Source organism: Nocardia ignorata NBRC 108230 (assembly GCF_001612905.1).
Lineage (GTDB): Bacteria > Actinomycetota > Actinomycetes > Mycobacteriales > Mycobacteriaceae > Nocardia > Nocardia ignorata.
Map to the genome: position 1 here is coordinate 168,206 of NZ_BDBI01000002.1, position 55,505 is coordinate 223,710.

Here is a 55,505-nt window from a genome sequence, read left to right on the forward strand (position 1 = left end):
CCCTGCTGCCCGGCCAGCGCGCGGTGCTCGTCGGTCACAGCATGGGCGGGATGACGCTCATCGCCTGGGCGGGCCGCTACCCCGAACGAGTCGCCGAGCAGGCGGCCGCCGTGCTGCTCACCAACACTGGCGCGCACTCGCTGGTCGAGGTGTCGACCATGGTTCCCGGCTTGAACAAGCCGCTGCGGTTGCTGCGCGGCCGGGCCCTGCCCTCGCCCGACTGGCTCGGCAAGCTCATTCTCGGCACCCCGGTGGTCTTCCCGCCGATCGCGCCCGTGCGCTGGATCTTCGCCCGCCAGGTGATGACCCTGGACACCACGCCGGAGAAACTGAGCTACGCCCTGTCGGTGGTGCGTGGTTGCCCGATGATGACCCGCTCGCGCTACGGCCTGCTGCTCGCCGCGCTGCACCTGGGCGACGCCGCGAGCAACTTCACCGTGCCGACCACCGTGCTCGCCGGCGACCGCGACGACATGACCCCGGCCATCCACGCCGAACGGCTCGCCGAACTGCTGAGCAAGGCGGGCACGCTGGCGAAGTTCGCGGTGCTGCCGACCGGCCACCTGGGCAATGTGGAGCGCTACGACCTGTTCAACCGTGAGCTGCGCGAGGTACTCGCGTCCGTCCGCGAGCCCGCACGCGCCTCTGCCTGAGGGCCTGCGAGGATGAGGGGATGAGTTCTGCCCCTGTGACCTCGGACGACCGTCGGTTCGTGTTGACGCTCGGCTGCCCCGACCGGCCCGGCATCATCGCCAGGATCTCCTCGTTCATCGCCGATTTCGGCGGGTCGATCGTGGAGGCCGGCTACCACTCCGACGGTGACATCGGCTGGTTCTTCACCCGGCAGGCGGTGAAGGCATCGACGGTGCCGTTCGGCATCGATGAACTGCGCACCCGGTTCGCGCAGGTGGCCGCGGAGTTCGGTCCCGAGACCGACTGGCAGCTGCACGACACCGGTGCCCGTCGCCGGGTGGTGCTGCTGGTGAGCAAGGACGGGCACTGCCTGCACGACCTGCTCGGCCGCGCGGGGGCCGGTGAGCTGCCCGCCACCATCGAGGCCGTCATCGGCAACCACCCCGACCTGGCCGCGATGACCGAGGCGCACGGGGTGAAGTTCCACCACGTGCCGTTCCCCAAGGACCCGGCCGAACGCGGACCGGCGTTCGAGCAGGTGCGCGAACTGGTCGACGTGCACGACCCGCACGCGGTGGTCCTCGCCCGGTTCATGCAGGTGTTGCCCGCCTCGCTGTGCGAGCACTGGGCGGGCCGGGCGATCAACATCCACCACAGCTTCCTGCCGTCGTTCGTCGGCGCCCGCCCCTATCACCAGGCCTACGACCGTGGCGTGAAGCTGATCGGGGCGACCTGTCACTACGTGACCGCCGAACTGGACGCGGGCCCGATCATCGAGCAGGACGTGATCCGCGTGGATCACGCCGACGATGTACCCGACATGGTCCGCCAGGGTCGCGATATCGAGCGGGTGGTGCTCGCCCGCGGCCTGCGCTGGCATCTCGAGGGCCGGGTGCTGGTGCACGGTCGGCGCACCGTGGTGTTCGAGTAGGCCTACAGGTCGTAGAACGGCGCCGGATAGCGGAATTCGCCGGTGACCGCCGGATCATAGGCCGCCAGCGGGCGGACCTGGAAGTATTCGGCCCAGTCGGCCTGGTCGGGGACGATGCCGCGGCGCGCGCCCGGCACGAAACCGAAGCGCGAGTAGTAGTCGGGGTCGCCGACGAGGCCGACCACCGATTCGTCGAGGGCGTCGGCGGCGCCGAGGGCCGCGTGCACCAGGGCCGAACCGACGCCGGTCTTCTGATGGTCCGGGTCGACGCCGAGCGGGCCGAGGGCCAGCACCGGGAACGGGCCGATGCCCGCTCTGGTGAGGCAGATGTGCCCGACCACGGTGTCGTAGGCCAGCGCGACCAGCGACAGCGTCGGCATCCAGGATTCGTCGGCGCGTAGGGCATCGACCAGCGCGGGCTCCGGTGGCTCGGTGACGGCCGGATCGCCGACATAGTGCGGGGCGAAGGCGGCACGATGGATCGCGGCGATCGCCGCGGCGTCCGCAGGGGTCTCGCGACGAATCAACACGCTCCAAGTCTCCCGGATAGGGGTACGCGTGCGCAATGGACTTCTGTGCCGATATGCCAGACTCGCTCCTATGACGTCGCTGACCCGGGCCGACGTGGCCGCCATGATCGATCACACCCTGCTCGCTCCCGAAGCGACCCCGGACCAGGTGAACGACCTGATCGCCGAGGCCCGCGAACTCGGCGTGTACGCGATCTGCGTTTCGCCGTCGATGCTTCCGGTGCGCGCGCCGGGGCTGGTGGTCGCCACCGTAGCGGGATTCCCTTCGGGCAAACATCATTCGCTGATCAAGGGTGCCGAGGCGCGCCTGGCCGTCGACAGCGGCGCGGCCGAGGTGGACATGGTGATCGACGTGGGTGCCGCGGTGGCCGGTGATTTCGCGGCGGTGCTCACCGACATCATCACCGTGCGCGAGGCGGTCGAGGACCGGGCCGTGCTGAAGGTCATCATCGAATCGGCCGCGCTCACCGACGAGGCGATCGTCGGCGCCTGCCGGGCCGCCGAAAAGGCCGGTGCGGATTTCGTGAAGACCTCCACCGGTTTTCATCCCGCCGGTGGGGCCAGCGCGCACGCGGTGCGGCTGATGGCCGACACCGTCGGCGGCAGGCTCGGCGTCAAGGCCAGTGGCGGGATCAGGACCGCGCAGGACGCGGCGGCGATGATCGAGGCGGGCGCCACCCGGCTCGGGCTGTCGAAGTCGGCGGTCGTGCTCGACGGTTTTCCGGACTGATCAGCAGCGCAGCTCGGCGTCGCTGCGCCCGGAGCTCTCCAGGACGGTGCGCCCGCCCGAAAGGTGGACGACCACACCGTCGTCGGTGACGTCGACCTGCTGGGCGCGCAGGCCGAGCGGGTAGCTCTGCAGGCTCTGGGTGAAGGTCTCGACGATGCCCTGCACGAGGTCGGTGGGCAGGCCGATGCCGAGCAGCTGCGCGGACTTGGTCTCCACCTCCACATTGCCGTTGCGGACCATCGGCTGCACCTGCAGCTGGGCCAGGCCGCCGAGCACGTCGAGGGTGAGCACGTCGCTGCTCGCCGAGGAGCTCACCCCGCTCACCATGGTGCCGAGGGTCTGGCGGATGCCGTCGTTGTTCCAGGTCACCTCGGCACTGGAGCTGCCGACGGTCGCGCCGCCGCGCCCACGATCGGCGAGTTCGATGTCGGAGAACTTCGCATGCACGACCATGCCCACGGCCGGGCCGAACTTGTTGTCCTCGCTGTCGATACTCAGCGACCCGACCTTGCCGTCGAGATAAGTGATGAGCATCGGTTTCGGACCGAAACTCACGTCGATGCTCGAGCCCATCTCCTGCTCGAACTGGCTGCTGATGCAGCGCGAGATCTGGTGGCGGGCATACGCTTCGGTCGCGACGATGGTGCCGACGAGGAGCACGGCGACCACGGCCAACGCGATCACCAGCGTGCGCCGACGGACCTTCGGGCGTTGGGGTGTCTGGGTGCTCATGACAGTCGATTCTCCCGGACTTTTCTGTGTCCGCTCTGAGGAGGCCATGAAGGCCTTCTTTCATTTTGTGATCTGTACCACTTCACCCGGCGTAGCATGGCTGGATGGCTGGCGAGGGAGCGCGCCGGATGGCGGGGACCACCGAACACCGGTGGCGGGTGCTGCGGCGCCTCGCCGGACGGCACGCGGGATTCTTCACCACCAGGCAGGTCCTGCGCACGGGTTGTGAGCTGCGGGTGCGGGCCGCGCTGGCCGACGGGTCGGTGACCAGGTCGGGAGTCGGGATGCTGCGGCTGGCGCAATGGCGGCCAGGCCCGCTCGACGAATACGCGATGTGGGCGGCCTGGTTCGACGGTGCCGCCGTGGTGTCGTATCAGAGCGCCGCCGAACTGCACGGGCTCGGGCGGTTGCGGCCACGGTTTCTGCACCTGTCGGTGTCGGCGGGGCGGCCACCGGTGACGCCACGGCTGGTACTCACCCGGCGCAAGCTCACCGGGGCGGCGACGGAATCGGCGGGATCGTTCCTGGTGACCACACCGGCGCGGACGGTGCTCGACCTGGCCGAAACCGAGATCGCGCAGTCGGCGCTGAACGAGGTGGTTACCGACGCGGTTGCCATCCACCGGTGTGACGTCGACGAGATACGTTGGGGTGCGGAGCAATTGGCTCCCCGGGCAGCTGGGCGGATACGGCGGGCACTGCTCGCGGTCTGACTTCCTCCGGCGGGGCTACCCGTCCGCCTCCCACCCGTTCGGTGCGACGACTTCCCACGGCACCGACAGCACACAATCACGCATCCGCCGGTTGTAGGCGCGCACCGGGAACCTATTGGCGCGCAACAACTCTGCCGTACCCCGCCAGCGGATGCGCGGGCCGAAGGGTGCGAGTGCGGCACTGCGCTCCCAGGCCTGATCAGCGGCGGTGAGCAGGGCGTGCACCTTCTCGCCGCGAATATTGCGGTGGATCAACACCTTCGGCAGTCGCTCGGCGATGTCGGACGGGCGCTCGACGGTGAACGGATCCCACGCGAGGGTGAGCGAGAGGGGGCGGTGCCGGTCAAGGAGCACCCAGGCGCTGCGGCGGCCGAGTTCGTCGCAGGTGCCGTCCACGAGCAGGCCGTCGGGTGCCAGATTCGACTGGATCCGCGACCACGCCGCCGGGACCGCGTCCTCCGGATACTGGCGCAGCACATTGAAGGCGCGGACCAGCACCGGGCGCAGACCGGCCAGTTCGAAACCGCCGCGGGCGAAACGCACGCCGTCGCGCGGGGGCAGCACCCGGGCGGGGTCGATCTCGAGGCCGACCACACGCAGATCGGGGCGAACGGTGCGCAGGCGCGCGGCCAGTTCGATCGTCGTCCAGCCCGCCGCACCGTAGCCGAGGTCGACCACGAGCGGGTCGGCGGCCTCGCGCAGGCGGGTGCTCACCAGGTCGTCGTTGACCAGCCAGCGATCGCTGCGGCGCAACCGGTTGACGCCGGTGGTGCCGCGCGTGATGGTGCCGACCGGCACCGTCCTCCTCGTGCCGGTCATGGGACGAGGATCAGACCGGGTTCTTGGCGGCCGTCTCCAGCCAGCGCAGCGTTTCCTCCTGCTCCGCGCGGAACAGGTCGACGAGATTCACCAGCATCAGCTGTTCCAGGCGCGGGCCGACCATGGGGATGAACACCTTGGCGACGGGGGAGAAGCGCATGGTCGCGCCGGTCTCGGTGGGGAACAGGCGGATGGTGCCGTTGAGGCTGCCCGGACCCGCCGGGATGGAGGCGGAGAACTTGCCCTCGGTCTCGTCGTGGTCGAACGGCCCCCAGCTCTCCTTGCGGGTGATGACCATGTCCTTGCGCATGACCGTCTGCGCGATCTCCGGCAGCATCTCGCGCGGCAGGGTGTGCGCGAGCACGATATCGATGCCGTCGTCGGTCACCTCATGGCTGACGACCTCGTTGTGCGGCGAGTACTTGCGCATCTCCTCGACGCGGGCTTCCCAGTAATCCCTGCTCTGCAGCGCTGCGTACAGCTCTTCAGTGGTGTGCAGGGGGTAACGGGCGGAGTAGTCCAGTCGACGTGCCATGCCCGAACACGTTACCGGGGCGCCATCAGCGGGCGCCCCGGACGGGTGCTACTTGGTGGCGAGCCACTGTTCGGTGAAGGTGGCCTCGTTGCTCAGCAGTTCGGTGAGGCGTTCGGCGATGGCGGCTTCGATCTTGCCGCCGAAGAGGGGGATCTTCACCTCGATGGTGCCGGTGACCGAGCCTTCGCAACCGGTGGCGGTCGGGGTGAGGGTTACCGTGCCGCGGACGGTGGCGGGGGCGCCGTCGACGTGGGCCTCGAAGGTGCCCGAGGTGCCGGTGTAGTGCTCGACGCGGGGGATCACCAGGTCGCCGGGGCGCACGGCGGTGATGGCGGGCGGGAGCTGGTCGGCGGGGATGGACTGCACCAGCTGGATGCGGACCTGGTCGCCGTCGACCGTCAGCGAATCGAGGCGCGCGCTGGGGCCGCCGACCTCGGCGATGCGGGCCTTCCAGTACTGCTCATCGGAGTACGCGGCGCGCACCGCGTCGATGGAATGCGTATAACCGGCCGTGAACGCCAGAGGTGTAGCCATGTGCGACACGGTACCGTCTTCTGACGTGCGAACAACACGGGTGGTGTCCCCCGAACAGCTGCGTGACCTGCTGGCCGAGACCGGTGCGGTGGTGCGCCCGGCGGTGCCGCTGTCGGAACTGACGACGCTGCGCGTCGGCGGTCCCGCGCTGGTCGCCGAATGCGACAGCACGTCCTCGCTCGTCGCCACGGTGCGGGCCCTGGACGATGCCGGTGTGGCGGTGCTGCTCGTCGCTGGTGGGTCGAACCTGCTCATCGACGACGCCGGGTTCGACGGTGTGGTCGTTCGGGTGCGCAACACCGGAGTCGAGTTCGGGACCGATTCGGTGCTCGCGGAGGCGGGCGCGAACTGGGACGAGCTCGTCGCGGCTTCGGTGGCGGCCGGGTTCGGTGGGCTCGAATGCCTCTCGGGTATCCCTGGTTCGGTCGGGGCAACGCCGGTGCAGAACGTCGGCGCCTACGGCGTGGAGGTGGAGTCGTTGCTGCGCCGGGTGCGGCTGCTCGATCGGGTGAGCGGCGAGGTCCGCTGGGCGGAACCGGCCGAGCTGGGATTCGGTTATCGCACCAGCGTGCTCAAGCACAGCGACGCCGCCGTGGTGCTCGCTGTCGAATTCCGGCTCGACCCCACCGGAACCAGCGCACTGTTGCGCTACGGCGAACTGGCCCGCGTGCTCGGCGCGAGCGAAGGCGAGACCCGGCCCGCCGCCCAGGTGCGCGCCGAGGTGCTTCGCCTGCGCGCGGGCAAGGGCATGGTGCTCGACCCCGCCGACCACGACACCTGGAGCGCGGGCTCGTTCTTCACCAACCCCGTCGTCGGCGACGACCGCCTCGACCAGGTGCTGGCCGCGATCACCGCTCACCTCGGCGAGGTGAGCGTCCCGACCTACCCGGCCCCCTCGGGCACCAAGTTCTCGGCCGGCTGGCTCATCGAACGCGCCGGTTTCGCCAAGGGTTTCCCCGGCGAGCACGCGCCCGCGCGGCTGTCGACCAAACACACTCTCGCCCTGACCAATCGGGGCGCGGCGCGCGCGACCGACATCGTCGACCTGGCCCGCACGGTCCGCGACGGTGTGCGCGACCGGTTCGGCATCGTGCTCGAACCGGAACCGGTGACCGTCGGGATCAGTCTGTGAGCTGAGCCGGGTCCTTCTTGGCCTGCTCGGTGCTCAGCGCCGCGGTCTGCTCCGCGTTCAGACCCTGCTGCTTGGCCAGCAGATCGCGGATCTCGATGAGCAGTTCGGTCTCGGTCGGCTCGGCTTCCTTGGTGGTACCGAATTTGTTCTTCAGCGACTTCATCGGGACCATCAGCACGAAATAGAGCACCGCGGCGACCATGATGAAGTCGATGAGCGCGGTGATGATCGGGCCGACCGCGATGAACGTGGCGGGCTTGTCGGCGATGAGCTGCACGCCGAGGCCGAGTTCATTGGTCGAGCCGAACACCGCGAGCAGCGGGTTCACGAAGCCCTTGGTGACCGAGGTGACCACCGCGGTGAACGCGGTACCCATCACCACGGCGACCGCGAGATCGATGACGTTGCCGCGCATCAGGAAGTTCTTGAAACCGTCGAATACCGACTTGATTCTGCCCATCGCAGAGATGGTAATGACTGGTCATTCGCTCAGCGAATTGTCAGCAACAATCTGTGGTCAGGCTCACGACCTGCGGTTTCAGTTCGCGGGACGACGCGAGAAGCGGCCGGGCCCCTCCTGATCGCGCGGCTTCACCACGATCGTGTCCAGGTTGACGTGCGCCGGCCTGCTCGCGGCGAAGGCGACGATCTGGGCGATGTCCTCGGCGTAGAGCGGATCGATGCCCTCGTAGACCTCGGCCGCCCGCTCGGCGTCACCATCGAAGCGGACGAGGGAGAACTCGGTCTCCACCGCGCCGGGCGCGATCTCGGTGAGCCGCACCGGCTGACCGAGCAGTTCCCCGCGCAGGGTCCGGTGCAGCACACCCTGGGCGTGCTTGGCCGAGGTGTAACCCGCGCCGTTGTCATAGGCGTGCATGGCCGCGATCGAGGTGACGGTGACGATCAGGCCGTCACCGGAAGCGATGAGCTTGGGCAGCAACGCCTTGGTGACGCGCAGGGTGCCGAGCACGTTCGTCTCCCACATCCAGCGCCAGTCGTCGAGGTCGGCCTCGAGCACCGGGGCGAGGCCCTTCGCGCCGCCCGCGTTGTTGACCAGCACGTCGACCCGCTCCACGGCGTCGGTGAACGCGCGCACCGAGTCCTCGGAGGTGACGTCGAGTTCCAGTGCGGTGCCGCCGATCTCCTCGGCCAGCCGTTGCACCCGGTCGAACCGGCGGGCCCCCACGTAGACGTGATACCCCTGCTTGGCCAGTTCCCGTGCGGTGGCTTCCCCGATGCCCGAACTGGCTCCGGTGACGACGGCGGTGCGAGTACTCATGAGCTGATCTTATCGGCGGCTGGTGCCGCGGTTCTCGGCCCTGAACCCCTACCTCTTCCCTCCCTCCGGGCACTCCTTCGTCGCACCCTCCGGTCAGTCCAGAGGCAGGGGACGGGCCGAGAACTACTCTGTCGGCATGGGTATTCGTGATGCTGTCAGCGCCGATGGAACGACGATCGTCTACCGGGTCACCGGCCCGGAGACGGGCAGGCCGCTGGTGCTGCTGCACGGCTGGGCGGGCAACTTGCGCTGCTGGGGCGGCGCCGCCGACGACCTCGCGCAGCGCTACCGGGTGATCGCGGTCGACCTGCGCGGGCACGGCTACTCCGACGACCCCGGCGTGTACGACGACCCGAAGGCCTGGGCCGCCGACGTGGCCGCGGTGCTGGCCGCCGAGGGCATCGACTCCGGCGCCGTGTTGCTCGGCTGGTCCTACGGCGGCATCGTCGCCACCGACTACCTCGCCACCTACGGCACCGGCGCCGTCGCGGCCGCGATCTACACCGGTTCGCTGGCCCACATCGGCCCCGGTGTGCCGGGTGCGGCGACCGGGTCCGCGATGGACAAGGCGATCCCCGGTGTGTTCGAGGAGTCGGCCGGGCGGGCGGTGCGGGCGTTCGCGGTGTTCGGCAATGCGAACACCGGACCGGGTGAGGACAAGGGTGTCGACGCGCAGCGGCTGTTCGGCGGCAGTCTCGCCACCGCGCCCTCGGTGCGCAAGGCGCTGTTCTACCGCACCATCGACAACACCGAAACCCTTCGCGCCCTTGATATCCCGGTGCTGGTGCTGCACGGCACCGCGGATCCGGTTGTGCCCGCCGACAACGGGCGCTACATCGTCGACAACGTGCCGGGCGCGCGCGGTTCGTTCTGGGAGGACGCCCAGCACGGGCTGTTCATCGAGGATCGGGCCCGGTTCGTCGCCGAGGTGAGTGAGTTCGTCGACGCGCTGGACTGAATTGCGGCGTGGCGTCACGGGGCATTATCGGACTGTGCCCGGAACCAATCCGGAAGGTCGATTTTCAGGCTGTAATGGGGTTGATTCCGGCATAGTCGATGTCCGTCGTGAGCGCTTCACATCGAGTCACTCGTCCGCTGTTTCCGCAGCTAGAGCGCTGGTCGTCAAGTAGCATTGCACGGGCGTGATAAGCCCGTGATTGCGATCGTTCCGGTAGCGAACTATCCGCACAGTTGCACGGAAAATCTTCTGGGGATCGTCACAATGATTTCCCGAAAGCGTGTGTAGCGTTCGGATATGTCGTTGAATCACGAATCAGGAACAGGATTCGGCGATCGGAGTTCGATGATGTCTTGTCGGGCGTTGGGGGTTCGGATCGTCCTCGCGGCGCTGGCCGCGATGCTCGCCACCGCAACGGCGGCGGGCCAGGGGATTTCCGAGCCGATCGAGCAGGCACGGATCGACGATCGGCGCGTGGAAGCCGATCAGACCATCGACATCGGCGTGTACTCACCCGCCATGGACAACGTCAACCGGGTGCGGGTGCTGCGCGCCGCCGACCCGTCGAAACCCGCGCCGACGTTGTATCTGCTCAACGGCGTCGGTGGCGGCGCCGACGGCAACTGGCTCGACCGCACCGATGTGGTGTCGTTCTTCCGCGACAAACAGGTGAACGTGGTGATCCCGTTCGGGGGCGCGGGCAGCTATTTCGCCGACTGGCGCAGCGACGACCCGGTGCTGGGCAAGCAGCGCTGGGCGACCTTCCTCACCAAGGAACTGCCGCCCCTGATCGACGCCGAATTCGGGGGCACCGGCGCCAACGCGATCGCCGGGCTCTCGATGGCAGGCACCTCGGTGTTCCAGCTCGCGCTCGCCGAACCCGGCCTCTACCGGGCGATCGGCTCCTACAGCGGGTGCGTGCGCACCAGCGACCTGCGCGGGCAGGCGATCGTGCGCACCGTCGTCGGCAGCCGGATGGGCAACGCGGCCAACATGTGGGGCCCGCCCACCGACCCGGCCTGGTCGGCCCACGACCCGTACCTGCACGCCGAATCCCTGCGCGGCACCGAGGTCTACATCTCCTCCGGCACCGGCCTTCCCGGCCCGTACGACAACCCGGCTGTCCAGCCGGACCCGCTGCAGCTCGCCTACCAGCTGGCCTTCGGGGCCACGCTCGAGGCGGTCACCCACCAGTGCACCCGTCAGCTGCGCGACCGGTTCCAGTCGCTCGGCATCCCGGCCACCGTCAACCTGCGGCCCACCGGCACTCACTCGTGGGGTTACTGGGAGGAGGATCTGCACACCTCGTGGCCGCAGTTCGAGTCCGCGCTCAACCGCTGAATGCGACGGCCGAAAAGCGCTGGCGTGTGCCGCCCGGATCGGGCACGCTCGATGACGATCGGTGCGTGAACTCACTCACCGCACGCCTGTGATGGCCGTCACCGATCCCGGTAGGGATGTTATCGGTGGCGTCGCGGCGTGCACACTGGAAGGTGTGAGTCAGCGACGTCTTGAACTTCGGCCCCGCCGCATCGCGGTGCTGTCGGTGCATACCTCCCCGCTGGCCCAACCCGGCACCGGTGACGCCGGGGGCATGAACGTCTATGTGTTGCAGACCGCGCTCGAACTGGCCGCCAGGGGCACCGAGGTGGAAATTTTCACCCGGGCCACCTCATCGGACCTGCCGCCGGTAGCCGAGGCCGCACCCGGTGTGCTCGTGCGCCACGTCGTCGCCGGACCGTTCGAAGGGCTCGACAAGCACGAACTGCCCACCCAGCTGTGCCCCTTCACCGCCGAGGTGCTGCGCCAGGAGGCTCGGCACCTGCCCGGCCACTACGACCTCGTGCACTCGCACTACTGGCTCTCCGGTCAGGTCGGCTGGCTCGCCCGCGACCGCTGGCGGGTGCCGCTGGTACACACCGCGCACACGCTGGCCGCGGTGAAGAACCTCGCGCTCGCCGAGGGCGACACCCCCGAACCCGAGACGCGGGTGATCGGGGAGAAGCAGGTGATCGCCGAGGCCGACCGGCTGGTCGCCAATACCGCCGACGAAGCCGGTCAGCTGGTGGACCTCTACGGCGCCGACCGCGACCGCATCGATGTGGTCCCCCCGGGCGCCGACCTGGGCCGCTACCGGCCCGGCGACAAACTCGCCGCCCGCGCCGAACTCGGATTGCGCGCCGATGAGCAGGTCGTCGCGTTCGTCGGCCGGATCCAGCCGCTCAAGGCCCCCGATGTGCTGGTCCGCGCGGCCGCCGAGCTGCTGGCCCGCGACCCGCGCCGCGCGCTGCGCGTACTGATCGTCGGCGGACCCTCCGGCACCGGCCTGGCCCGCCCCGACGCCCTGATCGACCTGGCCGCCGACCTCGGCATCGCCGAGCAGGTCACCTTCCTGCCGCCGCAGCCCGCCGACCGCCTCGTGCAGGTGTACCGCGCGGCCGACGTGGTCGCCGTCCCCAGCTACAACGAGTCGTTCGGTCTGGTCGCCATCGAGGCGCAGGCCAGCGGCACGCCCGTGCTCGCCGCCGACGTGGGCGGCCTGGGAACCGCTGTGCGGCACGGTGAATCGGGTCTGCTCGTGCCGAGCCACCGCACCGGCGACTGGGCCGACGCCCTGGCCGCCCTGCTCGACGACCCCGATCGCCTGCGCCGCATGGGCGCCACGGCGGTCGAGCACGCGAGCCGGTTCTCCTGGGCGCACACTGCCGAAGGACTGCTCGACAGTTACGCCGCCGCGATCTCGGGTATGCGCGTGGAACGCAACCCGATCGCCCTGCGCGCGGGTGAGACAAGCCAAGCCAGATCGCGGGCGCTGTGGCGGCGCCGGACAGGAGTACTCAGGTGAGCGCCGTATCGCAGGTGATCGACGAGACGCTGCGCGACCGGGAGATCGAATACACCCGCCACGGTGACGACACCTTCATCGTGGTGCTGCCCGGCGAGCGCAAGCTCAAGACCACCGTGATGCTCACCGTCGGCAAGCACGGTGTGCGGATCGAATCGTTCGTCTGCCGCAAACCCGACGAGAACTTCGAAGGCGTCTACAAGTACCTGCTGCGCCGCAACCGCCGTCTCTACGGCGTGGCCTACACCCTCGACAATGTGGGCGACATCTACCTGGTCGGTCGCATGTCGACCGAGTCGGTGACCGCGGACGAACTCGACCGCGTCTTCGGTCAGGTCCTCGAGGCCGTCGACACCGACTTCAACATGCTGCTAGAGCTGGGCTTCGCGGAATCCATTCGCAAGGAATGGAAGTGGCGCGTCTCGCGCGGGGAATCGCTGAAGAACCTGCGCGCCTTCGAACATCTCATCGACGAGGCCGACAAGGTATGAGAAACGCGGGTGCCGTTGTGCGGCACCCGCGTTCGGGTTCTCAGCAGGTGGTCGGCACCGGTTCGTCACGGAAGCGGGACTCCACGTAGCTCCACGCGTCGACGAAACCGGCCACGGCCGCGGTCATGTGCTCGGCGATGTCGTAGGTCGCCAGCTTCACGGGCGCGCCCGCACCGCACCAGTGCGACACGGTTTCGGCCACCGGGCCGTACGGGGTGAGGGTGTCGTAGCGGCCCTGCCAGATGTAGGTCGGCGCGGTCGGCGCACCCTCGTAGTGCACGATGCTGTTCTCGCGCAGCACACCACGCGCCACCTGGCTCGACAGCAGTTCCTTCGACGCGGCCATCTGCTCGGCGTTGCGGAAGATGCCGTGGAAGAGCAGGAAGCGACGGCAGGCGTCCTTGGTGAACTCGCGGAACCAGAGGCCGGTCTCGTTGAGCTGATCCGACACCGGCACCCGATCCGGGTACTCGCGCTCGATGCCCATGGCGGCCGCGAAGGCCAAGCCGAAGCCGGGGTGCGGTGCGAAACCGAGGGCGTCGGCCATCAGTTCGAGGTCGCTCGGGATACCGCCGGCGACCACCGCGGCCAGCTTCAGCTCGGGCGCGTACTCCGGCTGCAAGGCACCGGCCCACGCGGTGGCCATACCGCCACCGGAGTACCCGGCCAGCGCCACCGGCGAGCCGCCGAGGCCCAGTTCGGTGACCTTCTGCACCGCACGCACGCTGTCGAGGGTCACCATGCCGCTCATCCGTGCCGCACCGTAGGCGACGGTCGGGCCGAGGTAGTCGGGCACCGAAACCGCCCAGCCGCGACCGATCGGCAGCATCGCGCCCGGTGCGTCCTGCAGCTCACCGTTGAACAGCGACTTCGACGGGTTGCACCGGGTGCCGATGGAGTTGATCAGCGCCTGGTAGGAGACCAGCGGCGGGCTCTTCACCCCGATCGGCATGAAGACCGTGGTGACGCCCATGATCGCGTTGCCCGCCGAGTTGGTGGAGCGGAACGCGACCTGCCAGCCCTCGGTGCCGGGGTAGAGCATCGTGTCGATGCGGCGAGTGCGGACCACGTCGCCGGGAGCCAGCTCGGCGATGTCGGCCGGTGCGGTGAAGAACGGGTCAGGATCGGGCGTCGGATACAGCGGGTTCGCAGCCGCGGGAGCGGCGAGGAGGCCTACCGAGAGCAGGCTCAACACCAGTACTACTAATTTCGACACAACTTTCCTTCATCATCAGTAACGCAGCCCAACGGAATCACCCGACCCGGACGAAGTATCCAACGAAAACCGGCGGTGTGGAGCAACCATTAGTCAAAGTGTCCACCGCCACATTTTTGTGAGCGTTCACATCGCCGGCCGGGTCGTGGCTGATCAACCCCGTGTGGGCCGAACAGACAGGAGTGGGCGATGGTTGTCCTCGCGCTCGACATCGGAGCGACGAAATTCGCTGTAGGAGTGGTTGATCCGGACTACACGGTGCATTCGGTGCGGCGCGCGGCCGTGGCCGTCGACGATCCGTGGGCGGTGTGTCGGGAGTTACTGCTCGCTGTGGCGGGGGACAACGAGGTTCGCGCGGTCGGCATCGGGTCGGCCGGGCCCGTCGACGTGCCCGCCGGGGTGACGCGACCGCTGAACTTTCCCCGGTGGCGCGACGGGTTCCCCATCGTCGATCGGGTGCGCTCGGTGTTCTCCGGTGCGGCGGTGCGGTTCGCGATCGACGGCGCGTGCCTCGTGCTCGCCGAACACCGGGTCGGCGGGTTGCGTGGGCTCGACAACGGGTTGGCGTTGACGGTGTCTTCGGGGGTCGGCGGCGGGGTGCTCGCCGACGGGCGGGTGCTGCGGGGGCGAACCGGCAATGCGGGGCACATCGGTCACATCATCGTGCCCGGTGATGAAACGCCCTGTGCCTGTGGTGGTTTCGGTTGCGTTGAAGCGGTTGCCGGTGGGATGTCGACCGTGCGCTGGGCGCGGTCGCAGGGCTGGACCGGTGCGACGGGGATCGAACTCGCGCAGGCCGCCCGCGACGGCGAGCCCGTTGCCGTCGCCGCGATGGCACGGGCCGGGACCGCTCTCGGTCGGGCCGTCTGTTCGGCCGCGGCCCTGCTCGACGTGGACCGCGTGGTGATCGGTGGCGGCTTCGCCGACTCCGGCGAACCGCTGTGGGGACCGTTGCGCGACGCTGTCGACCGGCACGCCGGGCTCGAATTCATCGACGCTCTTCACGTTTCACTCTCCACCCTGCCCGAGGGCGCCACCCTGGTCGGTGCGGGCGTGCTCGCCATCGACGAGGTGGCGTGGGCCGGGCGCGGGTGAAATGCCAGAATGACCTCATGACCTACACCCTCGTGCTGCTGCGCCACGGCGAGAGCGAATGGAATGCCCTCAACTTGTTCACCGGCTGGGTGGATGTGCACCTGACCGACAAGGGCATCGCCGAGGGCAAGCGGGCAGGCGAGCTGCTCGCCGAGCACGACGTGCTGCCCGACATCGTCTACACCTCGCTGCTGCGCCGCGCGATCAGCACCGCCAACAACGCGCTCGACGCGGCCGATCGCCTCTGGATCCCCGTCATCCGCGACTGGCGCCTCAACGAACGCCACTACGGCGACCTGCAGGGCAAGAACAAGGAGCAGGTCCGCGAACAGTACGGCCAGGACCAGTTCATGCTGTGGCGGCGCAGCTACGACACCCCGCCCCCGCCCATCGCCGACGACAACGAGTACAGCCAGGAAGGCGACCCCCGCTACGCGGGCATCGAGGTCCCCAAGACCGAATGCCTCAAAGACGTTGTCGCCCGCATGATCCCGTACTGGGAGAACACCATCTCCAAGGAACTGCTCACCGGCAAAACCGTCCTGGTGGCAGCCCACGGCAACTCCCTGCGCGCCCTGGTGAAGCACCTCGACGGCATCTCCGACGAGGACATCTCCGGCCTCAACATCCCCACCGGCATCCCCCTGCGCTACGAACTCGACGAAAACCTGCGCCCGGTCAAGCCGGCCGAATACCTCGACCCCGAGGCCGCCGCCGCCGGCGCCGCCGCCGTGGCCAACCAGGGCGGGAAGTAGTCGTTCGACGAAGTCGGCCCCGCATCGATGTCCGGTGCGGGTCGCTGTCGTACTCGATCACATCGCCGCAGTCTTAGTCTCGTCGCGGAATAGTGCCCAATGGTTGCTCCGCGATCAGCCCTTGCCTGCCCGTTGCCTGACCCTTTGGCCTCAGTTAGCCTACAAAGCAACAGGGGGGATTCCCTGCGCGCGTTGATCGGGGGAGGACATCGATGTCGAATCAGCTCCACGTCGAGCCATGGCGGCTCCGTGACGCAGCATCGAAGATCGCGACCAAGGCCCAGGTGATCCGAGACAAGGTCACTGCCCTCGATAATACTGTCGGCAAGGAACTGCTGGCCGATGGCTGGATGGGACAGGCCGCGTCCGCCTACGACGAAAGCTGGGTCGAGTGGAAGGCTGGCGCTGACGCGATCGTCGCCGCGCTGGAGGAGTCGAGCTCGAAGCTCGTGTACGCCGCCAACCAGTACGAGATGCAGGACGCTGCGTCGTCCGCCGCTATCGACCGCGCAGGAACGACGCTCAACCTATGAGCCAGGACGACAACAGCTATCGCGTCAACCTGCAACAGCTCGATGACGCGATCACGGCGATGGCCACCTTCGGGTCCGAGGTCGACGCGCACTTGAGCGAGGTGGATACACTCGTCGCTGCCCTGCACCTGGACTGGTCGAGCTCGGCCGCCGAGGCACAGCGTGCGGCCCATGACAAATGGATGGCTGGAGCTGGCGAGATGCGCGAGAACCTCGATGAGCTGCGCGAAGTTGCCAAACGTGCCCATACCAGCTATACCACCGCCACGCAGACAAATCGCGAGATGTGGCCGTGAGTCCGACACCGGCCTTTCCCTGCATTATCTTCCGCTCCACCGACTATGGATCGGCGCGTGATGGTCTCGCGACCATCAGCGGCGAGGTGGGAACGGTGCACACCTCGTTGCTCACGACACTGGCTGGATACGGTGGGATGGCCGGCACCGACAAGGCGGGCTCGGACTGGGGCAAAAAGTACGATGAAGCCGTGTCGGCCGCGCTCGACGCGTCATCCAAGCTGACCACCACCTGTGGGCGAATCGGCAACCTCATCGCCGCCGGCGCACACAATCACGAAGTAGCCGACGCGAACGCCAAGGGCGTACAACCTCCGGCAGCCCCCGCGCCGATTGCCGAGCCCTGCCACACGAGCATCGTGCCAACTTCGGTCGGCGGCACCTCCGATGAACCGTTCGGATGGTGGTTGATCAAGGAAGTCGCCGGTCTGGTTTGGCCGAATGGACACCAAGACCAGTTGCGGGCCGCCAAAGGAGTCTGGTATGCGGCGGCTGACTCGCTCGATACCGCGACTGCCGGGTTCCCGACGGCTGTCGGCTTGCTGAACAATCAGCAGTCCGATGAGATTCCGGCAACCGTCGCAAAATGCTCTACCACATCGAACGATTCCGTCGAAATACAAGCCGCCTATCGACAGATCGGCGACGCGTGCGACGAATACGCTCAGCATCTCGACCAAGCGCACAGTGAGATACGCACCGAAGTGCGCGACATGCTGATCGAATGTGCAGCATGGGAGGTAGGGTTTGCGATCCTCATTCCGTTCACCGGCACTCTCTCTGAGTGGGTTGGCAACTCGGCGCTTGTCGCTCGAATCGCGGTGTATGGCACGCGGATCGCGAAGATCATCGAACGTCTGGGGCTCAAGGCGATCGAAATCGCAAGTCGCATCGGCACCACGGTGGTCACCAAGATCTCATCTCTTGGAACCAAACTTGCCGAGTGGCTACGCAACGCCGCCACGCGGTTCGCTCGTTCCGAGCCGGGCAAACCGGGCGGACTCGGACCAAAGCCCCCAGCCGTCAAACCAACCGTGTCAGACACGAAACTACAGAACATCCTCAACGACCTGTACAAGGGTGCCAACAACGCGAACCGAACAGGTGACGGCACCACCGCCGACGCGGTACGCAATGAGTATCTAACATTGGAGCCTACTGAGGGCAAATGGCATCTGACCAAAGCGATGGAATCTCAGCGAGGCCTCGCGAAGTGGCTGATGGACAAGTCCAACGCCAATTCGCCCGATAGAGCTGTGGCGATCCGCGAAATGCAGAATCTCATGGATGCGCTCGCAGGAAAGTAGGAGGGCAGCACGAGTGACCGAGGAAAACGACAAGATTCTCGAGCAGATCCAGGAATGGGCCCGAGCGCTCGCGCCTGAACAGGCTCGATTCATCAGCGAACTGGCTCGCTTCCACCCGGATATCCAACAGCTAGTAGTACAGCACTATGCGGATTTTGACGAACTCCTACCCACATTGCTGATGGGCGATGTTTCCCGCTGGATCACCGAGGCGGTCGCGAGCAACCGATTGACCCCAGAACAATTGAATGCGTTCTTCGCGTATTTGGAGAGCGAGTGGGGTGATGGACAAAACCCGGTATCGGACCTTCTCGCGGTGTCGTTCGTCGAGAATATCTACGATGAGCCTGCGGTTGTCGCGTTCCTCGGACCCCGACTGGACCGGTACCGGCGGCAGTATGTCGGCCTGGAGGCGGTCCAACCGTCCGATGTTCGTCCTGCACCACCCGCACTGCTGAATCTGTTGAAGAGGTTTCGCCGTTCATGACTGCGCGTTCAGACTGGAACCAAGAAGTCCAACAACAGTTGGAGCACTTACGCGCGGCAAGCGAGCAGCTCACCCGTGATGCCGCGTTGCTCCGGGGCAGCAGTGTGTCGCGGGGTATCACTGTCGAGGTCGACTCCAGCGGCGACATCCTGACGCTGCACATTGCCCCATCGCTGATGCGCGGCGACTCGACCCAGCTTGCCGCGCTGATTCGTGATTGCTACAAAGCGGCTCGCGCCGACGTAGCGGCCAAGTCTCAGCATCTCATTGCTACCGCTGACCCGCATCTGAAAGAGTCGCTGGCTGCGATTGCATCCTTTGGTAAGGCAACCCAAAATCCCATGCCTCGAGCTCTCACTGACGAGGAGATCCAGGCCGCCGACGACGAATACTTCCGGAGTCTGAACGGCTGGTAATCCTCATCCATGATTCCCGCGTTGAGGGTAAGTGATGCCACGTAAGTCTGGATCGGTGATAGTGGCCGGTCCGTCGACCAGGAATCAGTGAGCGTGGGCGAGGTTGGCCAGCCTCGCCACCCCTGCCATCGTGATACCCACCCCGTCGCCACGAAGACGGCAGTCGCGCAGCTCGACACCCGAACAGCGGCGGTGCGGGAGGATCAGACCGGTGCCCTGGTAGCCGCCATCAGCCATCACCACCGCGTTGCGGCACCTATAAGCGGCGCTGGACTCGGTCCAGGCCCGGCAGTCGTTGCGGTTACCCGGCGACGGTTTTCCCAACGCGAGGACGAGTTCGGTGTCAGCCTCGATGACGACCTGGTGGTTAGTCGAGTATCGGTAGTTCTTTATTCGGCGCTGCGACCTTGTGGTCGCGGGTCGGGACCACGGTGCCGTCCACGATCAACACCGCACCACGCGGGAACCCGGCGCGGGGCCGTAGCGCCAACGCCGGTCCCAGACCTCGACCACCCGGGCCGCGGCCGACTTCGGTACCCCGAATACCGCCGCGAGCTGCCGCATCGGGAGGTTGGTCCTACCAGTAGGTGGCCACCAACAGCACCCGGTCCTCGAAACACAACCCCCAGGGCCGGCCTCGTAACGGCCGGTCGACGCCCTCGCGCCGCAATCCGGTGATCAGGCGAGCAAACGTGCGAGGCCGCAGCCTGGAGAACAACTCCACCATCACCGGATCGGACGACGAGAACACCACTGCGGACACGTGACCTCTTGCTGCTCAACGGCTTACGGGACAACGCTAAACAGCTCGATCGAGCTGATTCAGGATCCGCCAGCCGGTGACGTCGCTCGGAACTGATGGAAGCGGCTCTGAATGCGGCAATTCAGTATGCGTATCCAGAGCCGACGCCCGTCCTATCCATCCTGGTCCAGCCGAGGGGTTGTGGGCCTTGTCGGTTCTCGATGGGTGTCCCACTTACGTTGTGGTGGAACTACACTGCGGGCTGACCGTTGGAACGGAGGGATCTGTGGCGATCGCTGGGGATGCTACGGCGCAGTTGTGGAACGCTTCGTCGTCGGGGCAGTTTCGAATGGAGCCGGATGCTGCTCGGGAGGTGGCGTTGTCGTATCTGCGGTTCGCGGGGATGTGTGACGAGTGGGTTAATGACGCCGAGATGCTCCGGACCATCCAAGGGTTCGGGCCGCTGGCGTCAGCGCAACAGTTGCAGACCGGCTTCGCAGAGAAGGCGGTGGGGCTAAGGAAGACCTCGGTCAGCTGGCAACCGCAGCGCAGGGTATGGCGGATGGATACCTCAAGGCTGCTGGAATCCTGAGTGAGGCGGATGAACTCACTGCAACCGCATTGAGCAAACTTCCTGGACAGGCGTGACATGAGATTTCAGACGGTAGCGGGCTGCGCCCTTGTCGTAATTGCAGCCTCGTCATGCGGCTCGGCCACCCACAACGCCGGACTCAATTCTGGCTCGCCGGAAAACTCCACCAGCGCATCGGAGGTGTCGGGGGTACGGCCGACTCTGACGAATCCGAAACTGCAACCGCCGTCGCAGGACAATAAGTACACCAGATCGTCGGGGCGGCCGGAAGTGGTCTTCGACCCCTGTACGTGGATCACCGATGCCGAGGCCGAGTCGATGGGCTTCCGGCCCGAGTCCCGAAGGCGTGGCCCGGACCTTGTCGCGGAGTACACCTTCTTGACCTGTGTGTTCGACAACTCTGGCAACACCGTTGCACTCCACGTCGACTCGGGGAACACGACTTGGGACGAAAATCTGCAGAAGAACGGCGCCTGGTTGTCGGCGACGACCGTGAACGGCCGACAGGCAGGGTTGGTGCGTGGGGAGCCGGGAGGCGAGGACGCCTGCCAGGTGCACATGGTGACAGAGGCCGGTTTCGTGATTGTCGGAACTCTTATCCAGAGCCTTGGAAAGAACAAGGGGCTGGACCCCTGCACCAACATCATGGAAATCGCTTCGGTAGTGGAGAAATCCATCGGTAAGGAGAACTGATCCTGTGCCGGACCGCGAACTGGCAAGCCAGTCGCAACCCGCCCTCTGGATGCTCGCAGCCGACACCAATTGAGTCGTACTCTCGCAGTAGATCGGCAGTTCCGGCATCGCTGAGGATGTGCTCGACATGTGGCATGGGGCTCTTGCTTGGCCAGCGATATCGACAGCATTGCCTGCGGGTGGCCCGAGATGACGCAGGGGAGTGCATGTTCCGGCATCGAAGCCACCGGCACCGACAGCGGAAGTCTGGACAACCGCGGTCAGGCCTGCGTGTAAAGTCGGTCGGCCGATGTTTCCGGATTGTTCATCGATGGGGGATTGCGTCCAGTGCTACAGGTCGACATAGACGAGTTGAGGAAGCTCGCCACAACGGTCACTTCGGTAGGCGAGGAGATCGACAAGATCGATGTCCGCACCAACGGTGACAAGATCGGTGAGGCCTTCCCTGGTATCGAGATCGGCGCAGCGTGCGCGAAGGCAGGCGAGTACTCCGAGGGTGCATGGCTGAGGATCGCTCAGCGGATGCGCCAGTTGGCCGGTATCGTCAATCAGTGCGCTGACAACGTCCAGACCAGCGACCAGGAATTCAAGAACCGCCTCGAGCAGATGGACTTCTTCGCCACCGGGAGCGTCGTCTGATGGTGACCCGTGCGAACGTCGAGGCGTGGAAACCGGAGAAGCTGTCGGAGTGGGCGCAAGAGCTGGAAGACGACACCACCGCCTACGAAACCCAGCTGGGTTCCATGATCACCCACTTCCAGGGAACCACCTGGCAGGGTGCGGCCTATTCGGCCGCCTACGACCGCTTCTATGAGGAGAACGACCAGGGTCGGCGGCTGTCCATCGAGATTCGGGACATCGCTACAGCACTCCGTGGCGCCGATTCACGACTCGCCAACGAACGCAGGGTGTTGCTCAGCCGCGTCACCGAAGCGGAAACCGATGCCGATTGCCCTGTAGGCCTCACAGTCGATGACAGTTGGAAGGTGTCGGCCAAGCCGTATACCGAATCCGATTACACCGACGAGCAAAAGAAGAAGATCAAGGACCGGATCACTCACCACCAGGGCCTGATCGATTCCGCGAAGACGAGTCTGCTGACCGCGGCTACCGAAGCGACCACCGCGATCAACACCGCCTCGGACGAGGTGCGCGTCCGAGGCGACCAACTCGGCAACGGACTGGACGTGCCGACTCCGACGGCAGTCGATGTGGCGGCGCTCGGCCGCCAAGATGGCGAGACCATCGCCGACGGCAAACTGTCCGACGAAGAGATCGCCCAGATCAGCGCCCGCCTCGGCCAAGCCGGGCTCACACCCGAACAACTCCAGGCGCTGGCGAACGGAGAGGAAGTCACGGTCCCGCAGTCGACCATGGACTACCTGAACAACCTCTACGACAAGGCTGGTCGCGACGGCCTGATCGATCTGGCCGACCGCCTCGTGATCGACGGTTCCCCCGAATCACTCGAACTCCGCGAGAACCTTGCCAACGGGTTGCTCACTCTGTCCAACGAGGACATCGTTACCCGCGCCGCCAACGGGGAGGTCGCCGACCGTGGTGGTTGGAACCAGCTTCACCCCGAAGTCCGCGAACTCATCGGCACTCGGCCAGGTCTAAATGGCAGCCCAGACGGCAACACTCGCGATCTCCCCGACGACTACCGCTCGAACTTCGGTCCCAACATGGATAGGTGGGCCGGTGTCCAGGCGTACACCAAGGACATGCGCGGATTTGGACAGTTCCTCGCGGCCTCCGACCAGTCCTACATTCCGGGTGAACGGTTCGGCGTCGAACTCGATCGGCAGGCCGCCAATCAGGCGTGGATTCTCGACAACGGCGGATACCAGGCCTACACGGGAGATAACAACGAACCAGAATGGCTGGCACGAACGGAGCACAGCGCCAACGATCTGCTGTCCGTAGGATCTCGCAACAATGACTCCAGCTACGCGCTGCTGACAGGCAACGGCAGCGAGGAACTCTTCGGTAAAGACGTCCCCGGCCAAAGCTACGAAAAGTACGACCCCCAGGTTGTCCGAGGAATCTTCCAGCACGACTGGGCAGACAATGGAACTGCGGCCGGTCAGATGGTCAGCTGGATCGGCACCGAATCCCACGAAGTGGGCGCCGACGGCAAACCGACGACCGACGCCCTCCAGGCCCGCGAGGCGCTTACCCGCCTGCCTGAGCTGCTGACACCGCGCGAAGAGGTGGACGACCCTAACGACGACAAACCCGATCGCCATCGATCCGGTGGGATCGATGTGGAGGAGTTCAACAAGATCGAGATGGGCTTCGTGAACAACCCCGAACTCGCCCGAGGGCTGTCGGTTGCCATGGGGTCAAATCTCGAGTCATGGGACAACCATCTGGTTCCTGGAACAGCCTATCTGCCCGAGCACGGCGAGGCACAGCTAGCTGTGACCGATGCAAATCGCCTGTTGTATTTGGCGAGCCAATCCGAGGGTGGCAGGCTAACTCTAGAGATGGCGCGAACGGCGCATGAAGCAGACATCCTGAACGCGGCTTTCACGCAACAGGAGATGCCGCCCAGCAAGTACCTAGAGCAACATCTCAGTGACCTCGCTACGCTGGACGGCCGCATCTCGAATGCGGCAGCCAATGCACTAACCTTCCAGGATCAGTACACGGTCAACGAATACAACGACGCCCAGCAGAATATTTATGACAACAAGAAGGCTGCGGCGAAACTTGTCGATCAGATCCTTATGGGAAGTGTCGACGTGGGTCTGGACTATACAAAAGGTCTTACGCAGGACAGTTACGGGCTGGGTGCCGCCACCGGAGTGGAGGGGGGGAAGAAAGTCACAGCTATGCTCGGTGAGGGTCTCATCGAGGGAGCGATCATGAGTTATGTTGATGAGCCCGAGAAGCTGTCGGTCGAGTATCCGGATGGTGCCACGATGAATGCTTTGGCGGTGAATGAATTTCAGCAGAAAATTTTGAACTATCAATTCGAACGCGGAGAGCTCAACAATATGAATCTGATAGATCCGCAGACCGGTCGTCCGATCAATCTCAATGAGAATGTTCCGGAAGAAACGCAGCGTCAACTGAAGACTTACATGCTATCGCATGGATTTCAGCCCCTGGTTGAAAGCTACACGACAAAATATGGATTGACGACTTTGTCCGGCACGGGATTGGGTGCTTCAAGCCTTTCGGTAATCCGGACCGGAATCGAAATGGCCAGTAAGTGATTTTGATGGGAATCCAGTCCAAAGCGTCGGGTTTCGTGCTCATTACTGCAGCGGTAATGTTGTCCTCGTCGTGTGTCACGACTCCGGCGAGGGAACTATCGGATGATACCACCACCTCGTCGGTGACTAGCTCGCCATTTCCGTTCCCTCCTGTGAAAACCGAATGGAATGCCGCTGTCCCGCTGACCTCGCAACAGCAGGCGGCTGCTGATGCTGCATTAAGGATGACAATTCTGGTCGGTGATTGGCGACCCATATCCGATCCAACTATCCCGCTTGAGATCCTCAGGCTCGTCAGTCCCGATCAGAAGCCTGTATTCATGCCTATAGGGACGGTCGCGGAGACCGGCGGCGAAACCTATCGTGTGGTCGCTGTAAGGGAGATATCACCATCTCGATGGGATTTTGATGTTTGCAGATACGACACGCCGGGGGTGTACAGTATGTCGACAACTGGTCAGCTGCAATTGAGTACGCCCCACATCGTCTACGCGGCTGACTCGCTTACTGTTTCACTGACAACGGAGCCGAATGGCGCCGGAGAGACGTCGGATAGTCCGCGCTTCCTTGTGGTCGATTCCCAGCCGATCATCAACGATATGGCTCGTCAAACCTGTGAGCCGTATCGACCCGAGCCATACATCCAACAGCCACCCGAGCCCGTTTCTTCCGGGAAATAGGCCAAGCGATCCTTCGTCCGAGTAAGCGGGCCAGTTGCGGCTAGCTCACGACTCGTGGTCTAGTGCGGACGGAATCGCGGCAGGGGAGAACGGCCAGGCGACCGAGGTCAGTCAGTCACACGAAGCCAGGGATTCTCGGTCGTGCAGTGGGGCGCTACACTGCGTGCTGACGAGAGCAGACGTGGGGAGGGTCAGTGGCTATCGGAGGGGAAGCTGCGACGCAGTTGTGGAACGCTGCGTCGTCGGGTCAGTTGCGGATGGAGCCGGACGCTGCTCGGGAGGTGGCTCAGGGCTATCTACGGTTCGCGGTGATGTGCGATGGGTGGGTCAAGGATGCGGTCCATCTGAAGTCCATCCACGGGTTCGGATCGCTGGACTCAGCTGAGCAGCTGCAGTCTGGGTTTGTGAAGAAGGCGGAATCGGCCGAGCAGGTTCTGAAACAGATGGCAACAGCGGCTCGCAAGATGGCCGACGGATATCTGCAGGCAGCGGGGATCTTGAGTGAAGTAGATCAGCTCAAAGCCGATGCATTCAAAGCCCTTGCGGTAGGAGCGGAATGAGACGAGTAGCTGTTGCCTGTTGCGTCGTGTTGACTGCGTTGATCGCAGCGTGTGGGTCATCGACGAACCCCGACACACCGAATGTGGCGGGGGAGATGACGTCTGTCGAAGAACCATCGGCCTCGCCTGCTCGTCCGACGTTGACAGCCTCGAAGTTGCAGCCGCCGCCCCAAGACAACAAGTACACACAATCAACAGGGCGACCGAAGGTGGTCTTCGACCCCTGCACATGGATCGGCGCTGCCGACATCGAGTCTGTCGGTTTCAAGTCCTCATCTCGCGAACGAGGGCCGGACCTCGTAGCGGAGTACACGTTCTTGACCTGCAGTTTCGAGAATTCTGACCATACGATCGCCTTGGGTGTGGACTCGGGAAATATCACTTGGGCCGAGAACCTGGAGAAGAACGGCAGCTGGTTGCAGCCAACGACGGTCAACGGCCGAAGGGCTGGCACCGGTACCGGAGCTCCGGGAACCGAAGACGAGTGTCACGTTCAAATGGAAACCAAGGTCGGAACGGTTCTGCTGTGGACCTACGTGCAAAGCTTGGGGGTTGGCAAGAACCTCTACCCCTGCGCGAACATCATGGAAATCGCTTCGGTAGTGGAGAAATCCATCGGTAAGGAGAACTGACAGTGGCTGTTTCGGCGGGTGGGACGCAACAGCAGCAGGGGGCTGAGCAGCAGCAACAATCGCTGAGCCATGGGGGCGTGGATCCTAAGTACATCGTCGATTTCGAAGTGTACGAAAATCTTTCGCACCAAGAGATCTTCAACGGTGTGCAAGCGATGCAGCCTGGGACGATGCAGCAATTCGGCGACAAATGGGTGTCGATGTTCGTGGAGATCTCGGGTGCGGTGACCGGATTGATGATTCAAACGGCTCGTGCCACATCGAGTTTGGAGGGGGCGTTCGCTTCGGCGGGGGAAGCGGCGGGGCGGCGGTTCATCACCGAGGCCACTGATGTTTACACGGTGCTTTCGGTAGTGGGGCATCGAGTGAAGGCTGCCGCCTACGGTGCGGAAGCGGTGAAGGTTGCTGTGCCGCCACCGGTTTCGGCGGAGGCTGGGGCGGGTGTCGGGTCGTCTGTTCCCGCGACGCTGACCGAGCTGGCGGTCCCCGGTGAGGCGGGAACCGTGGAGCGCGAGAAGGAAGATCGACGCTTGCAGGCGATCGCGGCGATGAATTCGACCTACAAACCGACCTACGGTCCGGCAGGTGAGTCGGTGCCGACCTTCGTCGCGCCCAGCCAACCGGGTGGTGGCGTCAATGATCCGGGCTCAGGGGGCGGCGGGTCGAACAGTGGAGGTGCCGGTGGTAGCGGCACTGAGACCGGCGAGGCGGGCGACACCGCGACGACCGAGGAGACCGAGCAGCCCGGTACGACCACCGAGGACGAATCGTCGAGCGCGGGCACGGAGGACAGCAGCGGCACCGAGAATTCCGAGGATCAGAACAGCACCACCGACCCGGCAAGCACCGATCCTTCGTCGACCACGCCTTCCACGACGACACCTGGCACCGGTACGCCAGGGACCGGTTCACCGGGAGGTAGTTCGCCGGGTGGTGGTTCCCCTGGTGGCTCGACTCCCGGCAGCGGCACACCGGCTCCGGGAGGTTCCCTGGCCGGGCGCGCCCCGGTGGCGGCGGGCCAAAACCCTGGCGCCGCAGGTTCTTCGGGTGCCGCGGGATCCAGTGGGCGCGGGATGAGTCCGGGAATGATGGGTGCGCCGGGCGCGCGTGGGGGCGGTAAGGACGACGAGGACGAGCACAAAGCGCCCGACTACCTGCGTGGTGTTCAACCCGAACTGCTGGGTGACGAGCAGCATGCGGTGCCCCAGGCCATCGGTGCCGACGCCCCGGCGACCCGCCTGCCGGAACAGGAGTCCGGAAACGCATGAGCTGGATGTTCACCCCTGACGAATTCGCGCAGGTGTGGTTGCGGGAGACGGGCGACGATCGTTATCCGTTCCCGCTCACCGTGTACTCGGCCGCCGCGACGGAAAGCGCGTATGAGCAGCTTGCCGCGGCCGCCGCGCAACGCTGGCCCGCTGGTGCTGATCTGGACCTGAGTGCGGTACTCCGGCACGCCGCGCGGCCCGAGACGGCACTGGCGCTCTTCAGCGAAACCGGCCCACGACTGCGCGCTTACGGTGCGCGGACGGGAGACCGAGGGGTCGTGATTCGCCAATACGAGGATCACAGCGTCGAGGTGTTCTCCGGCAGTGCGGGTCTGGTCAACCGTGCGTTCGCCGCTTTCCTCGGCGACCAGCCCGCTGGACAGGTCGGCCATCTGGTCGAGGATGTCGACCGGCTGGCCACACATTTCGAATCCTGGCAGCGGCCGCAGGATTCGGTCGCCGCCCGCATGCATCGGCTCACCGAGGCGAAACGGGCGGCGGGAGGCCGGATCGAAATCAGAACCGGATTGCAGTCCACCCGGCCTGGTCCGACCTCGTACCTCATCTGGCTCGATGTGTGCGATGACGGCCGTTATCTCTCTTACCGCCGGTACCAGGACCTGCACATCGAACCGGCCGGCAAGCAGCGTGTGATCGACGCGATCGAGGCTGCTGCCTCGATCGGTGTGCATACCGGCTGAGGCAGGGCGGAAATATCGTCGGCCGCCGAATCCCGATCGTCACTCAGTGACAACGCTGTGAAGTCTCGGAGCAACCGCAACTGTGCGTCTTGCCTGCGCTTCAGGTGATGTCACACTGCCTGTGGCTGTGTCGTCGACTCTGTGAACGCCGCGAAAAGCGCGGCAGGGCAAGGAGTCGAGTCATGGAAACTGCCTACGTCGTCGTTACCGTTGTTGCCGCCTTGTGGGTCGGGTTCTCGGCGTTCTCGTTGTTGCGGCGGGCTGCGTTTGTCGTCGATCCGCTGGTGGACTACGGGGTGCCGGAGAGTTGGTGGATGCCGTTGGGGGTGGCGAAGGCGGCGGGGGCGATCGGGTTGTTGGTGGGCCTGTGGGTGCCGGTGGTCGGGGTGGTTGCGGCTCTTGGGCTGATCCTTTATTTCGCCGGTGCGGTGGTGACGGTGTTGCGGGCGCGGTCGTACAAGACGGTGGCGTTTCCGGTGTTGTATCTGGTGCCTGTCGCGGTGGCGTTGGGGCTCGGGTTCGCTGCCTGACCTGGCAGGGTGAGGATCATGCGGACGTTCGAGGAGTTGATCGAGGAAGCGGACTCGGTGTCGGTGGCCGGGTGGGACTTCTCGTGGCTCGAGGGCCGGGCGAGCGAGGAACGTCCGTCCTGGGGGTATCAGCGGTTGCTCGGTGCTCGGCTGCCGACCGTGACCGCCGCGTTGGATATCCAGACCGGCGGTGGCGAAGTGCTGGCCGGGGTCGACCGGTTTCCGTCGACCATGGTCGCCACCGAATCGTGGCCGCCGAACGTCGCCGCGGCCACCGCGCTGCTCCACCCGCGGGGCGTCGTCGTTGTCGCCGCACCGGACGGGCCGCCACTTCCGTTCGCCGACAACGCTTTCGATCTGGTCACCGCGCGCCATCCGGCCACCGTGTGGTGGGACGAGATCGCCCGCGTGCTGCGACCCGGTGGCACCTACCTGGCTCAGCACGTCGGGCCAGCGAGTGTGTTCGAACTGGTCGAATACTTCCTCGGGCCACAACCGCAGGCCCGTCGGGCGCGCCATCCCGATGACGAAGCCGCCACCGCCCGCGCGGCCGGACTGCGGATCGTCGACCAGCGCACCGAACGTCTCCGCATGGAATTCGGCGACATCGGCGCCGTCGTCTACTTCCTGCGCAAAGTGATCTGGATGGTCCCCGGCTTCACGGTCGAGACCTACCGCGACCAGCTACGTGAGCTGCACGAAAAGATCCAGCGAGAAGGCCCCTTCATCGCACACTCCACCCGCACCCTGATCGAGGCGACCAAACCATCGACTCAGGGGGTTCGGGCTGCGGAGGTTCTCGAGGAACTGCGACAACTGGGCCCGGATACCACCGGGCAGGAGAACGAGTTGCGGCGGTCTCTCATAGAGACGACGGACGACCTGCCGTGGTAGCGGCGCAACTATTCGAACCGATCGTGATCGACAGTGCGGTCGCAGAAGATGGGCGTCGCTTGCCCGCCCATGCTCAACGAGGGTCCGCAACGTCACAGCGAACTTCTCGAGGGGTCGGTGGTATCAGCCGGAAGTCGGTGACTCGAACGTTGCGGCGGATGGAACGGGCAACACCCATATGCAGCCGTCCGTATGCCGAAGCCTCGAGTGCCAACTGACCGACGCGGGTCGCGATCTGCTCGTCCCGATTCATGCGCTCGGTGCATGGGTCGACGCGCACGGGGCCGAGGTGAGCGCCGCGCTGTACGGCGGAACCGACGTCTGACACGCCCGGCGGCTCACTGGGTGCCCGCTGGGTGAACGGCGGACGAACACCACCCCAAGTGCCCGTGACCTGCGCGAAACTTCACCCCACCCCGCGCCGGGAAGTCGGTGTGCACTCGTACGATCAATAACGTGAGCGTTCCGCAGGCCGTGCTGTTGGCAGTCCTCGCGGCTGTCGTCGGACTGGCAGTCGGGGGCCTGCTGATCCCTTACGTCAATGCCAGGCAGGCGGCACGGACCCAGGAGGACACCGGGCTCACCATGTCGCAGGTGCTCGACCTCATCGTGCTCGCCTCCGAGAGCGGCATCGCCGTGGTCGACGAATACCGCGACGTGGTGCTGGTGAACCCGCGTGCCGAGGAACTCGGCCTGGTCCGCAACCGGCTCCTCGACGAACGCGCCTGGTCGGCGGTCGAGAAGGTCCTCGCCACCGGTGAATCCGCCGAGTTCGACCTCACCGCGAAGAACCCGTTACCCGGTCGCGGCCGCATCGCGGTGCGCGGCATCGCACGCAAGCTCTCGCGCGAGGAGACCAGTTTCGTCGTGCTGTTCGCCGACGACGACTCCGAACAGGCGCGCATGGAGGCGACCAGGCGCGATTTCGTCGCCAACGTCAGCCACGAACTCAAGACGCCGGTCGGTGCGATGAGCCTGCTCGCCGAGGCCATGCTCGAATCCGCCGACGACCCGGACGCGGTCCGGCACTTCGGTTCCCGCGTGCTCGCCGAATCCCGGCGCCTCGGGAAGATGGTCACCGAACTGATCGCGCTGTCGCGGTTGCAGGGGGCGGAGAAACTGCCCGACCTGGCCGTTGTCGATGTCGACACCGTGGTGCAGCAGGCCGTCGACCGCTCGCGCACCGCCGCCGAAGCCGCGGGCATCACCGTCAGCACCGATCGGCCGAGCGGGCTGGAAGTGCTCGGCGACGAAACGCTGCTGGTCACCGCGCTGTCGAACCTGGTGGAGAACGCCATCGCGTACTCGCCGCAGGGTTCGCACGTGTCGGTGAGCCGGTCGCTGCGCGGCGATCACGTCGCGATGGCCGTCACCGACCGTGGCATCGGCATCGCGAAAGAAGACCAGGAACGGGTGTTCGAGCGGTTCTTCCGCTCCGACAAGGCCCGCTCCCGCTCGACCGGCGGTACCGGGCTCGGCCTGGCCATCGTCAAACACGTGGCGGCCAACCACAACGGTGAGATCACCCTGTGGAGCAAACTTGGCACCGGCTCGACGTTCACCCTGCGCATCCCCGCCCATCTGGAAACCGATGGGGACGAGGACGCGGGGCAGACGCCCGAGCTCGCCACGAGAGAAACCATCGCCCAGCGCAATCCCGCTGGACGAACGAACGGTGTGGAGGCACGCAGATGACGAGTGTGTTGATCGTCGAAGACGAGGAGTCGCTGGCCGATCCGCTGGCGTTCCTGCTGCGCAAGGAAGGCTTCGACGTCACCATCGCCGGTGACGGGCCCTCCGCGCTGGCCGAATTCGACCGCTCCGGCGCCGATATCGTCCTGCTCGACCTCATGCTCCCCGGCATGAGCGGCACCGACGTGTGCAAACAGCTGCGGACCCGCAGCGGCGTGCCGGTCATCATGGTGACCGCGCGTGACAGCGAGATCGACAAGGTGGTCGGGCTCGAGCTCGGCGCCGACGACTACGTCACCAAGCCGTACTCGGCGCGCGAGCTCATCGCCCGCATTCGCGCCGTGCTGCGGCGTGGAGCCGGGGACGAGCTGGACTCCGGTAGTGAGAACGGTGTGCTCGAGGCCGGGCCGGTGCGGATGGATGTGGACCGGCACACGGTGCACGTCAACGGCGGACAGGTCACGCTGCCGCTCAAGGAGTTCGACCTGCTCGAATACCTGCTGCGCAACTCGGGCCGCGTGCTGACCCGTGGGCAGCTGATCGACCGAGTGTGGGGCGCGGACTACGTGGGCGACACGAAGACCCTCGACGTGCACGTCAAGCGCTTGCGCTCGAAGATCGAGGCGGACCCGGCGAAGCCGGAACATCTGGTGACCGTGCGCGGGCTGGGCTACAAACTCGAGGCCTGACCGACGAGAACCCGGCATCCGAGGCGATGCCGGGTTTTGTCGTGCGTGTCAGATGGCGCTCCACACGACGCCGAGCGGCGTGTCCATCTTCTTCAGGGGCACCCAGCCGTAGGCGTCTTCCTGCATGCAGTCGTAGATCTCCACGTCGGCGCCGTTGCCACGGCAGGCGATGGTGGTCGAGGTGCCCTGGGTGCTGGCGATGATGTACTTGCCGTTCTTCGCCGCGTCGATGGCCGCGGGGTCGGTGTAGCTCACGAAGCTCGAGGTGAAATCGGCGTACTCGGCCGGGTCACCGTTGGGCTCGGCGTGGGCGAGGCCGGTCATGGTCAGGGTGGCGCCGAGCGTCAGGGTCGCGAGGTAGAGCGCTTTCTTGGACATGAGCAGCGATCCAACTCGACCTCGATGACGCGGCGATTGCGGGCAGGTGAACCGGACCCCCGGCTCAGGCGGGATGCGTGCCGTGGAGGCGTTCGGCTTCCACCGTGGCGGGGTGCACGGCGATCAGGCCGAGGCCCTCGCGGCGACGGCACAGCTTGGCCAGTTCCTCGTAGGCGGGAGCGCCGAGGAGTTCGCGCAGTTCGGGGGCGTAGGACTGCCAGACCGGTTTCGCGCCGACGTGGGCGTCGGGGGAGCCGGTGCAGTACCAGTCGAGATCGAGGCCGCCGGGACCCCAGCCGCGGCGGTCGTACTCGGTGACGACGGTGCGCAGGATCTGCTCGCCGTCGGGGCGCTCCACCCAGTCCTGGGTGCGCCGGATCGGCAGCTGCCAGCACACGTCCGGCTTCACCTCGAGCGGTTCGATGCCCTTGCGCACGGCCATGATGTGCAGCGCGCAGCCGGCGCCCGCGGCGAAACCGGGGCGGTTGAGGAAGATGCAGGCACCGTCGAAGCGGCGGGTGCGCAGGGCGGGTTCGTCTTCGAGTTCGTCGAGCTCGAGGTAACCCTTCTTGACGACCTTGCCCTTCTCGGTGGCCTCGCCCATCAGCTGCCAATCCTGCGGTGTGAGCTGTTTCACAGCACTCGCGAGTCGCTTGCGGTCGTCCTTGTCGGCGAGGAACGCGCCGTGCGAACAGCACCCGTCGTCGGGACGATCGGCGATGATCCCCTGGCAGGCGGGGGTGCCGAACACGCACGACCAGCGCGACAGCAGCCACGTGAGGTCGGCGACGATCTGGTGCTCGTCGTTTGCTGGGTCGGTGAACTCGATCCACTCGCGCGGGAAATCCAGCTCGACTTCCGGGGCCGGATCGATCTTCCGCCCAGGTCGGAGCCCGGTCTGCGCGATGGGGCCTTCGCCTTCGGTCACAAGTTCTGACGCTAACAGTTCAGTCGCCTGCCCTGTACTCCCGGATCACCAAGTACCGTATTCGGAGTGCGGCTAGGTGTTCTCGATGTCGGAAGCAATACCGTTCACCTGCTGGTGGTGGACGCGCATCGTGGTGGACACCCGATGCCCATGAGCTCGTCGAAGGCGGCATTGCGCCTGTCGGAGAACATGGACGGCGACGGTCGGATCACCGAGGCGGGCGAGGCGCGGCTCATCACGACCATCACCGAATTCGCCGATCTGGCCCGCAAGGCCAAGTGCGTGGAACTGATGCCGTTCGCCACGTCCGCCCTGCGTGAGGCCACCAACTCCGAGGAAGTGCTCACCCGGGTGCGGGCGAGCACGGGTGTCGATCTGCGGGTGCTTTCCGGCGAGGACGAGGCGCGGCTGACGTTCCTCGCGGTGCGCCGCTGGTTCGGCTGGAGCGCCGGGCGCATCCTCAACCTCGACATCGGCGGCGGTTCGCTCGAGATGTCGAACGGCGGCGACGAGGAGCCCGATGTCGCGCTGTCGCTGCAGCTCGGCGCAGGCAGGCTGACCAGGGAATGGTTAGGCGACGATCCGCCGGGCAAGCGCAAGATCGCGGTCCTGCGCGACTGGCTGGAGGCCGAACTCGTCGTCCCGTCCAAAACCCTGATCGAAGCGGGGAAACCCGACCTCGCCGTCGGCACGTCGAAGACGTTCCGTTCGCTGGCCAGGCTCACGGGAGCGGCACCCTCGGCCGCGGGTCCGCGGGTGCGCCGTACACTGACCAGCTCCGGTCTGCGCCAGCTGATCGCGTTCATCTCCCGGATGACCGCCTCGGATCGCGCGGAACTGGAAGGTGTGAGTTCGGACCGGTCCCAGCAATTGGTGGCCGGGGCTTTGGTCGCGGAGGCGAGTATGCGGGCGTTATCGCTCGACAGCATCGAGATCTGCCCTTGGGCGCTGCGCGAAGGGCTGATCCTGCGCAAACTCGATACCGAACCCAACGGGGGTGGCCCGGTGGCGATGCCGCCGGTGGAACCGGTAGGGAGACAGCATGAGTGGTGAGGATTCCAAACAGCTCTCGGTAGCCGAACTGCTCGCGCGCAACGGTGCGCAGGGCGGGTCGCCGCCGTCCTCCGGTGGCGGCAGGCGGCGCCGCAGCGGCCGTGGGGTCTCGGTCACCGACCTGACCGGTGAGAACGCTGTGGTCCGGACGGGTGGCCGCTCACACGCCGCGCCCACCGAGACACCGCCCGAACCGCCCAGCTACGAACCACCCAGCTACGAACCGCCGAGCTACGAACCGCCCGCGAGCCAACAGCCCGCGCCGTATCCGCCGCCCGGCCCCGCCGAACCGGCGTACTCACCGATCTCCGGCCCGATCACCCGCCTCGATCCGACCGCGGACCCCCTCGCGCCCACCGCGTCCCGGTCCGGCTCCGATCCGTTCGGCCCCTTCCGCGCCGAAGCCCGCGACACGCGCCAGAACGGCAGGCTCGGTGTGCCCGGCGGAACGACGCAACCCGTCGACCCCGGTATCGCCGAGCTGTTCGGTTCCGGTGCGTTGCCCGCCGTCGGCGGTGGCCGTCGCCGCAAGGCCGACGACGGACCCGAGTACCCGGAACCGGCCGCACCAGCCGCACCGCCGGTCACCGGTGGCCGGGCCGCGCGCCGCCGCGCCGCCGAGGCCGCGGAGGAAGCCGCCGAACCGCCCGCCGCGAGCGGGTACGCGGCCTCGCTGCACGAGTCGGGAATCGACGCGCCGCGCGCGTTCATGGGTCGTCCCGGCCAGACCCCAGGCTTCAACGCCTTCCCGGATCTCGGATTCGAGAACCACCCGAGCGTCGAGCCGACGCCCTATGAGCCGCCCGCCTACGAGCCGCAGGCTTTCAATGGCAGAGACAGCGGGTACCCGGCGTCGAACGGTTACCCCCAGCCGACGCAGGCCTACAGCCCCGCACCCGCGGCCCCCGCCGACCCGCGCCCGTCGCTCGAGCGCAGGCGTGATGCGGGCAAGGGTGGCGGTCTGCCGTCGTGGTCGGCCCGAAGGCATCGCCCCGCGCAGGATCAAGCGTCCGAAAGCGCCGGTGTCCCGACGGCGGCGTGGTCGCCGATCAGTCAGGAACAGCCGCTGCTCGCCGGTGACTCGGTGGCGGCCGATCTGCTGCGTCAGCGTGCCGAGATCGACGCCACCGCCGACGCGCGCACCGAGGTGTATCGCCTCGGCGGCGTCGAACCGGCGACCGACGACTACGCCGAATCCGACTACACCGACCGCGATTACGCCGACAACGACTACTCCGACACCGACTACGGCGACTACGACGAGTACGAGGACGACGACTACGAGCCCGAGCCGAAACCGAGCCGGGCGAGCAGGCGGGCCGCGACCAAGGCCGCCGCGGCCAAGGTGGCGGGCCGTGCGAGATCCCGTGCCAAGAGCCGGGTCGCGTCGTCACGCAACCGGTCGGCGGCGGGTGGCCGGATCTCCCGGTTCACGGCCAAGGCGCCCGCCGACGATCATCGCCGCGAGTGGATGATGCTCGGCGCGCAGAGCGCCGGTGCGGCCGTTGCGGGCATGTTGCTGTTCAAGGGTTTCGAGACGATGTGGGAGACGCTGCCCTGGGTGGCGCTCGCCCTCGCGATGGTGGTGATCCTCGGTCTGGTCGCGCTGGTTCGGGTGCTGCGCCGCACCGACGACATCTTCAGCACGGTGATCGCCGTCATCGTCGGCGTCTTCGTGACGCTCGGACCGCTAGCCTTCCTCCTCAGTACCAGCTGAATACAGGGAGTGGGCCGTGGGGAACATCGAGATCGGGCTGTCGACGGCGTCGGTTTATCCGGAGAACACCCAGGCGGCGTTCCGCTATGCCGCCGAATTGGGTTACGACGGAATCGAATTGATGGTGTGGGCCGAACCGGCCAGCCAGAACATCGACACCGTGCAGTCCTATGCCAAGCGCTACGGCGTCCGGGTGCTCGCGGTGCACGCGCCGTGTCTGCTGATCTCCCAACGGGTCTGGGGCGCGGACCCCGTGGCGAAGCTGGAACGCAGTGTGCGCGCGGCCGAGGCGCTCGGTGCCGACACCGTGGTCGTGCACCCGCCGTTTCGCTGGCAGCGCCGCTACGCCAGGGGTTTCGCCGAGCAGGTCGGTGAACTCGAGGCGCACCACCCGGTGAAGGTGGCGGTGGAGAACATGTTCCCGATGCGGGCCGACACCCTGTTCCGTGAGGGCGCGGTGCGCAGGCTGGAACGTCGCGCGGGACCAGGGCGCGCGGTGAGCGCGTTCAGCCCGTCCTACGACCCGACCGATACCGGTTTCGACCACTACACCCTCGACCTGTCGCACACCGCGACGGCGGGAACCGACGCGCTCGAGCTGGCCCGGCGGATGGGCGAGGGCCTGGTGCACCTGCATCTGGCCGACGGCCGCGGCGCCGCCCACGACGAGCACCTGGTCCCCGGCGACGGCACCCAGCCGTGCGCGCAGCTGTGTGAATACCTGGTGGACACGGGTTTTCGCGGTCACGCCGTCGCCGAGATCAACACCCAGAACGCGCGGACCACGGCCGCCCGTTCGGCCCTGCTGGCACGCACGCTCGAATTCGCGCGCCGTCACCTCACGGGCGCCACGCCCGACCCGCAACCCCGCCACGCCGACCTGCCGTAATCATCGCGACGAACTCGGGAATATGCCGAGCGGCACCGTGCTTGTACGCTGTACGAAAGTGCACCGCGACCAGGAGTGACGATGACGCGAGAACTCGCGACCGACGCGCCGTTCAGTCAGGTCATCGACCTGACCGAGCTCACCACCACCGATGCCGAAACCGGCCGCTACGCCGGTGTCATCGACCCCACCTGGACCATCGGCCCCAAGGTGCACGGCGGCACCATGGTGGCCGCCAGCGCCGCCGCGGCGACCCGATGGCTCACCGAGGCCGACGCCTCCTACGCCCGCATGGCGCCCATCGCGGCCAGCTCCGACTTCCTCGGTGCCCCCGATCCGGGCAAGGTCGAGTACGCGGTGCACATCCGCAAGAAGGGCCGCCAGATCTGCCTGGTCGACGCCGAACTGATCCAGAACGACCGCACCCTGGTGCGCACCGCGTTCACCTTCGGCCACCTCGACGCCACCGCCACTCGCTGGAGTGGCCCCGACACCGACATGCCCGCCGAGCCCACCGACACCGCGCTCCGCTACACCCCGGACTCGCCGATGGGCAAGATCGTGCACGTCAGCCAGAGCGCGCACGTCCTGCTCGACCCCACCTGGGGCGAATTCCTGCGCGGTGAGACCGGCGATCCCCGGCTGCGACTGTGGATCCGCCCCTTCGACGGCGACGAAGCCGACCCCCTGGCCCGCGCCGCCTTCGCGATGATGGCCGCCGACATGAGCCCGCCGGTGCCGATGAACCTCGGCCACTTCGGCTGGTCGCCGACGGTCCAGATGACCACCTACCTGCGTCGCGTCCCGGCACCCGGCTGGCTGCGCGTCATCGCCACCTCCCGCGAAGTCGGCGAGCGCATGTTCGACGAGGACCAACTGGTCCTCGACTGCACCGGTGCGGTGGTCGCCCAGAGCCGCCAACTGGCACTGATCCCCGCCAAGTAACAATCGCGGCCACACCACCACTAACCTTGGCCGCATGACGAGAATTGCTGTTGTCGGTGGTGGGCGGATCGGTGAGGCGCTGGTCGCCGGATTGCTGGAAGCCGGTCGGGCGCCCAAGGATCTGGTCGTCGTCGAGACGCACGCCCCCCGCGCCGCGCAGCTGGCCGAGCGGTTCAAGGTGCGCGTCAGCGCGTCGACCTCCGATGCCGTCGTAGGGGCGGACATCGTCGTCCTCGCGGTGAAGCCGACCGTGGTCGACTCGGTACTCGCCGACCTGTCCAAAGCCGACCTCGACAGCGGCCGCGAGCAGGTGCTGGTCTCGCTGGCCGCGGGCATCACGACCAGCCACCTGGAGTCGAAGCTACCGGCCGGGTTCCCTGTGGTCCGGGTCATGCCGAACACCCCGATGCTGGTGGGGCAGGGCATGTCCGTGCAGGCGCCTGGCCGCTACGCCGATCCCGAGCAGTTGGAACTGGTCGGGGAGATGCTCGAGGCCGTCGGCAAGGTCGTCACGGTGCCGGAAACGCAGATGGACGCCGTCACCGCCGTCTCCGGGTCCGGCCCGGCGTACTTCTTCCTGGTCGTCGAGGCCATGATCGACGCCGGTGTGGGCCTCGGCCTCACCCGCGAGATCGCCACCGAACTGGTCGTGCAGACCATGATCGGCTCGGCCGCGCTCATCGACGAGAGCGGGCAGAACGCCGTCGATCTGCGCGCCGCGGTCACCTCGCCCGGCGGCACGACGGCCGCGGCATTGCGCGAACTCGAACGCGGTGCGATTCGGTCGACTTTCATCGAGGCATTGCAGGCCGCCAAGCGTCGATCCGTGGAACAGGGCGCGTCCAGCGAATGACACGCGGGCGCCCGGCGCGATAACCGATTTCTCACACCCGTCGCAGTAATCCCACTGGCACCGCTAAGCTCGTAGAAGCACGTGCGTGTCTGTTCCGCCGGTGGGGAAGCCGGCGGCGCGGACGTGCCGGAGGTCAATGGTGCCATGATGTCTGCGAACAGAATGTCCAGTAATTCACCGGCGTCCGGCGGTGGATCGGGGTCACCCGCTCCACGAGTCGGTGCCACTCCGCAACCGGTGATCGGCGGTGGCACACAGTTTCTCACCGTCGCCGAAGTCGCCGATCTCATGCGGGTGTCGAAGATGACGGTGTACCGGCTCGTGCACTCGGGCGAACTGCCCGCGGTGCGGGTCGGACGCTCGTTCCGGGTGCACGCGAAGGCGGTGCACGACTACCTGGAGACGTCGTACTTCGACGCCGGATAAGGTTCTCGGCCGCCTCGATCCTGGACTGACCGGAGGGTGCGACGAAGGAGTGCCCGCAGGGAGGGAAGGATCGAGGCCTCGGGGCCGAGAACCCGCGGCACCCGTGCCGCCGACAGCGCTGTAGCATGGACAATCGGTTCGTGTCCGCCTGCCGGTGGCACCGCTTCGTGGTGTCCGGTGCGCCCCGGCGGCGCGGGCACCAGACGACGCACGCGACACCGCGTGTGCATGCCGAGTAGAGAGAACGCGAGGAAACCCTATGGGTTCTGTGATCAAGAAGCGCCGCAAGCGTATGTCGAAGAAGAAGCACCGCAAGCTGCTTCGCCGCACACGTGTTCAGCGGCGCAAACTCGGCAAGTAAGCCTGCGTGCCCGCGAGAGCCCGTCACCTTTCGAGGTGACGGGCTCTCGCTGTGAAATGTCCCGGTTTGTAAATCTCGCTGTGCGATAACGGGTTGTCCTCGTTAAAAGCTGGTAGATCGTGTCGGCGGGTGGCGCGAATGCGGCTACTCTGGTACGCGGAAATCATGAGAAGCAGGGGGCTTTGAGTGGGGTCAGGTCAGGGTTCCGATACGCGGGAACGCCACGAACCGAAAGTCGTGCTGGTCACCGGTGCCAGCCGCTACTTCGGTAGCCGGATCGCGTCCCGATTCGCCGCCGATCCCGGTGTCGAACGGGTGATCGCGGTGGACACCATGCCCCCCGGACGCGAGGTGCGCCGTCGCCTGGGTCGTACCGAATTCGTCCGCGCCGACATCAGGAATCCGCTGATCCGCAAGGTCGTCGAGAACAACAACGTCGATACCGTCGTCCACGCGGCCCTGCTCACCCGCCCGCCGGCGCGCGGCGGTCGCGCGGTGATGAAAGACCTGAATGTGCTCGGGTCGATGCAACTGCTCGCGGTGTGTCAGAAGGCGCAATCGGTGCGTCGCGTCGTCGTGCGTTCGTCGTCGGCCGTGTACGGCTGCAGCGCCAAGGACCCGGCGAAATTCACCGAGGAAATGAGTGCGCGCACGCCACCGGCCGGGTGGTTCGCCCGCGACATGATCGATATCGAGGCGCTCGTGCGCGCGATGGCGCGGCGCAGGTCCGATATGTCGGCGTCGATTCTGCGGCTCGCCCCGATCGTCGGTCCCAGGCTGGCCGACAGCGGCGTGCAATACCTGCGGTCGCCGATCACCCCGACCGTGCTCGGGCGCGAAGCCCGGATGCAGTTGCTGCACGAGGAGGACGCGGTGGCGGTACTCGTACACGCCGCCTCCCGCGCCCACGGTGGCACCGTCAACGTGGCCGGAGACGGCGCGCTGGCGATGTCGCAGGCCATCCGCCGGGCCGGGCGCATCGCCGCCCCGGTACCCCTCTTTGTTTTCCGCACCGTCGGCCGGAGCCTGATGGGTCCGGTCATGCGCGGTTTCAGCGGCGAACAACCCGACTACTTCTACTTCGGTTGCGGTCTCGACACCACCCGCATGCGAACCGAACTCGGCTTCACCCCGCGCTGGACGACGGTCCAGGCATTCGACGACTTCATCGCGGGCGCAGCGTTGCGGCCCGTCTTCGATCCGGCATGGATCGACGCCGCGGAACACAAACTGCTCGGCCTCATCGGGGCCGGTTCAGGAGCGCACACATGAACGAAGGAGCGAAAGTCATTCGTCTCGACGTGAATGTCGAGACCCGGCACCGGCCGTCGTCCCGGCGTAAACCGGACGTTCCGGTCCAACCCACCCCCGTCACCGCCCTGAGCGATCACCGGCCGGGCATGCCGACCCAGCCGCCGAAGTCGCTGTCGGAAACACTGCGCGACGCTCTCGGCAAGCAGATCGAGAGCACCGCGGAATTCGCGCGGCGCAGGCTCACCGGTGACTACCAGATCGACGAATTCGGCTACGACAAGCACCTGCTCGAATCGGTGATCCTGCCCGCGCTGCGGCCGCTGTCGGATTACTGGTTCCGGGTGGAGGTGTCCGGGATCGAGAACATTCCCGCCACCGGCGGCGCGCTGCTCGTCGCCAACCACGCGGGCACGGTTCCGCTCGACGGGCTCATGCTGCAACTGGCCGTGCACGACAAGCATCCGGCCCACCGCGCGCTGCGCCTGCTGGCCGCCGACCTGGTGTTCGAGCTGCCCGTCTTCGGTGCGCTCGCCCGCAAGGCCGGGCACACCCTCGCCTGCCACCCCGATGCCGAACGGCTGCTGCGCTCCGGACACATCGCCGGGGTGTTCCCCGAGGGCTTCAAAGGTGTCGGCAAGAACTACGCCGACCGGTACAAGCTGCAGCGTTTCGGTCGCGGTGGATTCGTGTCGGCGGCGGTGCGCACCGGTGTGCCGATCATCCCGGTGTCGATCGTCGGCTCGGAGGAGATCTACCCGAAGCTGGCCGACATCAAGCCGCTGGCCCGTCTCCTCGGCCTACCGTACTTCCCGGTGACCCCGCTGTTCCCGCACCTCGGCCTGCTCGGCGCGATCCCCGTCCCGTCGAAGTGGTACATCGAGTTCGGTGAGCCGATCGCGACCACCGCCTTCGAACCGGAGGAAGCCGACGACCCGATGACGATGTTCGAGGTCACCGACCAGGTGCGCGAAACCATCCAGCAGACGCTTTACAAGCTGCTGGCCAAGCGCCGCAACCCAGTCCTCGGCTAGGAGCAGGTCACTACGGCTCGGTGAACTCGCCGAGCGCACGCAGATCGAATTCGCCGATCACGGCGTCGAGCAACCCGGCGGGCAATGTGCCCACCGGGTAGGTCACGTTCAGCCACAGCAGCGGGAGCCCGCCCGCCGCGCGTACCAAGACCGCAGGGTCGAGAAGTTCCCGAGCCAGCTCGTGCTCGGTTCGAAATGCTGCAGCACGCCAGGTGAGTCGGTCGATCGGCGCGATCAGTGGCCGAAGCGCCCGGCCGAGATCAGCGAGCCGCTGGTAGTCCTCGGCGGTGCTACCTGCCGGATAGGTGGCGCTCACATACTCCCGGCACGTGCGCCGCTCAACCACGCTTGCGGGTGATGGCCGCGGCGACAGCGCCACCCGCCGCGCCGAGGGCGAGGGCGGTCGGTACGCCGATCTTGGCGGCCTTGCGGCCGGTACGGAAGTCGCGGATCTCCCAGCCCCGGTTCTTGGCCACCTCACGCAGGTCGGAATCGGGGTTGATGGCCACGGCCGTGCCGACCAGCGACAGCATGGGCACGTCGTTGTGGCTGTCGGAATACGCGGTGCACCGCTTCAGGTTCAGGCCCTCGCGGATGGCGAGGGTGCGCACGGCGTGGGCCTTGCCGAGGCCGTGCAGGATGTCGCCGACCAGGCGACCGGTGAACTTGCCGTCGACGCTCTCGGCGACGGTACCGAGCGCACCGGTGAGCCCGAGCCGCTTGGCGATCACATTCGCCAACTCCACCGGGGTCGCGGTCACCAGCCACACCTGCTGACCCGCGTCCAGGTGCATCTGCGCGAGCGCGCGGGTGCCCGGCCAGATCTTGTCGGCGATGATCTCGTCGTAGATCTCCTCACCGAGCATCGCCAGCTCGGCCGTTGGCCGACCAGCGATGAAACTGAGCGCCTTCTCCCGCCCCGAGGCCATATCGGAGGAGTTCTCCTTGCCGGTGACCCGGAATTTCACCTGTTTCCAGGCGACGTCGACCAGATCGGAGGTCTTGAAATACTTGCGGGCCGCCAGGCCACGCGCGAAATGCACGATCGAGGCACCCTGCACGAGGGTGTTGTCGACGTCGAAGAACGCGGCGGCGGTGAGGTCGCGCGGCACCTCGGGGCCCGCGTCGGTGCCCTGTTCGGCCAGTTCGGCGTCGTGCAGCGTAAGGGCGGCATCGGCACTGGCCTCACCGGCCAGATTCGCGCGCAGTTCCTCCTCGCTGGGCCCGAACGGGCTGCGCGGCAGCCGCGCGAACTGTTCCTGCAGCTCCTGGCCGAGGCGGCTGGGCTGCCACCGCGCAGGGAACTCGCCGAATCGCCCTGCGACGAATCCGGCCCTAGTCACCTTCGAACGTTCCGGCACCAGTACCCTCCGCTAGTCGCGCGAACATGTCCACAGTAACCGGATTCGCCGACATGCCGCGGCGAGCCCGGGGATTAAATAAGAGCCATGACGAATCCCACACCAACCGTGACCCTGTTGACGCGCGCCGGTTGCGGAATGTGCAGCATCGCACTCGCCCAGTTGGAGGCCATCTGTGGTGATTTCGGTCTCCCGGTACAGACCGTCGATGTCGACGAAGCCGCGGCAACCGACCCGGCGTTGCGTGCCGAATACGGTGATCGGCTCCCCGTTGTGCTGTTGGACGGCCGTGAACACAGCTATTTCGACGTCGACGAGCCACGTTTGCGGGCCGATCTGAGCCGTTTCGCTGGTCGCGAGCGAAAATGAGGCCAAATTCACCGACTTTGTGAACGCCTGCACAAGCGGTTACGGTGGTGGCACGCAATCCGCACCGCCGCCTTCAGCAGCGGTGGTGATCGGGTTTGTACGCCCCCCATGGCACCGGTCGCTGCCTCGAGACGCAGCGGCCCACAACCGGTGAAGCAACGACAGGTACCGGACCGCGATCAGGCCCGGAACGAGGAGCCGACGACGTGACAGAGCAGCACGAGACGCCGACAGGCGCCTCCGGCAAGGCTCTCGCGCGGGATATCCCGCAGGCCACGGTGACTCGTCTTGCTACCTATCTCCGAGTTCTGGCCGGCATGGCCGACTCCGGTGTTGCCATCGTATCGAGTGAGGAACTGGCTGTCGCGGCGGGTGTCAATTCGGCGAAGCTGCGTAAGGATCTTTCCTTCCTCGGACCCAACGGTGTGCGGGGTGTCGGCTATGACGTAGCCAAGTTGCGCACCAGGATCGAAGATGTGCTCGGTCTGTCGCAGGGACATCGGGTGGTGCTGATCGGTGCGGGCAACCTCGGCCGCGCCCTGGTCGGCTATGGCGGTTTCGGGGTACGCGGCTTCACCGTGGTCGGCATCTTCGACAACGATCCGGCGGTGATCGGTCAGTCGTACGCCGGTCTCGTCGTGCGCGATGTCGAGCTGCTCGTCGCCCAGATTCCCGCTCTCGCCCCCACGATCGCGCTGCTCGCGGTCCCCGACGAAGCCGCGCAGGACGTGTGTGACCGGCTCGTCGACGCCGGGGTGCTCTCGATCCTGAGTTTCGCCCCGTGCGAGCTGCGCGCGCCCGCGCACGTGCAGATCCGCCGGGTGGATCTGGCGATGGAACTGCAGATGCTGTCCTTCGACGCCGCCCGCAACGACGCGCCGCCGCTGCCCGAGGTCGCCCACGCGAGCCCGGGCCGGGTCGCGCGCCGGGTGCCGCCGCAGAACCATCCCGCCCTCAATCACCCCGCGCCGGTCGAACCGGCGCGCGGCAGGCCGCCGCGTCGCACCGCGCCGCATTCGGCCAACCCGCATGCGGCAACGCCAGCCAAGCACCCAGGGATCGGTGATCACCCCATGAGCGAGCGTCAGCGAGCGAACCAACAGGCAGGCGCGCGTGCGCGCGTGACCGAACCGGGCGAGGTGCAGTCATGAGCATTCTGCTTGTCGGGATCTCCCATCGCAGTGCCCCGGTTTCGGTGCTGGAGAAGGTGGCTGTCAGCGAGGCCGACCGGCCCAAACTGGTCGACCGCTTGCTCGAGTCGAGTCACGTGTCCGAGGCGATGATCGTCTCCACCTGCAACCGGGTGGAGGTGTACGCGGTGGTCGACGCCTTCCACGGCGGCCTCGACGTGGTGGGCGAGCTGCTCACCGAACACTCCGGGATGGCCTTCGCCGACCTCACCAGGCATGCCTACGTGCGCTACAGCGAGGCCGCCGCCGAGCACCTGTTCGCGGTGGCCAGCGGGCTCGACTCGATGGTCGTCGGCGAGCAGCAGGTGCTCAGCCAGATCCGCAGCGCCTACGCCAGTGCCGACAACCAGCAGGCCGTCGGCCGCACCCTGCACGAGCTGGCCCAGCACGGGTTGCGCGTGGGCAAGCGGGTGCACGCCGAGACCGGGATCGACCGGGCCGGCGCCTCCGTTGTTTCGGTCGCGCTCGACCGGGCGCGCGGCGTGATCGGTGATCTCACCGGGCGCACCGCCGTGGTACTCGGCGCGGGTGCCATGGGTGGCCTTGCCGTGGCGCATCTTTCGCGGGCGGGCATCGGCCGCATCGTGGTGGTGAACCGCACGCTCGATCGCGCGCATCGGCTCGCGGAGACCGGGCGCACCATGCACGGTGTCGACGCCGTCGCGGTGGAGACGGGCGGGCTCATCGACGCCATGGCAGGCGCCGACGTCGTCATCACCTGTACCGGCGCAGTCGGGGCCGTGGTGACCCTGGCCGACACCCACCGGGCCCTCGCGGGCCGGGCGAACACCGGTGCGGCCGAGCGGCCACTGGTGTTCTGCGACCTCGGCCTGCCCCGCGACGTGGAACACGCCGTGGCCGGGCTGCCGGGTGTCGTCGTGATCGACATCGAGTCGCTGCAGCGCGATCCGGCCGCGGGCGCCGCGGCCGACGACACCGCCGCCGCCCGTGCGATCGTCGCCGACGAACTCACCAAATACCTTGCCGGGCAACGCATGGCCGAGGTCACCCCAACGGTGGCCGCGCTGCGTCAGCGTGCCGCCGAGGTGGTCGAGGCCGAGCTGCTCCGCCTCGACTCGCGGCTGCCCGACCTGGCCGATCCGGCTCGCGACGAAGTGGCGCGCACCGTGCGCCGCGTCGTCGACAAGCTGCTGCACGCGCCGACGGTGCGGGTGAAGCAGCTGGCGTCCACGCCGGGCGGTGACAGCTACGCCGAGGCGCTGCGCGAGCTGTTCGAGCTGAAACCCGGTGCGGTGCAAGCGGTTGCCGCGCCCATGGAGGTCGCCGCGGCCGAGTCCGCGCTGGCCGACGACTTCACCGCGGGACACCTCGGCGACGGGCAGTCGGCATGACCGCCCGCGCCGTGACACACAACCAGACGAAGCCCGGACGTGCGAAGAAGGGCACATCATGACCACGACAGTGCAGGAAGAGGACACCGTGACCGCAGGAAGCACTCGTGCGCCCTGGCGGATCGGCACGCGCGGCAGCCTGTTGGCGCTGACCCAGGCGGGCACCGTGCGCGACGCCCTGATCGCGGCGGGCCAGCCCGCCGAACTGGTCGTGATCAAAACTCCCGGCGATCTGTCGTCGGACCCGGTCCAGAAGATCGGCGTCGGCGTGTTCACCTCCGCGCTGCGCGACGAGCTCGCTCTCGGCGGTATCGATATCGCGGTGCACTCGTACAAGGATCTGCCGACCGCGCAGGACCCGCGATTCACCATCGCCGCGATCCCGCCCCGCGAGGACCCGCGCGATGCGCTGGTCGCCCGCGACGGGCTCGTGCTCGGTGAGCTGCCGGCAGGCGCGAAGGTCGGCACCTCCGCGCCGCGCCGCGCCGCGCAGTTGCGTGCCCTCGGACTCGGTCTCGACATCCTCCCGCTGCGTGGCAACATCGACTCCCGGCTGCGCAAGGTGAGCGAGGGCGAACTCGACGCCATCGTCATCGCCCGCGCCGGCCTGTGCCGGATCGGGCGCACCGAGGCCATCACCGAATCACTGGAGCCGGTGCAGATGCTGCCCGCTCCCTCCCAGGGCGCGCTCGCGGTGGAGTGCCGCAGCGACGACCCGCAGCTGATCGAGGTGCTGTCCGGTCTGGACGACGCGCCGACCCGATACGCGGTGGAAGCCGAACGGGCGCTGCTCGGCGAACTGGAGGCCGGTTGCACCGCGCCGATCGGCGCGCTCGCCGAGGTCGTCGAGTCGATCGACGAGGACGGCCGGATCTTCGAGGAACTGTCGCTGCGTGCCTGCGCCGCCGCGATCGACGGTTCCGATGTGTTGCGGGCTTCGATAGTCGGCGCGCCGGAGGACGCCGCCGAACTCGGGCGCACGCTGGCCCGCGAACTGCTCGACCTGGGTGCCCGCGCCCTGCTGAGCGTCGCCGATGAGCCCGCGCCCGCCACAGACTTCCCTAATTCCAGCCCGATGGAGAACAACCGATGAGCAGCCGAGCCACCAAGAAGCAACCCGGGCGGATCCTTTTCGTCGGATCCGGCCCCGGCGACCCGGCCCTGCTGACCGTGCGCGCCCGCGAGGTGCTCGAGCGGGCGACGCTGGCGTTCACCGATCCCGATGTGGACAAGGGTGTGCTCGCCCTCATCGGCGTGGCAGTGGAACCGGGCGAGGACGGTGAACGTCCGGTGGACGTGCGTCCGGCGCTCGGCGAACCCGCCGAGGTGGCCAAGACGCTGATCGCCGAGGCCCGCAACGGCCACGACGTGGTCCGCATCGTCACCGGCGACCCGCTGACGACCGATTCGGTGATCAACGAGGTCAACGCGGTCACCCGCTCGCACATGGTGTTCGAGGTGCTGCCCGGTCTGCCCAACGGTTCGGCGGTGCCGAGCTATGCCGGTATCGCGCTCGGTTCCGGGCACACCGAGGCCGACGTGCGTGGGGAAGTGGACTGGGCCGCACTGGCCGCCGCTCTCGGCCCGCTCGTGCTGCACGCCACCTCCGGCCACCTGGCCGAGACCGCGAGCGCGCTGGTGGAGCACGGGCTCGCGCCGCAGACCCCGGTGGCGGTGACCGTGCGGGGTACCACCCGTCAGCAGCGCACCATCGAGGCCACGCTCGCCTCGCTGAACAACGCCGCTTCCGAGCTGGTCGGCCCGCTGGTCGTCACGGTCGGTAAAGAGGTCGAGAAACGCTCGAAGATGTCGTGGTGGGAGTCGCGGGCGCTGTACGGCTGGACCGTGCTCGTGCCGCGCACCAAGGATCAGGCCGGTGAGATGAGCGAACGGCTCGTCACCCACGGTGCCATTCCGATGGAGGTGCCGACCATCGCGGTCGAGCCGCCGCGCAGCCCCGCGCAGATGGAACGCGCGGTGAAGGGTCTGGTCGACGGCCGCTACCAGTGGGTGGTGTTCACCTCCACCAACGCGGTGCGCGCGGTGTGGGAGAAGTTCGCCGAGTTCGGTCTCGACGCGCGGGCGTTCTCCGGTGTGAAGATCGCCTGTGTGGGTGAGGCGACCGCCGAGAAGGTGCGCTCCTTCGGCATCAACCCCGAACTGGTGCCGAGCGGTGAACAGTCCTCGGAGGGCCTGCTCGCCGACTTCCCGCCTTACGACGACGTGTTCGACCCGGTGAACCGGGTGCTGCTGCCCCGTGCCGACATCGCCACCGAGACCCTCGCCGAGGGCCTGCGCGAACGCGGCTGGGAGATCGACGACGTCACCGCCTACCGCACGGTGCGTGCGTCGCCGCCGCCCGCGGAGACCCGCGAGATGATCAAGACCGGCGGTTTCGACGCGGTGCTGTTCACCTCGTCCTCCACGGTCCGCAATCTCGTCGGTATCGCGGGTAAGCCGCACGCGCGGACCATTGTGGCCTGTATCGGCCCGAAGACCGCCGAGACGGCGATCGAGTTCGGTCTGCGCGTGGACGTGCAGCCCGAGACCGCGCAGGTGGGCCCCCTGGTGGAGGCGCTGGCCGAGCACGCGTCGCGCCTGCGCGCCGAGGGTCTGTTGCCGCCGCCGCGTAAGAAGAGCCGCCGCAGCAGCAGCCGCTAGCCATCGTAGATACCCCGAAAGCCCGCCCGTCACGGCGGGCTTTCGGCGTATCAGGGTCATCGGCTGTAGCGCAGCAGCGTGCGCACGAGCCGGCAGGTGGCATCCGACGGCGCGCGCAGGTCGATCTTCTCGGCGGTGCGCCGGATGGTGTCGTTGGTCGCTTGATTCGGCAGGTACACACCGGAATCGAGCAGGGCGATGGTCAGCCGCATGGCCTTGAGCCTGCGGTTGTGCGCGATGTACCAGCGGCGCGGACGGCCTGCGGGCAGCCGCTTCTTCTCCAGCGGGACGTAGGGCTCGGTGATGAAGGTCTTTCGTTGTGCGGCAATGGCGTTCATCGGCGTCCTCCCTCGCGAACGGACCGCGCTGTGTGCGGCGCGATCCTCGAACACGCTTTCGATTGTATCGGGAGGCACCGACAAGTTTCGTCGCTCACTATCGGAAGTTGTTGTGCTGGTAGGCGATTGGGAGTTATCCACAGGTTTGCCGCGGGCGATTGTGCTCGGTGCCCGAGGCGATTCGGCAATAGCTGTCGGACCGCTGTGATCTAGTGGCGTCACGCGAACGGGAGGAGATGCGATGACGCTCGACCCGATAGACCAACGCCTCGGCGCACACGTGGCGGCCGACGAACTGCTCGGCCTGGCCTGGCTCGTCGACGATTCGAACACCGTGGCCACCGGTGCGATCGGTCATCTGGATGCCGCGCGCACGACGCCGGTGCGGACCGACACGATCTTCCGGATCTCCTCGATGACCAAGCCGCTAACGGCCGTCGCGGCATCGATCCTGATCGAGGACGGCGTCATCGACCCCGCCGAACCGGTCGACCGCTTACTGCCCGAGCTCGCCGATCGACAAGTGCTCACCCATCCGGCTGCCGAGATCACCGACACGGTCGCGGCACGACGGCCCATCACGGTCGACGACCTGCTCACCTTCCGGCTCGGGTGGGGCATGGATTTCACCGACTTCTCGCCGAAGCCGTTCACCGCGGCCTGTGCCGAGCTGGGCCTCGGCGCCGGTCCGCCGACCCCGGCCGAGATGCCGCCGCCGGACATCTGGCTCGCCCGGCTCGGCACCCTGCCATTGCAGTTCCAGCCGGGGGAGCGCTGGCTGTACCACGTCGGCTCGGCGATCCTCGGCATCCTGATCGCCAGGGCGGCGGGCAAACCGCTGTCGCAGTTCCTGTCCGAACGGGTGCTCGACCCGCTCGATATGCCCGACACCGGATTCAGTGTCGCGCCCGGCAAGCTCGACCGCTTCGGCCCGCATTTCGTCGAGGTCGACGGCGAGCGTGTGGTCTTCGATCCGGTCGACGGCCAGTGGAGCAGCCCACCGGTATTCGAAGGCGGTGGCGACGGACTTGTCTCCACCCTCGCCGACTTCCATCGTTTCGCGCGGATGCTGTCCGGCGGCGGTGAACTCGACGGAACGCGGATCCTGTCCGAACGGTCCGTCGCGGCCATCACCACCAACCATCTGACGGCCGAGCAAATCGCTCGCGGCGGGCCCGAGCCGGACGGCAGTGCCGGCTGGGGTTACGGCGTGGGCGTACAGCTGACCGACCGTCCCGACGGCCCCCGCGCAGGTGCCTACGGCTGGGCGGGCGGTCTCGGCTCCAGCTGGACCAACGACGGTCCGGTGACCGCGATCCTGCTCACCAACCAGATGTGGAATTCGACCGGACCGCTACCGGTGTTCGCGACCTTCGAGCAGATTCTCGGCGAACGCAGCCGCCTGTCCGGCGGGGCATAGGCGCCGGTGCGGGCCGTATAGCGCAGGCGTATTCTGCGGGCTATGACCGCTTTCGACCGCCCGCGGCGGTTGCGCAGGACACCCGCATTGCGTCGGCTCGTCGCCGAAACCACGCTCGAGCCGCGCCACCTGGTGCTGCCGATGTTCGTGGCCGACGGGATCGACGAACCGCGCGCGATCAGCTCGATGCCCGGCGTGTACCAGCACTCGCTCGACTCGCTGCGCAAGGCCGCCGTCGAGGCGGTGACCGCCGGCGTGGGCGGTCTCATGCTGTTCGGTGTGCCGCTGCCCGAGGACAAGGACGCCACCGGCAGCCAGGCCAGCGACCCCGACGGCATCCTCAACCGCGGGTTGCGTGCGCTGGCCGAGGAAGTCGGTGACTCGACCGTCGTCATGGCCGACACCTGCCTCGACGAATTCACCGATCACGGCCACTGCGGCGTGATCGGGACCGACGGCGCCGTCGACAACGACGCCACCCTGCACCGCTACGTGGAGATGGCCCTCGCCCAGGCCGAGGCGGGCGCCGACCTGCTCGGTACCAGCGGCATGATGGACGGCCAGGTCGGCGCGATCCGGCGCGGCCTCGACGCCGTCGGCCGCACCGACACCGCGATCCTGGCCTATGCCGCCAAGTACGCCTCGGCGTTCTACGGCCCGTTCCGTGAGGCGGTCGGTTCGTCGCTCGAGGGCGACCGGCGCACCTACCAGCAGGACCCGGCCAACCGCCGTGAGTCGTTGCGCGAGCTCGATCTCGACCTCGCCGAGGGTGCCGACATCGTGATGGTGAAGCCCGCGATGTCCTACCTCGACATCCTGCGCGACGTCGCGGACCGTTCGACCGTCCCGGTCGCGGCCTACCAGATCTCGGGCGAGTACGCGATGATCACCGCCGCCGCCGAGCGCGGCTGGATCGACCGCCGTGCCGCCGTGCTGGAATCGCTGGTCGGCATCCGGCGGGCGGGCGCGGACATCGTGCTCACCTACTGGGCGACCGAGGCCGCACACTGGCTGTCGTGATCGTTCCACCGAACAAACCGGAATCCCGTCCGATGCCCGAGGACGTGGGCACCGCCAAGCAGCTGTGGTTCGCCGTCGCTGCCCTCGGTGTGGTGTACACGGGCGCGAGCGTGGCCGCCATGACCGGGCAGCGCGACGAGCTCAGCAAGCAGTTCCTCGACGAAATGCACAAGAGCGACCCGAATATCCCCGCCTCGACCGTCGATCTGATGGTGACGGCAGCCTTCGTGCTCACCGCGATCGTCGGGGTGCTGCTGGCGGGCGTCACCGTCGCCATCGCCCATCAGCTGGGGCGCGGTAAGAACTGGGCGCGCACAGTGCTGACGGTGGTCGCGGTCTGGCTCGGGATCGGTGCCGTCGCCACCATGTTCAGCTTCTCCGGCGACACCGGTGTGGCCGCGATGGTGAGCGGTGGCACGTCGATCGTGCAGGGTGTGCTCGCCGTCGGCGCGGCGTACCTGTGTTTCCGACCGGACTCCGTCGGGTACTTCCAGAAGAACCCGAGATGAACAACAGGCCCATTGGCCGCTGACGCGCCGCCGTGTATCGTGAGGATTGTCACACAGTGGCAGTAATGGTGCTGCCAGGGGAGCGGAGGCAACGATGCGCGTGGTGATCGAGCAACCCCACAGTCTGCGGCGCGATTGTTTGGTGATCGGGCTGCTCGTGCTGCTCGGGCTGACCACCATCGCCCTTGTCCTGCTACCCAGCGTCGTCTGACCCACGAGCCCGCGCTCGCTCGCGGCCCTGGCAGGATCGCACGCATGAAACGCTGGATCGTCGCGGTGTCGGTCGAACTCGGCCTGGCCGCCGTGTGCTTTGCCGGTGCCGTCGCCAGTTGGGGCAACGCCCGACGAAGTACCGAATTCGTCGGCAGCGATGAGCATTCCGGTTTCGAGGCCGTGCGGTACGTGCCGCCGATGCTGGCGTTGTCGACCGGGCTCGTGATCCTCGCCGGGTTGTTCCTGATCGACGCGGTCGCGCGAACCCTTTCGGCTCGCGAACGACGTGTAGCGTTGCGCGCCGCGGGTCCGATGGTCTGAGGGAAGTCGAATTCCGATGTGCGCGTTGGGATTCGAACACCCGATGCCGGGTCCGTCGAAGCGGGCCCACCAGGAGGAAACTCGATGACCAAGTTCACCGCAGGGATATTCGCCGTCGGCGCCGCAGTCGCCACGATCGCGCTCGCCGCGCCCGCTCAGGCCGAGGCCGGTCTGCCGCTCACCCCGATGGCCGCGGACCCCGCCGCGGGCGGCTTCGCCCCGGAGACCGGTTCGAGCGGCATCTACAACGGCATCATGTGTCAGCTGCACACCATCTCGGCCGACGTGCCCTGCATGTACACCTAGTAGGTCTTCCGACGCCGACGTGCGCCGCGACCTGCTGTTGCCAGGCGCGGTAGCCGTCGGCATCGCGGCGTGTCGGGCGTGTCGTCGGTGGGTCGCTGCGGTCTGGGTCACTGTGCTCCACCCTGTCGTCCGGCGTGCCGAGGCGAGCTGAGACACTGGAATTCGTGAGTTCTTCTCCGCGCGCGACCACGGCCAGTTCGTCGCAGGTACCGATTTCCGCCCAGCTCTTCGAGCGGGCGGCTTCGGTGATCCCGGGTGGTGTCAATTCCCCGGTCCGTGCGTTCAATTCGGTCGGCGGCACGCCCCGGTTCATCTCCTCGGCCAGCGGCTACACCCTCGTCGACGCCGACGGCAACGAGTACGTCGACCTGGTGTGCTCTTGGGGCCCGATGATCCTCGGACACGCTCACCCCACCGTCGTCGAGGCGGTGCAGCGGGCCGCCACCGGCGGACTGTCGTTCGGCGCGCCCACCGAGGCCGAGATCGAACTGGCCGAGGCCATCGCCGCCCGCGTGGAACCCGTGGAGCGGGTGCGCCTGGTCAACTCCGGCACCGAGGCGACGATGAGCGCGGTCCGGCTGGCGCGCGGCTTCACCGGGCGCTCCAAGATCATCAAGTTCTCCGGCTGCTACCACGGCCACGTCGACGCCCTGCTGGCCGACGCGGGCTCGGGCGTGGCGACGCTCGGCTTGCCGACCTCGCCGGGTGTCACCGGTGCTCAGGCCGCCGACACCATCGTGCTGCCCTACAACGACCTCGCCGCCGTCGCCGCCGCCTTCGAAGCGCACTCCGGCCAGATCGCCTGCGTCATCACCGAAGCCGCCGCGGGCAACATGGGTGCCGTCGCCCCGCTGCCCGGTTTCAACGAGGGCTTGCGCACGCTGGCTCACGACAACGGCGCGCTGCTCGTCATGGACGAGGTCATGACCGGCTTCCGGGTGAGCGCCTCGGGTTGGTACGGCCGCGAAGGCGTGGCCGGTGACCTCTACACGTTCGGCAAGGTGATGAGCGGTGGCCTGCCCGCCGCCGCGTTCGGTGGCCGCGCCGAGATCATGAACAACCTCGCCCCCCTCGGCCCGGTCTATCAGGCGGGCACGCTGTCGGGTAACCCGGTCGCCGTCGCGGCGGGCCTGGCGACGCTGCGCGCGGCCGACGACGAGGTGTACGCGGCGCTCGACCGCAACGCCGATCGGCTCGGCGGCCTCTTCGCGAAAGCGCTCACCGAAGCCGGGGTGGAGCATCAGGTGCAGTTCGCAGGCAATATGGTGAGCGTGTTCTTCGCCGATCGCCCGGTCACCGACTATGCCGCCGCCAAGGCGAGTCAGACCTGGCGTTACCCCGCCTTCTTCCACGCCCTGCTCGACGCGGGTGTGTACGCGCCGCCGAGCGCGTTCGAGGCATGGTTCGTCTCCGCGGCGCTCGACGAGGACGCGTTCGACCGTATCGCCGCCGCTCTGCCCGCCGCCGCCCACGCGGCCGCGGCCGCCACCCCCGAAGGATCGCAAGCGTGAGCTCCGACCAGCCCGACGCACTCCCCACCCCCGTCGCCGACGAGGCGCCGCACCCGGCGCCCGCCGCCGCCCCGCCCGGTCTCGACCACGATCCGTCGAGCGTGGAAACCATCGTCCACGTACTGCGCCACGGCGAGGTGCACAACCCCAACGGCATCCTCTACGGCCGTCTGCCCGGTTTCAGCCTGTCGGTGACCGGTCGTTCGCAGGCCGCCGCGGTGGCCCGTTCGCTGTCCGATCACGACATCTCCCTGGTGATCGCGTCGCCGTTGCAGCGCGCGCAGGAGACCGCCGCCCCGATCGCGGCCGCCCACGATCTCATCGTGCGTACCGACGAGAACCTGGTCGAAGCGGGCAACACCTTCGAGGGTCTTCGCGTATCGGTGGGTGACGGCGCGCTGCGCAAGCCGAGGCACTGGTGGAAACTGCGCGACCCGTTCACTCCGTCGTGGGGCGAGCCGTACCTGCAGATCGCCCATCGCATGCTCGCCGCCGTGAACAAGGCGCGCGTCGAGGCAGCGGGCCACGAGGTGGTGCTGGTGTCGCACCAGCTGCCCGTGTGGACGCTGCGCCGTTTTCTGCAGGGTCAGCGCCTCTGGCACGACCCGCGCAACCGCCAGTGCTCGCTCGCCTCGCTGACCTCGCTGGTCTATCACGGCGACACGCTGGTCGACATCGTCTACTCCGAGCCCGCCGGCGCGTCGGATCCGTCGGTTCACGGCGCATGAAGCTACGCACCGCATCGGGTAACGCCCGTGGCCATCGGCTGCGGGCGCTGACCGCCGTGCTGTCCGCCCTGCTGGTCGTCGTGGCCGCGGCGGGCTGTTCGACCGGTACCGATGCGGTGGCCACCGGCGGCGGCACGTTCGAATTCGTGTCGCCCGGTGGTAAGACTGACATCAGATACGATCCGCCCGCCACGCGCGGCACGATCGGTACGCTCGCGGGGCCCGATCTGATGAACGAGGGAAAGACCGTTTCGGTCGATGATTTCCCCGGTCAGGTCGTGGTCGTGAATCTGTGGGGACAGTGGTGCGGCCCGTGCCGCGCCGAGTCACCCGCGCTCGAGAAGGTGTACGCGGCGACCAAGGACAAGGGCGTCGCATTCCTGGGCATCAATGTGCGCGACCACCAGCGTGACAAAGCCCAGGACTTCGTAGTGGACAACAAGATCGCGTATCCGTCCATCTACGACCCGTCGATGCGAACCTTGCTCGCCCTCGGCGGAAATTTCC

General features: G+C 67.1%; 63 protein-coding genes and 2 pseudogenes (2 of these 65 running past the window's edge). 51 read left to right on the forward strand and 14 right to left on the reverse strand.

Translation table 11 applies throughout. The features are described from left to right. On the forward strand, nucleotides 1-653 hold the 3' portion of the coding sequence (locus tag NI2_RS01150; RefSeq protein WP_067485841.1) for an alpha/beta fold hydrolase. It extends 400 nt beyond the left edge of the window; only the last 653 of its 1,053 coding nucleotides appear in the window; its start codon lies beyond the left edge, outside the window; it ends in the stop codon at nucleotides 651-653. 20 nt (nucleotides 654-673) lie between these two features. After that, entirely contained in the window at nucleotides 674-1,564 is an 891-nt protein-coding gene (gene purU, locus NI2_RS01155; RefSeq protein ID WP_067484813.1) for a formyltetrahydrofolate deformylase, read from the forward strand. A gap of 2 nt (nucleotides 1,565-1,566) precedes the next feature. Here the strand turns inward: purU and NI2_RS01160 are convergent, their stop codons facing one another. After that, nucleotides 1,567-2,094: a GNAT family N-acetyltransferase gene (locus tag NI2_RS01160; RefSeq protein WP_067484816.1), complete on the reverse strand. Its 528-nt coding sequence runs from the start codon at nucleotides 2,092-2,094 to the stop codon at nucleotides 1,567-1,569. 70 nt (nucleotides 2,095-2,164) lie between these two features. Here NI2_RS01160 and deoC point away from each other — a divergent pair, with 70 nt between their 5' ends. Next, a complete protein-coding gene (deoC, locus tag NI2_RS01165) occupies nucleotides 2,165-2,824 on the forward strand; it encodes a deoxyribose-phosphate aldolase (RefSeq protein WP_067484819.1) in 660 nt (219 codons plus the stop codon). Here the strand turns inward: deoC and NI2_RS01170 are convergent, their stop codons facing one another. Beyond that, nucleotides 2,825-3,556 (reverse strand): LmeA family phospholipid-binding protein, encoded by a 732-nt coding sequence (locus NI2_RS01170; RefSeq protein ID WP_067484822.1) that lies wholly within the window; start codon nucleotides 3,554-3,556, stop codon nucleotides 2,825-2,827. It abuts the gene before it with no gap. Between the two features lie 104 nt (nucleotides 3,557-3,660). On the opposite strand from NI2_RS01170, the gene NI2_RS01175 reads away from it, so the two are divergent. Continuing rightward, nucleotides 3,661-4,269: a type IV toxin-antitoxin system AbiEi family antitoxin gene (locus tag NI2_RS01175; RefSeq protein WP_067484825.1), complete on the forward strand. Its 609-nt coding sequence runs from the start codon at nucleotides 3,661-3,663 to the stop codon at nucleotides 4,267-4,269. A gap of 15 nt (nucleotides 4,270-4,284) precedes the next feature. On the opposite strand, the gene NI2_RS01180 is transcribed toward NI2_RS01175, so the two are convergent. Genes NI2_RS01180 through NI2_RS01190 form a run of 3 tightly spaced genes read right to left on the reverse strand, consistent with a single transcriptional unit; the run spans nucleotide 4,285 to nucleotide 6,157 of the window. After that, nucleotides 4,285-5,088 (reverse strand): class I SAM-dependent methyltransferase, encoded by an 804-nt coding sequence (locus tag NI2_RS01180; RefSeq protein ID WP_067484828.1) that lies wholly within the window; start codon nucleotides 5,086-5,088, stop codon nucleotides 4,285-4,287. A gap of 10 nt (nucleotides 5,089-5,098) precedes the next feature. After that, entirely contained in the window at nucleotides 5,099-5,623 is a 525-nt protein-coding gene (locus NI2_RS01185; protein ID WP_067484831.1) for a DUF2505 domain-containing protein, read from the reverse strand. Between the two features lie 48 nt (nucleotides 5,624-5,671). After that, complete coding sequence (locus NI2_RS01190) at nucleotides 5,672-6,157, reverse strand: DUF2505 domain-containing protein (protein ID WP_067484834.1); 486 nt, start codon at nucleotides 6,155-6,157, stop codon at nucleotides 5,672-5,674. On the opposite strand from NI2_RS01190, the gene NI2_RS01195 reads away from it, so the two are divergent. Next, a complete protein-coding gene (locus tag NI2_RS01195) occupies nucleotides 6,156-7,289 on the forward strand; it encodes a UDP-N-acetylmuramate dehydrogenase (protein WP_133733859.1) in 1,134 nt (377 codons plus the stop codon). The genes NI2_RS01190 and NI2_RS01195 overlap by 2 nt on opposite strands. Here NI2_RS01195 and mscL read toward each other — a convergent pair. Both mscL and NI2_RS01205 read right to left on the reverse strand, forming a co-directional pair. Beyond that, the gene (gene mscL / locus NI2_RS01200) at nucleotides 7,279-7,749 is read right to left on the reverse strand and encodes a large conductance mechanosensitive channel protein MscL (protein WP_067484840.1); all 471 of its coding nucleotides are present in this window, start codon (nucleotides 7,747-7,749) and stop codon (nucleotides 7,279-7,281) included. The two genes, NI2_RS01195 and mscL, sit on opposite strands and share 11 nt — an antisense overlap. Nucleotides 7,750-7,827: 78 nt before the next feature. After that, nucleotides 7,828-8,568: an SDR family NAD(P)-dependent oxidoreductase gene (locus tag NI2_RS01205; protein ID WP_067484843.1), complete on the reverse strand. Its 741-nt coding sequence runs from the start codon at nucleotides 8,566-8,568 to the stop codon at nucleotides 7,828-7,830. Nucleotides 8,569-8,704: 136 nt separating this feature from the next. Here NI2_RS01205 and NI2_RS01210 point away from each other — a divergent pair, with 136 nt between their 5' ends. The 4 genes from NI2_RS01210 to NI2_RS01225 all read left to right on the forward strand — a co-directional run bounded on the left by NI2_RS01210 (nucleotide 8,705) and on the right by NI2_RS01225 (nucleotide 12,862). Continuing rightward, complete coding sequence (locus tag NI2_RS01210; RefSeq protein ID WP_067484846.1) at nucleotides 8,705-9,526, forward strand: alpha/beta fold hydrolase; 822 nt, start codon at nucleotides 8,705-8,707, stop codon at nucleotides 9,524-9,526. A gap of 345 nt (nucleotides 9,527-9,871) precedes the next feature. Further along, the gene (locus NI2_RS01215) at nucleotides 9,872-10,867 is read left to right on the forward strand and encodes an alpha/beta hydrolase (protein WP_439264156.1); all 996 of its coding nucleotides are present in this window, start codon (nucleotides 9,872-9,874) and stop codon (nucleotides 10,865-10,867) included. A gap of 145 nt (nucleotides 10,868-11,012) precedes the next feature. After that, the gene (gene mshA, locus NI2_RS01220) at nucleotides 11,013-12,371 is read left to right on the forward strand and encodes a D-inositol-3-phosphate glycosyltransferase (RefSeq protein WP_084475847.1); all 1,359 of its coding nucleotides are present in this window, start codon (nucleotides 11,013-11,015) and stop codon (nucleotides 12,369-12,371) included. Then, nucleotides 12,368-12,862 (forward strand): type III secretion system chaperone family protein, encoded by a 495-nt coding sequence (locus tag NI2_RS01225; RefSeq protein WP_067484849.1) that lies wholly within the window; start codon nucleotides 12,368-12,370, stop codon nucleotides 12,860-12,862. The genes mshA and NI2_RS01225 overlap by 4 nt, the downstream gene beginning before the upstream one ends. A gap of 40 nt (nucleotides 12,863-12,902) precedes the next feature. Here NI2_RS01225 and NI2_RS01230 read toward each other — a convergent pair whose 3' ends face one another. Beyond that, on the reverse strand, nucleotides 12,903-14,078 hold the full coding sequence (locus NI2_RS01230; protein ID WP_084475775.1) for a lipase family protein: 1,176 nt from the start codon (nucleotides 14,076-14,078) through the stop codon (nucleotides 12,903-12,905). A 189-nt stretch (nucleotides 14,079-14,267) separates the two neighbouring features. On the opposite strand from NI2_RS01230, the gene NI2_RS01235 reads away from it, so the two are divergent. The 7 genes from NI2_RS01235 to NI2_RS01265 all read left to right on the forward strand — a co-directional run bounded on the left by NI2_RS01235 (nucleotide 14,268) and on the right by NI2_RS01265 (nucleotide 18,967). Further along, nucleotides 14,268-15,173 (forward strand): ROK family protein, encoded by a 906-nt coding sequence (locus NI2_RS01235; RefSeq protein ID WP_067484852.1) that lies wholly within the window; start codon nucleotides 14,268-14,270, stop codon nucleotides 15,171-15,173. Nucleotides 15,174-15,190: 17 nt separating this feature from the next. Beyond that, nucleotides 15,191-15,928: a phosphoglyceromutase gene (locus NI2_RS01240; protein ID WP_067485849.1), complete on the forward strand. Its 738-nt coding sequence runs from the start codon at nucleotides 15,191-15,193 to the stop codon at nucleotides 15,926-15,928. 212 nt (nucleotides 15,929-16,140) lie between these two features. Further along, a complete protein-coding gene (locus tag NI2_RS01245; protein ID WP_067484855.1) occupies nucleotides 16,141-16,461 on the forward strand; it encodes a WXG100 family type VII secretion target in 321 nt (106 codons plus the stop codon). Then, entirely contained in the window at nucleotides 16,458-16,757 is a 300-nt protein-coding gene (locus NI2_RS01250; RefSeq protein ID WP_067484858.1) for a WXG100 family type VII secretion target, read from the forward strand. Before NI2_RS01245 ends, NI2_RS01250 begins: the two co-directional genes overlap by 4 nt. Further along, complete coding sequence (locus NI2_RS01255) at nucleotides 16,754-18,064, forward strand: WXG100-like domain-containing protein (RefSeq protein ID WP_133733858.1); 1,311 nt, start codon at nucleotides 16,754-16,756, stop codon at nucleotides 18,062-18,064. Before NI2_RS01250 ends, NI2_RS01255 begins: the two co-directional genes overlap by 4 nt. A gap of 13 nt (nucleotides 18,065-18,077) precedes the next feature. Then, a complete protein-coding gene (locus NI2_RS01260) occupies nucleotides 18,078-18,551 on the forward strand; it encodes a DUF7674 family protein (protein ID WP_067484864.1) in 474 nt (157 codons plus the stop codon). Next, entirely contained in the window at nucleotides 18,548-18,967 is a 420-nt protein-coding gene (locus NI2_RS01265; RefSeq protein ID WP_067484867.1) for a YbaB/EbfC family nucleoid-associated protein, read from the forward strand. The genes NI2_RS01260 and NI2_RS01265 overlap by 4 nt, the downstream gene beginning before the upstream one ends. An 84-nt stretch (nucleotides 18,968-19,051) precedes the next feature. On the opposite strand, the pseudogene NI2_RS01270 reads toward NI2_RS01265, so the two are convergent. Continuing rightward, nucleotides 19,052-19,694: pseudogene (locus NI2_RS01270) on the reverse strand (transposase family protein). A gap of 301 nt (nucleotides 19,695-19,995) precedes the next feature. On the opposite strand from NI2_RS01270, the gene NI2_RS01275 reads away from it, so the two are divergent. From NI2_RS01275 to NI2_RS01330, 13 genes and pseudogenes are all read left to right on the forward strand, one after another. Then, entirely contained in the window at nucleotides 19,996-20,301 is a 306-nt protein-coding gene (locus NI2_RS01275; RefSeq protein ID WP_133733857.1) for a hypothetical protein, read from the forward strand. A gap of 57 nt (nucleotides 20,302-20,358) precedes the next feature. Beyond that, nucleotides 20,359-20,994: a DUF3558 domain-containing protein gene (locus NI2_RS01280; RefSeq protein WP_084475776.1), complete on the forward strand. Its 636-nt coding sequence runs from the start codon at nucleotides 20,359-20,361 to the stop codon at nucleotides 20,992-20,994. 351 nt (nucleotides 20,995-21,345) lie between these two features. Next, entirely contained in the window at nucleotides 21,346-21,633 is a 288-nt protein-coding gene (locus tag NI2_RS01285) for a hypothetical protein (protein WP_133733856.1), read from the forward strand. Beyond that, nucleotides 21,633-24,218 (forward strand): TPR repeat domain-containing protein, encoded by a 2,586-nt coding sequence (locus NI2_RS01290; protein ID WP_067484879.1) that lies wholly within the window; start codon nucleotides 21,633-21,635, stop codon nucleotides 24,216-24,218. Before NI2_RS01285 ends, NI2_RS01290 begins: the two co-directional genes overlap by 1 nt. Before the next feature lie 152 nt (nucleotides 24,219-24,370). Next, nucleotides 24,371-24,898, forward strand: a complete 528-nt coding sequence (locus NI2_RS33460) for a hypothetical protein (RefSeq protein ID WP_133733855.1) — start codon at nucleotides 24,371-24,373, stop codon at nucleotides 24,896-24,898. A gap of 194 nt (nucleotides 24,899-25,092) precedes the next feature. Next, nucleotides 25,093-25,458, forward strand: a complete 366-nt coding sequence (locus NI2_RS01295) for a hypothetical protein (RefSeq protein ID WP_133733854.1) — start codon at nucleotides 25,093-25,095, stop codon at nucleotides 25,456-25,458. After that, nucleotides 25,455-26,090 (forward strand): DUF3558 domain-containing protein, encoded by a 636-nt coding sequence (locus NI2_RS01300; RefSeq protein WP_084475777.1) that lies wholly within the window; start codon nucleotides 25,455-25,457, stop codon nucleotides 26,088-26,090. The genes NI2_RS01295 and NI2_RS01300 overlap by 4 nt, the downstream gene beginning before the upstream one ends. A 170-nt stretch (nucleotides 26,091-26,260) precedes the next feature. Then, nucleotides 26,261-27,358 (forward strand): hypothetical protein, encoded by a 1,098-nt coding sequence (locus tag NI2_RS01305; RefSeq protein WP_133733853.1) that lies wholly within the window; start codon nucleotides 26,261-26,263, stop codon nucleotides 27,356-27,358. Beyond that, nucleotides 27,355-28,059 (forward strand): ESX secretion-associated protein EspG, encoded by a 705-nt coding sequence (locus NI2_RS01310; protein WP_067484890.1) that lies wholly within the window; start codon nucleotides 27,355-27,357, stop codon nucleotides 28,057-28,059. The genes NI2_RS01305 and NI2_RS01310 overlap by 4 nt, the downstream gene beginning before the upstream one ends. 182 nt (nucleotides 28,060-28,241) lie before the next feature. Continuing rightward, complete coding sequence (locus NI2_RS01315; protein ID WP_067484893.1) at nucleotides 28,242-28,589, forward strand: DoxX family protein; 348 nt, start codon at nucleotides 28,242-28,244, stop codon at nucleotides 28,587-28,589. 15 nt (nucleotides 28,590-28,604) lie between these two features. Further along, nucleotides 28,605-29,357, forward strand: a pseudogene (locus NI2_RS01320) (class I SAM-dependent methyltransferase); the annotation flags it as partial. A 582-nt stretch (nucleotides 29,358-29,939) separates the two neighbouring features. Then, nucleotides 29,940-31,178, forward strand: coding sequence for a sensor histidine kinase (locus NI2_RS01325; protein ID WP_067484896.1), 1,239 nt, complete (start codon nucleotides 29,940-29,942; stop codon nucleotides 31,176-31,178). After that, the gene (locus NI2_RS01330; protein ID WP_067484899.1) at nucleotides 31,175-31,864 is read left to right on the forward strand and encodes a winged helix-turn-helix domain-containing protein; all 690 of its coding nucleotides are present in this window, start codon (nucleotides 31,175-31,177) and stop codon (nucleotides 31,862-31,864) included. Before NI2_RS01325 ends, NI2_RS01330 begins: the two co-directional genes overlap by 4 nt. A 48-nt stretch (nucleotides 31,865-31,912) precedes the next feature. Here the strand turns inward: NI2_RS01330 and NI2_RS01335 are convergent, their stop codons facing one another. Next, entirely contained in the window at nucleotides 31,913-32,242 is a 330-nt protein-coding gene (locus tag NI2_RS01335; RefSeq protein WP_067484902.1) for a hypothetical protein, read from the reverse strand. A 64-nt stretch (nucleotides 32,243-32,306) separates the two neighbouring features. Further along, nucleotides 32,307-33,116, reverse strand: coding sequence for a DUF3109 family protein (locus NI2_RS01340; RefSeq protein WP_067485851.1), 810 nt, complete (start codon nucleotides 33,114-33,116; stop codon nucleotides 32,307-32,309). Nucleotides 33,117-33,236: 120 nt separating this feature from the next. Between NI2_RS01340 and NI2_RS01345 the strand changes: the two genes are divergently transcribed. From NI2_RS01345 to NI2_RS01380, 9 genes are all read left to right on the forward strand, one after another. Continuing rightward, nucleotides 33,237-34,223, forward strand: coding sequence for a Ppx/GppA family phosphatase (locus tag NI2_RS01345; RefSeq protein WP_067484905.1), 987 nt, complete (start codon nucleotides 33,237-33,239; stop codon nucleotides 34,221-34,223). Then, a complete protein-coding gene (locus NI2_RS01350; protein ID WP_067484908.1) occupies nucleotides 34,213-35,940 on the forward strand; it encodes an Rv0497 family membrane protein in 1,728 nt (575 codons plus the stop codon). The genes NI2_RS01345 and NI2_RS01350 overlap by 11 nt, the downstream gene beginning before the upstream one ends. A 31-nt stretch (nucleotides 35,941-35,971) precedes the next feature. Beyond that, nucleotides 35,972-36,829 carry a sugar phosphate isomerase/epimerase family protein gene (locus NI2_RS01355; RefSeq protein ID WP_067485853.1) on the forward strand — a complete coding sequence of 286 codons (858 nt, stop codon included), beginning with the start codon at nucleotides 35,972-35,974 and terminating at the stop codon, nucleotides 36,827-36,829. A gap of 81 nt (nucleotides 36,830-36,910) precedes the next feature. After that, nucleotides 36,911-37,774, forward strand: a complete 864-nt coding sequence (locus NI2_RS01360) for a thioesterase family protein (protein WP_067485855.1) — start codon at nucleotides 36,911-36,913, stop codon at nucleotides 37,772-37,774. 34 nt (nucleotides 37,775-37,808) lie between these two features. Then, nucleotides 37,809-38,627, forward strand: coding sequence for a pyrroline-5-carboxylate reductase (gene proC, locus NI2_RS01365; protein WP_067484911.1), 819 nt, complete (start codon nucleotides 37,809-37,811; stop codon nucleotides 38,625-38,627). 144 nt (nucleotides 38,628-38,771) lie between these two features. Further along, nucleotides 38,772-39,053, forward strand: coding sequence for a helix-turn-helix domain-containing protein (locus tag NI2_RS01370; protein ID WP_371851926.1), 282 nt, complete (start codon nucleotides 38,772-38,774; stop codon nucleotides 39,051-39,053). A 259-nt stretch (nucleotides 39,054-39,312) separates the two neighbouring features. After that, on the forward strand, nucleotides 39,313-39,414 hold the full coding sequence (locus NI2_RS32690) for a 30S ribosomal protein bS22 (RefSeq protein ID WP_003402602.1): 102 nt from the start codon (nucleotides 39,313-39,315) through the stop codon (nucleotides 39,412-39,414). A gap of 186 nt (nucleotides 39,415-39,600) precedes the next feature. Then, nucleotides 39,601-40,686: an NAD-dependent epimerase/dehydratase family protein gene (locus NI2_RS01375; RefSeq protein ID WP_067484914.1), complete on the forward strand. Its 1,086-nt coding sequence runs from the start codon at nucleotides 39,601-39,603 to the stop codon at nucleotides 40,684-40,686. Then, entirely contained in the window at nucleotides 40,683-41,699 is a 1,017-nt protein-coding gene (locus tag NI2_RS01380; RefSeq protein WP_067484917.1) for a lysophospholipid acyltransferase family protein, read from the forward strand. The genes NI2_RS01375 and NI2_RS01380 overlap by 4 nt, the downstream gene beginning before the upstream one ends. A gap of 10 nt (nucleotides 41,700-41,709) precedes the next feature. On the opposite strand, the gene NI2_RS01385 is transcribed toward NI2_RS01380, so the two are convergent. After that, entirely contained in the window at nucleotides 41,710-42,015 is a 306-nt protein-coding gene (locus NI2_RS01385) for a hypothetical protein (protein WP_067484920.1), read from the reverse strand. Nucleotides 42,016-42,037: 22 nt separating this feature from the next. Further along, complete coding sequence (locus tag NI2_RS01390) at nucleotides 42,038-43,060, reverse strand: HAD family hydrolase (protein ID WP_371851927.1); 1,023 nt, start codon at nucleotides 43,058-43,060, stop codon at nucleotides 42,038-42,040. Nucleotides 43,061-43,147: 87 nt separating this feature from the next. On the opposite strand from NI2_RS01390, the gene NI2_RS01395 reads away from it, so the two are divergent. From NI2_RS01395 to NI2_RS01415, 5 genes are all read left to right on the forward strand, one after another. Next, entirely contained in the window at nucleotides 43,148-43,429 is a 282-nt protein-coding gene (locus tag NI2_RS01395; RefSeq protein ID WP_067484923.1) for a glutaredoxin family protein, read from the forward strand. A gap of 206 nt (nucleotides 43,430-43,635) precedes the next feature. Next, nucleotides 43,636-44,580 (forward strand): redox-sensing transcriptional repressor Rex, encoded by a 945-nt coding sequence (locus NI2_RS01400; RefSeq protein ID WP_174552168.1) that lies wholly within the window; start codon nucleotides 43,636-43,638, stop codon nucleotides 44,578-44,580. Beyond that, a complete protein-coding gene (locus NI2_RS01405) occupies nucleotides 44,577-45,971 on the forward strand; it encodes a glutamyl-tRNA reductase (protein WP_067484926.1) in 1,395 nt (464 codons plus the stop codon). The genes NI2_RS01400 and NI2_RS01405 overlap by 4 nt, the downstream gene beginning before the upstream one ends. Nucleotides 45,972-46,029: 58 nt before the next feature. Next, a complete protein-coding gene (hemC, locus tag NI2_RS01410; RefSeq protein WP_067484929.1) occupies nucleotides 46,030-47,064 on the forward strand; it encodes a hydroxymethylbilane synthase in 1,035 nt (344 codons plus the stop codon). Continuing rightward, nucleotides 47,061-48,632 carry a bifunctional uroporphyrinogen-III C-methyltransferase/uroporphyrinogen-III synthase gene (locus NI2_RS01415; protein WP_067484932.1) on the forward strand — a complete coding sequence of 524 codons (1,572 nt, stop codon included), beginning with the start codon at nucleotides 47,061-47,063 and terminating at the stop codon, nucleotides 48,630-48,632. Before hemC ends, NI2_RS01415 begins: the two co-directional genes overlap by 4 nt. Before the next feature lie 56 nt (nucleotides 48,633-48,688). On the opposite strand, the gene NI2_RS01420 is transcribed toward NI2_RS01415, so the two are convergent. After that, nucleotides 48,689-48,970: a hypothetical protein gene (locus NI2_RS01420; protein ID WP_067485858.1), complete on the reverse strand. Its 282-nt coding sequence runs from the start codon at nucleotides 48,968-48,970 to the stop codon at nucleotides 48,689-48,691. Between the two features lie 241 nt (nucleotides 48,971-49,211). Between NI2_RS01420 and NI2_RS01425 the strand changes: the two genes are divergently transcribed. From NI2_RS01425 to NI2_RS01460, 8 genes are all read left to right on the forward strand, one after another. Further along, a complete protein-coding gene (locus NI2_RS01425) occupies nucleotides 49,212-50,390 on the forward strand; it encodes a serine hydrolase domain-containing protein (RefSeq protein WP_084475779.1) in 1,179 nt (392 codons plus the stop codon). A 42-nt stretch (nucleotides 50,391-50,432) separates the two neighbouring features. Beyond that, the gene (hemB, locus tag NI2_RS01430) at nucleotides 50,433-51,410 is read left to right on the forward strand and encodes a porphobilinogen synthase (RefSeq protein ID WP_067484938.1); all 978 of its coding nucleotides are present in this window, start codon (nucleotides 50,433-50,435) and stop codon (nucleotides 51,408-51,410) included. Beyond that, nucleotides 51,407-51,919: a hypothetical protein gene (locus NI2_RS01435; RefSeq protein WP_067484941.1), complete on the forward strand. Its 513-nt coding sequence runs from the start codon at nucleotides 51,407-51,409 to the stop codon at nucleotides 51,917-51,919. The genes hemB and NI2_RS01435 overlap by 4 nt, the downstream gene beginning before the upstream one ends. Nucleotides 51,920-52,174: 255 nt before the next feature. Then, nucleotides 52,175-52,453 (forward strand): hypothetical protein, encoded by a 279-nt coding sequence (locus NI2_RS01440; RefSeq protein ID WP_067484945.1) that lies wholly within the window; start codon nucleotides 52,175-52,177, stop codon nucleotides 52,451-52,453. 84 nt (nucleotides 52,454-52,537) lie between these two features. Next, nucleotides 52,538-52,759, forward strand: a complete 222-nt coding sequence (locus NI2_RS01445) for a hypothetical protein (protein WP_067484948.1) — start codon at nucleotides 52,538-52,540, stop codon at nucleotides 52,757-52,759. A 164-nt stretch (nucleotides 52,760-52,923) separates the two neighbouring features. Further along, nucleotides 52,924-54,270, forward strand: coding sequence for a glutamate-1-semialdehyde 2,1-aminomutase (gene hemL / locus NI2_RS01450; protein ID WP_067484951.1), 1,347 nt, complete (start codon nucleotides 52,924-52,926; stop codon nucleotides 54,268-54,270). Then, on the forward strand, nucleotides 54,267-54,998 hold the full coding sequence (locus NI2_RS01455) for a histidine phosphatase family protein (RefSeq protein WP_371851928.1): 732 nt from the start codon (nucleotides 54,267-54,269) through the stop codon (nucleotides 54,996-54,998). The genes hemL and NI2_RS01455 overlap by 4 nt, the downstream gene beginning before the upstream one ends. Continuing rightward, on the forward strand, nucleotides 54,995-55,505 hold the 5' portion of the coding sequence (locus NI2_RS01460) for a TlpA disulfide reductase family protein (protein WP_067484954.1). 131 nt of this gene lie beyond the right edge of the window; the window shows 511 of its 642 coding nt (coding positions 1-511); the start codon lies at nucleotides 54,995-54,997; its stop codon lies off the right edge, out of view. Before NI2_RS01455 ends, NI2_RS01460 begins: the two co-directional genes overlap by 4 nt.

Coding starts and splice junctions, on each gene's coding strand:
- NI2_RS01265 (WP_067484867.1), top strand. CDS start 18,548: ATGACTGCGCGTTCAGACTGGAACCAAGAAGTCCAACAACAGTTGGAG.
- hemB (WP_067484938.1), top strand. CDS start 50,433: ATGACCGCTTTCGACCGCCCGCGGCGGTTGCGCAGGACACCCGCATTG.
- NI2_RS01350 (WP_067484908.1), top strand. CDS start 34,213: ATGAGTGGTGAGGATTCCAAACAGCTCTCGGTAGCCGAACTGCTCGCG.
- NI2_RS01315 (WP_067484893.1), top strand. CDS start 28,242: ATGGAAACTGCCTACGTCGTCGTTACCGTTGTTGCCGCCTTGTGGGTC.
- NI2_RS01300 (WP_084475777.1), top strand. CDS start 25,455: ATGAGACGAGTAGCTGTTGCCTGTTGCGTCGTGTTGACTGCGTTGATC.
- NI2_RS01190 (WP_067484834.1), bottom strand. CDS start 6,157: ATGGCTACACCTCTGGCGTTCACGGCCGGTTATACGCATTCCATCGAC.
- NI2_RS01380 (WP_067484917.1), top strand. CDS start 40,683: ATGAACGAAGGAGCGAAAGTCATTCGTCTCGACGTGAATGTCGAGACC.
- NI2_RS01330 (WP_067484899.1), top strand. CDS start 31,175: ATGACGAGTGTGTTGATCGTCGAAGACGAGGAGTCGCTGGCCGATCCG.
- purU (WP_067484813.1), top strand. CDS start 674: ATGAGTTCTGCCCCTGTGACCTCGGACGACCGTCGGTTCGTGTTGACG.
- NI2_RS01420 (WP_067485858.1), bottom strand. CDS start 48,970: ATGAACGCCATTGCCGCACAACGAAAGACCTTCATCACCGAGCCCTAC.
- hemC (WP_067484929.1), top strand. CDS start 46,030: ATGACCACGACAGTGCAGGAAGAGGACACCGTGACCGCAGGAAGCACT.
- NI2_RS32690 (WP_003402602.1), top strand. CDS start 39,313: ATGGGTTCTGTGATCAAGAAGCGCCGCAAGCGTATGTCGAAGAAGAAG.
- NI2_RS01250 (WP_067484858.1), top strand. CDS start 16,458: ATGAGCCAGGACGACAACAGCTATCGCGTCAACCTGCAACAGCTCGAT.
- NI2_RS01360 (WP_067485855.1), top strand. CDS start 36,911: ATGACGCGAGAACTCGCGACCGACGCGCCGTTCAGTCAGGTCATCGAC.
- proC (WP_067484911.1), top strand. CDS start 37,809: ATGACGAGAATTGCTGTTGTCGGTGGTGGGCGGATCGGTGAGGCGCTG.
- NI2_RS01245 (WP_067484855.1), top strand. CDS start 16,141: ATGTCGAATCAGCTCCACGTCGAGCCATGGCGGCTCCGTGACGCAGCA.
- NI2_RS01445 (WP_067484948.1), top strand. CDS start 52,538: ATGACCAAGTTCACCGCAGGGATATTCGCCGTCGGCGCCGCAGTCGCC.
- NI2_RS01235 (WP_067484852.1), top strand. CDS start 14,268: ATGGTTGTCCTCGCGCTCGACATCGGAGCGACGAAATTCGCTGTAGGA.
- NI2_RS01240 (WP_067485849.1), top strand. CDS start 15,191: ATGACCTACACCCTCGTGCTGCTGCGCCACGGCGAGAGCGAATGGAAT.
- NI2_RS01370 (WP_371851926.1), top strand. CDS start 38,772: ATGATGTCTGCGAACAGAATGTCCAGTAATTCACCGGCGTCCGGCGGT.
- NI2_RS01175 (WP_067484825.1), top strand. CDS start 3,661: ATGGCTGGCGAGGGAGCGCGCCGGATGGCGGGGACCACCGAACACCGG.
- mscL (WP_067484840.1), bottom strand. CDS start 7,749: ATGGGCAGAATCAAGTCGGTATTCGACGGTTTCAAGAACTTCCTGATG.
- NI2_RS01290 (WP_067484879.1), top strand. CDS start 21,633: ATGGTGACCCGTGCGAACGTCGAGGCGTGGAAACCGGAGAAGCTGTCG.
- NI2_RS01395 (WP_067484923.1), top strand. CDS start 43,148: ATGACGAATCCCACACCAACCGTGACCCTGTTGACGCGCGCCGGTTGC.
- NI2_RS01425 (WP_084475779.1), top strand. CDS start 49,212: ATGACGCTCGACCCGATAGACCAACGCCTCGGCGCACACGTGGCGGCC.
- NI2_RS01205 (WP_067484843.1), bottom strand. CDS start 8,568: ATGAGTACTCGCACCGCCGTCGTCACCGGAGCCAGTTCGGGCATCGGG.
- NI2_RS01215 (WP_439264156.1), top strand. CDS start 9,872: ATGATGTCTTGTCGGGCGTTGGGGGTTCGGATCGTCCTCGCGGCGCTG.
- NI2_RS01180 (WP_067484828.1), bottom strand. CDS start 5,088: ATGACCGGCACGAGGAGGACGGTGCCGGTCGGCACCATCACGCGCGGC.
- NI2_RS01305 (WP_133733853.1), top strand. CDS start 26,261: ATGCAGCAATTCGGCGACAAATGGGTGTCGATGTTCGTGGAGATCTCG.
- NI2_RS01185 (WP_067484831.1), bottom strand. CDS start 5,623: ATGGCACGTCGACTGGACTACTCCGCCCGTTACCCCCTGCACACCACT.
- NI2_RS01170 (WP_067484822.1), bottom strand. CDS start 3,556: ATGAGCACCCAGACACCCCAACGCCCGAAGGTCCGTCGGCGCACGCTG.
- NI2_RS01210 (WP_067484846.1), top strand. CDS start 8,705: ATGGGTATTCGTGATGCTGTCAGCGCCGATGGAACGACGATCGTCTAC.
- NI2_RS01195 (WP_133733859.1), top strand. CDS start 6,156: ATGTGCGACACGGTACCGTCTTCTGACGTGCGAACAACACGGGTGGTG.
- NI2_RS01280 (WP_084475776.1), top strand. CDS start 20,359: ATGAGATTTCAGACGGTAGCGGGCTGCGCCCTTGTCGTAATTGCAGCC.
- deoC (WP_067484819.1), top strand. CDS start 2,165: ATGACGTCGCTGACCCGGGCCGACGTGGCCGCCATGATCGATCACACC.
- NI2_RS01415 (WP_067484932.1), top strand. CDS start 47,061: ATGAGCAGCCGAGCCACCAAGAAGCAACCCGGGCGGATCCTTTTCGTC.
- NI2_RS01335 (WP_067484902.1), bottom strand. CDS start 32,242: ATGTCCAAGAAAGCGCTCTACCTCGCGACCCTGACGCTCGGCGCCACC.
- NI2_RS01405 (WP_067484926.1), top strand. CDS start 44,577: ATGAGCATTCTGCTTGTCGGGATCTCCCATCGCAGTGCCCCGGTTTCG.
- NI2_RS01440 (WP_067484945.1), top strand. CDS start 52,175: ATGAAACGCTGGATCGTCGCGGTGTCGGTCGAACTCGGCCTGGCCGCC.
- NI2_RS01310 (WP_067484890.1), top strand. CDS start 27,355: ATGAGCTGGATGTTCACCCCTGACGAATTCGCGCAGGTGTGGTTGCGG.